Annotated in this window: 24 protein-coding genes, 8 tRNA genes, 1 other RNA gene and 1 pseudogene (2 of these 34 cut by a window edge); 21 read left to right on the top strand and 13 right to left on the bottom strand. The window is 27.9% G+C overall.

The window, feature by feature from the left end; genetic code table 11:
* On the top strand, nt 1–372 hold the 3' end of the coding sequence (gene corA, locus ERCISPPS3390_RS02305) for a magnesium/cobalt transporter CorA (protein WP_197095219.1). Its footprint begins 588 nt before the window's first position; the window shows 372 of its 960 coding nt (coding positions 589–960); its start codon lies beyond the left edge, outside the window; the stop codon is at nt 370–372.
* Nucleotides 373–556: 184 nt separating this feature from the next.
* Here corA and ispH read toward each other — a convergent pair whose 3' ends face one another.
* From ispH to ileS, 3 genes are all read right to left on the bottom strand, one after another.
* Nucleotides 557–1,510 (bottom strand): 4-hydroxy-3-methylbut-2-enyl diphosphate reductase, encoded by a 954-nt coding sequence (ispH, locus tag ERCISPPS3390_RS02300; RefSeq protein ID WP_197095218.1) that lies wholly within the window; start codon nt 1,508–1,510, stop codon nt 557–559.
* Between the two features lie 830 nt (nt 1,511–2,340).
* Nucleotides 2,341–2,829, bottom strand: a complete 489-nt coding sequence (gene lspA, locus ERCISPPS3390_RS02295; protein WP_197095217.1) for a signal peptidase II — start codon at nt 2,827–2,829, stop codon at nt 2,341–2,343.
* Entirely contained in the window at nt 2,826–5,642 is a 2,817-nt protein-coding gene (ileS, locus tag ERCISPPS3390_RS02290) for an isoleucine--tRNA ligase (RefSeq protein ID WP_197095216.1), read from the bottom strand. The genes lspA and ileS overlap by 4 nt, the downstream gene beginning before the upstream one ends.
* Nucleotides 5,643–6,466: 824 nt before the next feature.
* On the opposite strand from ileS, the gene rpsT reads away from it, so the two are divergent.
* A complete protein-coding gene (gene rpsT / locus ERCISPPS3390_RS02285) occupies nt 6,467–6,778 on the top strand; it encodes a 30S ribosomal protein S20 (RefSeq protein WP_197095215.1) in 312 nt (103 codons plus the stop codon).
* A gap of 574 nt (nt 6,779–7,352) precedes the next feature.
* Here the strand turns inward: rpsT and ERCISPPS3390_RS02280 are convergent.
* Both ERCISPPS3390_RS02280 and ERCISPPS3390_RS02275 read right to left on the bottom strand, forming a co-directional pair.
* Nucleotides 7,353–7,520 (bottom strand): DNA gyrase inhibitor YacG, encoded by a 168-nt coding sequence (locus tag ERCISPPS3390_RS02280; protein WP_197095214.1) that lies wholly within the window; start codon nt 7,518–7,520, stop codon nt 7,353–7,355.
* Between the two features lie 1,072 nt (nt 7,521–8,592).
* Nucleotides 8,593–8,668, bottom strand: a tRNA-Gly gene (locus ERCISPPS3390_RS02275).
* 256 nt (nt 8,669–8,924) lie between these two features.
* Between ERCISPPS3390_RS02275 and recC the strand changes: the two genes are divergently transcribed.
* On the top strand, nt 8,925–12,179 hold the full coding sequence (gene recC, locus ERCISPPS3390_RS02270) for an exodeoxyribonuclease V subunit gamma (protein WP_231517346.1): 3,255 nt from the start codon (nt 8,925–8,927) through the stop codon (nt 12,177–12,179).
* Between the two features lie 291 nt (nt 12,180–12,470).
* Here recC and glnA read toward each other — a convergent pair whose 3' ends face one another.
* On the bottom strand, nt 12,471–13,880 hold the full coding sequence (gene glnA / locus ERCISPPS3390_RS02265) for a glutamate--ammonia ligase (RefSeq protein WP_197095213.1): 1,410 nt from the start codon (nt 13,878–13,880) through the stop codon (nt 12,471–12,473).
* A 1,257-nt stretch (nt 13,881–15,137) separates the two neighbouring features.
* On the opposite strand from glnA, the gene typA reads away from it, so the two are divergent.
* Nucleotides 15,138–16,961: a translational GTPase TypA gene (typA, locus tag ERCISPPS3390_RS02260; protein WP_197095212.1), complete on the top strand. Its 1,824-nt coding sequence runs from the start codon at nt 15,138–15,140 to the stop codon at nt 16,959–16,961.
* A gap of 990 nt (nt 16,962–17,951) precedes the next feature.
* Nucleotides 17,952–18,428, top strand: a complete 477-nt coding sequence (locus tag ERCISPPS3390_RS02255; protein ID WP_197095405.1) for a single-stranded DNA-binding protein — start codon at nt 17,952–17,954, stop codon at nt 18,426–18,428.
* A gap of 947 nt (nt 18,429–19,375) precedes the next feature.
* Here ERCISPPS3390_RS02255 and cls read toward each other — a convergent pair.
* Nucleotides 19,376–20,836, bottom strand: a complete 1,461-nt coding sequence (gene cls / locus ERCISPPS3390_RS02250) for a cardiolipin synthase (RefSeq protein WP_197095404.1) — start codon at nt 20,834–20,836, stop codon at nt 19,376–19,378.
* Nucleotides 20,837–24,418: 3,582 nt separating this feature from the next.
* On the opposite strand from cls, the gene ffs reads away from it, so the two are divergent.
* An RNA gene (gene ffs, locus ERCISPPS3390_RS02245) (signal recognition particle sRNA small type) lies at nt 24,419–24,515 on the top strand.
* 746 nt (nt 24,516–25,261) lie between these two features.
* Here ffs and gshA read toward each other — a convergent pair.
* On the bottom strand, nt 25,262–26,824 hold the full coding sequence (gene gshA, locus ERCISPPS3390_RS02240) for a glutamate--cysteine ligase (protein ID WP_197095211.1): 1,563 nt from the start codon (nt 26,822–26,824) through the stop codon (nt 25,262–25,264).
* Nucleotides 26,825–28,097: 1,273 nt separating this feature from the next.
* Between gshA and pssA the strand changes: the two genes are divergently transcribed.
* On the top strand, nt 28,098–29,453 hold the full coding sequence (gene pssA, locus ERCISPPS3390_RS02235) for a CDP-diacylglycerol--serine O-phosphatidyltransferase (protein WP_197095210.1): 1,356 nt from the start codon (nt 28,098–28,100) through the stop codon (nt 29,451–29,453).
* 1,790 nt (nt 29,454–31,243) lie between these two features.
* Nucleotides 31,244–31,792 (top strand): division/outer membrane stress-associated lipid-binding lipoprotein, encoded by a 549-nt coding sequence (dolP, locus tag ERCISPPS3390_RS02230; protein ID WP_197095403.1) that lies wholly within the window; start codon nt 31,244–31,246, stop codon nt 31,790–31,792.
* Between the two features lie 916 nt (nt 31,793–32,708).
* Here dolP and folE read toward each other — a convergent pair.
* Nucleotides 32,709–33,374 (bottom strand): GTP cyclohydrolase I FolE, encoded by a 666-nt coding sequence (gene folE / locus ERCISPPS3390_RS02225; protein WP_197095402.1) that lies wholly within the window; start codon nt 33,372–33,374, stop codon nt 32,709–32,711.
* Nucleotides 33,375–33,827: 453 nt separating this feature from the next.
* Between folE and ERCISPPS3390_RS02220 the strand changes: the two genes are divergently transcribed.
* The 6 genes from ERCISPPS3390_RS02220 to rplY all read left to right on the top strand — a co-directional run bounded on the left by ERCISPPS3390_RS02220 (nt 33,828) and on the right by rplY (nt 40,387).
* Nucleotides 33,828–34,100, top strand: a complete 273-nt coding sequence (locus tag ERCISPPS3390_RS02220; RefSeq protein ID WP_197095209.1) for an FAD assembly factor SdhE — start codon at nt 33,828–33,830, stop codon at nt 34,098–34,100.
* A gap of 3,090 nt (nt 34,101–37,190) precedes the next feature.
* Nucleotides 37,191–37,742, top strand: a complete 552-nt coding sequence (gene pgsA, locus ERCISPPS3390_RS02215; protein WP_197095208.1) for a CDP-diacylglycerol--glycerol-3-phosphate 3-phosphatidyltransferase — start codon at nt 37,191–37,193, stop codon at nt 37,740–37,742.
* A 317-nt stretch (nt 37,743–38,059) separates the two neighbouring features.
* Nucleotides 38,060–38,133 (top strand) — tRNA-Cys (locus ERCISPPS3390_RS02210).
* Nucleotides 38,134–38,145: 12 nt separating this feature from the next.
* A tRNA-Leu gene (locus ERCISPPS3390_RS02205) sits at nt 38,146–38,231 on the top strand.
* 1,161 nt (nt 38,232–39,392) lie between these two features.
* A tRNA-Phe gene (locus tag ERCISPPS3390_RS02200) sits at nt 39,393–39,465 on the top strand.
* A gap of 634 nt (nt 39,466–40,099) precedes the next feature.
* The gene (gene rplY, locus ERCISPPS3390_RS02195; RefSeq protein WP_197095207.1) at nt 40,100–40,387 is read left to right on the top strand and encodes a 50S ribosomal protein L25; all 288 of its coding nucleotides are present in this window, start codon (nt 40,100–40,102) and stop codon (nt 40,385–40,387) included.
* A gap of 429 nt (nt 40,388–40,816) precedes the next feature.
* On the opposite strand, the gene nfuA is transcribed toward rplY, so the two are convergent.
* Nucleotides 40,817–41,392, bottom strand: coding sequence for a Fe-S biogenesis protein NfuA (nfuA, locus tag ERCISPPS3390_RS02190; RefSeq protein ID WP_197095206.1), 576 nt, complete (start codon nt 41,390–41,392; stop codon nt 40,817–40,819).
* A gap of 5,792 nt (nt 41,393–47,184) precedes the next feature.
* On the opposite strand from nfuA, the gene lpxP reads away from it, so the two are divergent.
* Both lpxP and acpS read left to right on the top strand, forming a co-directional pair.
* Nucleotides 47,185–48,105 (top strand): kdo(2)-lipid IV(A) palmitoleoyltransferase, encoded by a 921-nt coding sequence (gene lpxP, locus ERCISPPS3390_RS02185; RefSeq protein ID WP_197095205.1) that lies wholly within the window; start codon nt 47,185–47,187, stop codon nt 48,103–48,105.
* A 1,173-nt stretch (nt 48,106–49,278) separates the two neighbouring features.
* Complete coding sequence (acpS, locus tag ERCISPPS3390_RS02180; RefSeq protein WP_197095204.1) at nt 49,279–49,659, top strand: holo-ACP synthase; 381 nt, start codon at nt 49,279–49,281, stop codon at nt 49,657–49,659.
* A 2,273-nt stretch (nt 49,660–51,932) separates the two neighbouring features.
* On the opposite strand, the pseudogene pth reads toward acpS, so the two are convergent.
* A pseudogene (pth, locus tag ERCISPPS3390_RS02175) lies at nt 51,933–52,519 on the bottom strand (aminoacyl-tRNA hydrolase).
* A gap of 578 nt (nt 52,520–53,097) precedes the next feature.
* Complete coding sequence (gene tmk / locus ERCISPPS3390_RS02170) at nt 53,098–53,733, bottom strand: dTMP kinase (RefSeq protein ID WP_197095203.1); 636 nt, start codon at nt 53,731–53,733, stop codon at nt 53,098–53,100.
* Nucleotides 53,734–54,536: 803 nt separating this feature from the next.
* Here tmk and ERCISPPS3390_RS02165 point away from each other — a divergent pair.
* From ERCISPPS3390_RS02165 to ERCISPPS3390_RS02145, 5 genes are all read left to right on the top strand, one after another.
* The gene (locus ERCISPPS3390_RS02165) at nt 54,537–55,745 is read left to right on the top strand and encodes an FAD-dependent monooxygenase (RefSeq protein WP_197095202.1); all 1,209 of its coding nucleotides are present in this window, start codon (nt 54,537–54,539) and stop codon (nt 55,743–55,745) included.
* A gap of 194 nt (nt 55,746–55,939) precedes the next feature.
* Nucleotides 55,940–56,015: transfer RNA gene (locus tag ERCISPPS3390_RS02160), tRNA-Thr, on the top strand.
* A gap of 13 nt (nt 56,016–56,028) precedes the next feature.
* Nucleotides 56,029–56,113 (top strand) — tRNA-Tyr (locus ERCISPPS3390_RS02155).
* Between the two features lie 126 nt (nt 56,114–56,239).
* Nucleotides 56,240–56,313: transfer RNA gene (locus ERCISPPS3390_RS02150), tRNA-Gly, on the top strand.
* A gap of 5 nt (nt 56,314–56,318) precedes the next feature.
* Nucleotides 56,319–56,394 (top strand) — tRNA-Thr (locus ERCISPPS3390_RS02145).
* A gap of 371 nt (nt 56,395–56,765) precedes the next feature.
* On the opposite strand, the gene cysK is transcribed toward ERCISPPS3390_RS02145, so the two are convergent.
* Nucleotides 56,766–57,671 carry the 3' portion of a cysteine synthase A gene (cysK, locus tag ERCISPPS3390_RS02140; protein ID WP_197095201.1) on the bottom strand. 42 nt of this gene lie beyond the right edge of the window, so only the last 906 of its 948 coding nucleotides appear in the window; its start codon lies beyond the right edge, outside the window — the gene reads right to left on this strand; the stop codon is at nt 56,766–56,768.

Here is a 57,671-nt window from a genome sequence, read left to right as displayed (position 1 = left end):
GATACCCAAAGAGCATTAAACTTCTTGGTGCGAAAGACTCGGCTACCTTACAATCAGTTAGCACAAGCGCGTGAAATTTTGCGTGATGTGGAATCGTTACTACCGCATACTGAATCACTTTTTCAGAAGGTAAATTTTTTAATGCAAGCAGCAATGGGTTTTATTAATATTGAACAAAGTCGTATTATTAAAATTTTTTCGGTAGTATCAGTAGTTTTTTTACCCCCAACATTAGTAGCATCGAGCTATGGGATGAATTTTTCATTTATGCCAGAACTGCGATGGAGTTTAGGATATCCATCAGCAATACTGCTAATGATATTAGCAGGTCTAGCCCCTTATGCTTATTTTAAGCGAAAAAAGTGGTTATAAAGTTATTTTTCATGTTTTTAGGTTCTATGTAGATAATAAGGATTGATTTGAATTTTTTTAATTAAGCGTATATCTAAATAATAGATTGGATGATGTCATCATGATGACTTTTAAGTGCTCTAAATACTAAAAATAATTTGTATTTATATCTTTATCTACGTGATTGCGACCCTGAATGGAGTAATTAATAAGAATTTTCAGTTTTGATTTGTAATTCTTTTGGTATTTGAAATATTACATTTTCTGCATGACCAAGAAGCTCTAAGCTGCATGTGGCACCAAGTTGCATGAGTTTTTGAATGACCTGTCTTACAAGAATATCTGGCGCTGATGCTCCAGCAGTGATACCAATACAGTTTATATTGCGCAACCACTTTTCCTGAATATCCTGATCAGAGTTAATTAAATACGATTGACATCCTAATTGTCTAGAAAGTTCTACTAATCGGTTAGAATTAGAGGAATTTTTTGAACCAACGACTAATATTAAATCAGAGTAATGCGCAAGATCTTTAACTGCTTTCTGTCGATTAGTTGTGGCATAACAGATATCATTTTTACGTGATCCGGTAATTTTAGGAAATCGAGAACGCAAAGCATTAATAATTTTCTGACTGTCGTCAATTGATAGAGTGGTTTGCATCATAAATCGTAGGTTCTCTTTATCTTTTACCTGCAGTTTAAATACATCACTTAATGTACTAACTAAATATATTCCACCATATTGGTTTGTATATTGTCCCATAGTGCCTTCCACCTCTGGGTGACCTTCATGGCCAATAAAAATAGCCTCTATACCTTGTTGGCTAGCGTGTAATACTTCTAGGTGAACCTTTTTTACTAATGGGCAGGTGGCATCATATACTTTTAAAAAATCTCGTTCTATTGTTTTATCACAAACTAATTTAGAGACACCATGAGCAGAAAAAATCACAATAGATCTATCTGGTATTTGATCTATTTCTTCAATAAAAACAACTCCTCGATTTTTTAATTTATTCACGACATAACGATTATGTACTATTTCATGACGCACGTAGATTGGTGCGCCATATATATCTAAAACGCGTTCAACGATACTAATTGCTCGATCAACGCCAGCACAAAAACCGCGTGGATTAGCTAGTAAGATTTTCATAATTGATCTCCAATACGATCAGATTGCAGTAATTAACATTAACCATGATATATTTCTAATATTTTAAACATAGAATAGAAAAATAATAGATTCTTTAAGAGATATTGAACCGCATTAAGAAACTTTTATGAAATTAAAATCTATTATATTAATAATCATCAGACCCTAGGAGTTTTTGTATATATTGACGCATGAGAACAGTGTTTAATTTTTTCTTTTTTATTGAAAATCGAGGCACTTAACAGAAACATATACAGAATTATTTAATATATCTATTTTAATCTCTAAATTGACTCTATTCTAGAATAAGATAAATCAATAGATATATTCTTAATTTATTGTATGCAGTTTATAGATAGATGGATATATGTTATCTTTTTGCTTTTATTAGGAGAATTCTATAAGAAAAATATCATTGAGTTGTGAGTGTTATCCACTACCAGTTGGCATTAGTTCTTGTGTAATTTTAAAATTACAATTTTACTCAATTATATATAATTTATATTAAAATTTTTTATTAAGTGTTTCTGCTATATATAAAATAGATCGATGAGTTATTAATTTATAGGGCAATCCTATATATTAATGACTAAGGATGCGGTTGTCTTGAAAGTTTTCTTTTTGACATTCTTTGAATGATAGTGAATAATTTTAAAGTTAAGATAGAACTTATATTAATTAGTCATTACTGAGAAATAATGTGAAGCTGACGATAAGTTTTATCTTAAGAGATCAAGTTTGAGATTACTTTCTAAAAACATTGAGTAATTTAATTATAAAAGATATTTGTAAAATACCCTATTATAATATAATTGCAATTTATTCTGTTTTTATTTTTTATTATTTATTATTTTGCTTAGTATAAGAAAAATAGACCCCATGCAGATTGCACTATCTGCAATATTAAATGTCGCAAAATGCCACTCACCAACATAAAAGTCAATAAAATCAATGACAAAGCCACGATAAATACGATCGTAAAGATTACCTAATGCGCCGCCTAGTATTAAAGTATAGAAAAGATTATTACATTTATCATCAGTATAGTTAAAATATATTATAACTAATAAGACCATAACTAGAATACTAGTAATACTAGATAATAACCAACGATGCCACTCGTCCTGACTAGATAAAAAACTGAATGCTGCACCAAAATTACGAGTATAATAAAAGTTAAAAAGTGGCATAATTGATATGGACTCATGCAGCATAAGATGCTTAATAATCCATTCTTTACTACTCACATCGATAATTACTACAAAAAGTGCCAACCATACCGAGCGCAATCTGTGACAATGTAAATTTAAATTGATCATGCAAATTTTCGCTCTTCACCGTCACCAATGATATTAGTAATACAACGATAACAAATGTCTGGATATATTATATGTTGGCCAATATCATTTGTGTGATGCCAGCATCTTGAGCATTTTTTATCGTTAGATTTATGAAGTACGATTTTAAGATTTTTTAAGAGCGGGCTCTGATGGGCGTGAGTAGGTGCATGCCTTATATCTAAAACTACCGCTTTAGATGTAAGTAAAACAAAACGCAATTCTTCGTTTAAACAAAGTAATTTATCTGATAACTCTGAATCTGCGTAGAGAGTTATATTAACTTCTAGTGAATTTCTGATGAGTTGATCAATACGAGCCTGTTCTATAATTTTATTAACTGCTCCGCGTACCTTTAGTATCTGATCCCAATACATGTTATTCATTATTTCGTGATCAGATAAGCTAAATAAATTGTCATACCATTCTTCAGTGAAGACGTATTTTGCCCTATTACCGGGTAAGTATTGCCATATTTCATCTGCGGTAAAGGAAAGAATAGGTGCTATCCAACGCACTAAAGCTTCGGAAATATACCATAATGCTGTTTGACAACTTCGGCGGGCTACACTATTAGCTTTAGTGGTATACTGACGATCTTTGATAACATCTAGATAGAAAGCTCCCATCTCAATAGAGCAGAAATGTACTATACGTTGCACTACTTCATGAAATTGATAAGTTTCGTATGAGGCAATAATAGCATTTTGTGCTGCCAAGGCACGACCTACTGCCCACTGATCTAATATTAACATCTTTTCTTTGCTTACTTTGTCTTTTATTGGAGAAAATCCTGTTAGATTAGCTATTAGAAAACGCGCCGTATTACGGATTCGACGATAGCTATCGGAAGATCCTTTTAGAATTTGATCAGAAAAAGCAATTTCTCCTGAATAATTAGTTGATGCTGTCCAAAGACGAAGAATATCTGCACCACATGTATTAATAATATCTAGCGGTCTGATGGAATTGCCCTGAGATTTTGACATTTTTCGACCTTGGCCATCTACGGTAAATCCATGAGTTATTACTTGTCGATATGGCGCCACTCCTTCTGTGGCTGTGGATATTAATAAAGAAGACATAAACCATCCGCGGTGCTGATCTGAACCTTCTAGATATATATCTGGTGTATTACCATAATATTCAGGATGATTTTTAATCACTGAATGAATAGTTGATCCTGAATCAAACCAAACATCCAATGTATCAGATATTTTACTATAATGTTCTGTATCAACATCGATCATCTCGTAGCTATGTAAATCCCACCAAGCTTGAATACCAATCCTCTCTACTCTTTTGGCAACTTTCTCCATTATCTCTAGTGATCTAGGGTGTATTTGATTGCTCTCTTTATGCACAAAGAGAGGTATAGGCACACCCCAAGTTCTCTGACGGGAGATACACCAATCTGGTCGATGAGACAACATGTTATGAATCCTTGTTTCGCCCCATTGTGGTGTCCAAGATACTGATTTAATGCTCTCTAAACACTGTGTACGCAATCCTTTTTGATCCATACTAATAAACCATTGTGGAGTAGCACGAAAGATAATTGGAGTTTTATGACGCCAGCAGTGTGGATAGCTATGATCAATGGTTTCCATGTGCAGTAAGGCGCCTTTTTTATCTAATATGTCAAGAATAATATCGTTAGCTCGAAAAACGTTTATACCATCTATTTTTGACCAAATTCCAGGTAGATAGCAACCATCTGGTCCTACTGGATTAATAGTTTGAATAGAATATTTTTGACTAACGGTATAATCATCTAAGCCATGGTCAGGGGCGGTATGTACCGCACCAGTGCCTGCGTCTAGTGCAATATGTTCACCAAGAATTACAGGAGAAACATGAGCTAGAAATGGATGTTGAAACTTCATCATTTCTAAAGACTTTCCTTGCAAAGATCCTAATACAGTCCATTGACTTACCCCAATACGAGCCATAATTGTATCAACCATATCTTTGGCAAGTATAATCGCTCTATCCATAATTTGGATCAACTGATAGCTGAATTTTGGATGTACTGAAATAGCGCGATTTGCAGGTAGAGTCCATGGAGTTGTTGTCCATATTATTATAGAAATTGGACCGTGAACGTAACTAGTAGTAAACTTTCTCTGTACTACTTTTTTATCTACAGCATTAAATAGAACAGTTATAGACGGAGATCTTTTATTTAGATATTCAATTTCAGCATCTGCCATAGCAGATCGACAATCTAAACACCATTGTACTGGCTTGATACCTTGATATACATGACCATTTTTAATGATTTTGCTCAATGTACGGATAATATTAGCTTCCGTTTGAAAATTCATAGTCTGATAAGGATTATCCCAGTCCCCTAATACACCAAGACGCATAAAATCAGATTTTTGCTCATCAACTTGTTTATTGGCATATTTCCTACAAGCTATTCGAAATTCTGCTGGGCTAATTTTTTCACCAGGTTTGCCGAGGAGCTTTTCAACCTGATGCTCAATTGGTAGACCATGACAGTCCCAACCAGGAATATAAGGTGCATTATAACCTGATAGGGTTTTTGATTTAATAATAATATCTTTTAGAATTTTATTAACTGCATGACCGATATGAATATTACCATTAGCATAAGGAGGTCCATCATGTAGCACAAATATTTTTTGTCCTATTTTTGCTGTTCGGATTATATTGTATAGCTTATCATTATGCCAACGTTTTAAGATATTTGGTTCTTTTTTCGCTAAATGACCTCTCATTGGGAAATTTGTCATTGGTAAATTCAAGGTAGTTTTATAGTCAATCATTAAGATTCTCGATTTCATATTTGCTGGTTGTATTAATAAATAAATACATATTAACTTATTAACTAAAACTAATGTGAATCTTACTTTGTGGTATAATAGTTAATATATAAGTGATTGATAATATGTTATAATATTCATGATATAATACTTTTATTTGTTTTTATTTTTTGAATTCTTTTCTTTTAAATAGCTGATATAAAATTAAAGATAATGGATGATTTATATAGTCCGATTATTTTATATAGTAGTGATACGTTATCATATAAGTTGTTGTATTTAATTTTTAATAAAATTAAATTAATAAAAATAAAATATTTGAATTTTATTCAACCTTTTGTTCCGTATTGATTTCTTATAATGCTTTTGTATATTTTTGTAAATATCATCATAATTACATATTAGTTATGTAAAAAGAGAACATCGCACCAGTGAATAAAATATAAATCTTGTATTCTTCCTGTAAAGAAAAAGAAGGTGTGATATTTTTATGACTGATTACCATAACAGTAGGGAAATAAAAAGAAAAATACTGCTATCTAAAAACTACTGTTTAAAATAGTTAAAAATCAAAAAATAATTTACTAAGCTTGTTCACATGTTACTGCTGGTTATTGTAATATAAGTTAAATTATTACGATCTTATAACTGTTTATAAGTTCATTCATGGGTTATTTGTGCTCTAGATATATTATCATACCTATTCTCATGATATTTATTTGATTCTTGTTTTACAAAACTTATTGACAATTATTAGAGTAAAGATAATACTTTAAAAAAGTTTAAACAGAAATGTTAAAAATATTATTGAGTTTAGGAGTAGAATTTTGGCTAACATTCAATCAGCTAAGAAACGGATCATAACATCTGAAAGACGTCGTAAACATAATGCAAGTCGCAGATCTATGATACGTACTTTTATTAAAAAAGTATATGTAGCTATTGCAACTGGTGATAAAATCATCGCACAAAATGCATTTCGTGTTATGCAACCACTAGTAGATCGGCAAGCTTCCAAAGGTTTAATCCACAAAAATAAGGCTGCACGTTATAAATCGAATCTCATTGCAAAGATTAAAATGATGCCTGAATCTAAATCTAGTAATAATATATCTAATATAGAATCCAATTTAGAATAGATATATTTATATAATATGAATTAAAATATAATATTAATTAAAGAAAAGATAATAATATGCATAACATGAAAAAGAGATAATTTTTACTAAAAACCAAGATTCTCTGTTTTCTGAAAGACTTCATCTATAAATAGAATATAATTAATCTTAACATTAAGATACACATAGATCATATTACTAATATTTTATTATTTTAATGTAAAAATACAACATCACTAATGCATATGCAGTCAATAGTGTTTGTGAGTAGTACTGAAAATAACAGTTATAATCATCATTATATTATTCTTTTATCATTCTTCTATGTAGATTTTATGAAATTTATATTTTTAAAAATTTATATAATTATAAATTTTTAAAAATATAGTCAGGATTTAGATCTAGAGAGATCTAAAGGAGATAATTGAATGTAGTTTTATATGTTTTTTATTTAAGTTTCAAGATACTGAACCAGGCTTTAAGGTGATGATTGCGTAAAGCATTCTAATAAAAACTTATATAATATTTAAATAAATTTGTATTAAAATATGCATAAAAGATCACCATGATTTATATAAATATAAATACTTTTCTTTTAATTTTTATTAAACATTAGCGATGTATTAACTTTTTCTTTAAGTAACCATTCTCCTAGGTCAATTAACTGGCAACGTTTACTGCAAAATGGGCGCCATTTATTACATTGATTCCATGTTGTTTTTTTACTACAAACAGGACATTTCACTATAGTTATGCAGCTCATAATGTTTCTCTTTTTTTGATGTATTACAGAATAATTTTAACGAAATAGTAAAAGAATTGAGAATGATAAAATGAGATTGTATTAAAAAAATTAAATCACATTTATAAAGGTTGATCCGTTTAGTTAATGCAATTGTTCGATATTTTTTTGTTTTTTTGATTTTTTTGTGTTCTAACAGGTAATAAGGATTTTACTATTCAAGATAGTATGCAAGATTTATTTTTTATTTAATATTATTTATAATTCAGAAGATATTTTTATCTAATTTTCTATGCATATGTTGGTATAGATAATAGCTTTTAACGTTAATTTAGTATGATACTCATCTTATCGCGTACCATTTTATTTATTACAAACTACTTAAATAGTATACTACTAAAGTAGTTTAATGATTCTGGATCATATGGATGTGTATTTAAATATTAGATAATATCATTATTTGTGTCATAGAAAATTCTTAAATAATTAATCTAATTTTACTTGCTAATTATAGAATAAGCATTAACAGACATTTAAGGATGCATGTTCTAAATATAAAAGATTGTTATCTCTTTTGAAGAGAAGCTTTAAAATCTTATTTTTTTATTAAAAATAAACGTATTTATTTGATAGGTGTTTTAATGTTTTTTTCGAATCTGTCTACCTTACTATAATGTATATGTAATTTTGTTTTATATTGTAAGTTGTAAGCGTTACTATCAGTGTTTTTACTCAACTTAGCAAAGTAATTATATGAAACGGATATCTTATGTTAGAGTGTTTCTTTAAAAGATTATAAAAAAGATATTAAAGATGTGCTATTGATATAATCAAATGTATTTGATATAGAATTAACATTCTATAATACTATCTTTGTATATTTTTTATATGATTACTCATGAGAGGATCTGAATATAATTAGATATTTTATTTGATCCATAAAGTCAAATGATTTTAAATACAAGACATATGAGCACCACATGAGTGGTATTCATATGTCTTGTATTGTTTTGTATATTTACGTTGAAATTTTGTAAATTAGACTAGAAAATCTTTAAGATCTAAAATCCAATAGTTCAGTATATGTTTTATTTGGAGCGGGAAACGAGACTTGAACTCGCGACCCCGACCTTGGCAAGGTCGTGCTCTACCAACTGAGCTATTCCCGCTAATTTATAAAATATAATTATTTATTGTATAATAATAACTTTAATTATGCAACGATTATGTTCTGGATAACCGTTTTGACAGTCTTTTCTATGTGATTAAGTAATTATACTTAGTCATTGATAAAATCATCTACCGCGATCCACAGGATATATATATGATTACTGTTTACCATTCTAATCAATTGGAGATGCTTAAAATACTAGTTTGTCAGGAGATAAAAAAAAACCCCTGTGTCATCCGTTATCCCCTGAAGTTATGTTAGTCAACAGTCCTAATATGATTCAATGGTTAAAATTTTCTTTTTCTATAGAGTTTGGCATTGCTGCTAATATTAACTTTTTGTCATCTTCTGACTTTATCTGGGATTTTTTAACTTTAGGTCTCCAAGATTCTTTTAAAAAAAGAATATTTAGTAAATTAAGCATGTGCTGGAAACTTAGAGTTGTTCTTCCAGAGTTACTTCTAGATGATACTTTCAGTATGTTACGTTATTACTTACGTAATGATAGTAATAATCATAAGCTATTCCAATTAACAGAACATATTGCGCATATTTTTGAGCAGTATATTTTCCATTGTCCGCATTGGATTCATGCTTGGGAGGATGGTCGCGTAGTAGAAGAGTGTGGAGATTTTCAGTTATGGCAAGGGCCGCTATGGTTAGCATTAGTAGAATATACTAAATATTTAGGAGAACCAGTATGGAGTTTTTCTACTCTTTTTCAACGTTCTCTTTTGACTTTACAAAATATTGATAAAAATTTATCCACGCTCCCAGAGCGTGTATTTATTTTTGGTCTTTCAGCGCTGCCTAACTATTATATTCAGGCTTTAGAAAAGTACATGGATATACACATTTTTTTTACTAATCCATGTCGGTATTATTGGGGAGATATTCGGAGCGATTCCTTTTTGAAGAAATTATTAATTCGTCACGGTTATCACTATAAGGAAGGAAGCTTTCTTCCAAAATGCCATGATCCTGGAGCTTATTCTTCGTTACTTAATACGCCTTGTGAAGAACAACAGCTCACTAATCCACTCTTAGACTCGTGGGGGCGCTCGGAGAGAGAGAATCTATTTCTGTTAGCGCAGAGCGGATCAAGAGAAATATGTGCGTTTGTTGATATTACACCTATCAACCTTTTATGCACATTACAGAAAGATATATTAGAATTAGAAGATCACTCAGTAATAGGTATCAGTAAAAGTGGATGGAATAACAGTTTAGCAAAGCGAATTTTAGGAGTAAGCGATCGATCAGTAGAGATCCATTTATGCTGTAGTATACAGAGTGAAATTGAGATTTTGCAAGATCAGTTGCTTGAGATGATGATAGAAGATCCAGAGTTGTCTGCTCATGAGATTCTTGTGACAGCGGTAGATATTGATATTTACACACCATTTATTCAAGCTATTTTTAGTAATGCCTCATCTAATCGATATATACCGTTTTCTATTTCTAATAGTCGTATTTCTAAGAAAAATCTCTCTATTAAAACTTTTTCTGCATTATTAAATTTGCTGGATGGTCGATTTATCGCAGAAGAAGTCTGGTCTATTTTGGAAGTCCCCGTAGTTGCTAGTCGTTTTTCTATTAACCAGCAAGGGTTAATTATATTACGTCGTTGGATAGTAGAATCTGGCATAAGATGGGGTTTAGATGAGGATAATATACGAGACCTTGATTTTCCCATGACTAGTCAGAATACTTGGCATTTTGGTTTAAAACGTATGTTATTAGGTTATGCCATGAATAGCGAAGCAGGTGAGTGGAAAGGAGTTTTACCTTTTGATGAGTGTAATGGATTAATTGCAGAATTAACAGGGTATCTGTCTGAATTTATACTTACTCTTAATCGATGGAGAGAGTGCATAAAAAAGCCACATGACTTAAAAAGTTGGATGCCAATGTGTCGTTTGATGCTTGATGATTTTTTTATTCGAACTGCAGATAATGAAGAAGAGTTAGCGATAATTGAGGAGCGTTGGTGCAGTATATTGCATCATGGTATTCAAGTCTCTTATCATCAGACTATTCCATTATTCATTCTTAGAGAGAATTTATTATTGTATTTAGAAGAAACAGGTTTAAAAGATTACTACTTGCCCGGATCTATAAATTTTTGTACATTGATGCCAATGATATTCAGTCCAGTAAAAGTAGTGTGTTTATTAGGAATGAATGAAGGAATGTTTCCACGTGTTAAAATGCCGTTAAGTTTGAACTTAATTTATCAAAAAATTAAAAAGGATAATTACTATAATGATAGTTACCTTTTTTTAGAAGCTTTAAATGCAGCTCAAAAAAAATTTTATATTAGCTATATTGCCCAGTCAATTCAAGATAATACTATACGTTATCCTTCTACTTTAGTAAGTGAGTTAACACAATATATTAGCCAAAGTTTCTGCTTGGCTAAAGATAGAGATAAAGATGTGGATACTAGTTCTCAATCTATCTTACAACATCTTCAGCATGTGCATACCTGTACGTCCTCCTTTTTGCAGAAGTCTTTTATATCAAACACCAAGTCTATTAATGATGTAATAAAATGGTCGCCTTCTATTTATCATCAGGATTTTGTTTTGTCACCTGTTCCTCAAGAATTACCTAATGAAGATGAAAAAAATTGCACTTTATATCAATTTCTGCAATTTTGGCGACATCCAGCTCGCTATTTCTTAAAATATAAACTTGGCGTTGCTTTTCAGGAAGAGCAAGCACTATTATTTGATGCGGAACCATTTGTTTTAAATAATCTTACTCGCTATAAGCTTGATCAAGATTTATTGAAAGAGCTAATAAATAAGCGTGATACTAAACTACTTTATAAAAATTATAGATCCTCAGGGAAGCTAGCTGATGGAGTATGGGGAGAATTGTTTTGGCAGGAGAGAAAAACAGAACTACATAGCCTTGCTGAACAGATTTTACGATTTCATTCGTCTACAGAAAACAAAGAAATCCTATTAAATATTAAAGATATGACATTGAGTGGATTTCTTGATCAAGTTCAAACTAATGGATTGTTACGCTGGCGCGCTGGTGTTCTTAATATTCGAGATGGATTAATATTATGGTTAGAGCATTTGATATATTGTGCGATAGGTGGTCAAGATATTAGTCTTATGTTAGGACTCCAGGATAGTATTTGGCGTTTTTTACCAATCTCAGCAGAAAAAGCAAAGCAATATTTAGAGTACTACGTGAACGGGTATTGCTTAGGTATGTCTAATCCTTTACTATTAACATATTCTGGAGGCGCTTGGTTACAAGCATGTTTTGATAAAAAATTAGATGTAATCTGTTATGATGATCTAACGCAGAAAAAAGCATACAAAAAATTTTTAGAATGCTGGAATGGATCTGATTATATGTATGGGGAGAAGCATGATCATTTTTTGCAGCGATTATTACCTTATTTAGAGACTTCGGAGATGCAGGCTATGATGTTAGCAGCAGAGCATTGGTTTCTTCCAGCAATACGCTCTCATCAGGTAGGATAAGTAAGCGTACCTTATTCTATGATATGTGTTTAATTATTTTTAATGAGACTGTAAATAGTAATTAAATACCTAAAGTGGTCAGAATATAGCGCTTCCTGATAAGAATAAAAAATTTTTAGAAGTCTTTTAAAGACATTATAGTTTTTATGTACCTAATTATAGAAAAACTCAACTTCATTAGACTTAGAGGTGGAGCATATCTTTCAACACACTCCAGCCAACTCCAGCCAATATTATATTAATATTTTAATTAATAATAAAACAGAATAAAAGAATATTGAATATATAACACTAAACACTATAATAAAGTTCAAACTCAACAGGATGTGGAATTTGTCGAAGACGGTTTATCTCTTCTCTATGTAATGCAATATATGCGTCGAGGGCATGGTCAGTAAATACATTGCCTTGAGTTAAAAAATCACGGTCTTGATCTAGGGCAGATAAAGCTTCCTCTAAGGAGCTCGAAACTTTTGGTGTAGAGGTCTTTTCTAAATTGGATAACTTGTATAAGTTTTTATCTCTTGCTTCACCTGGGTTGATTTTATTAATAATTCCATCTAATCCAGCCATAAGCATTGCAGAAAAACATAGGTAAGGATTAGCCGACGGGTCAGGAAAGCGGATTTCAATGCGGCATTTTTTTGGATTTGAAACCATTGGAATTCTAATAGCAGCTGAACGGTTTCGAGAGGAGTAAGCAAGCATGACTGGTGCTTCATAACCTGGCACTAAGCGTTTATATGAGTTTGTAGTAGGATTCGTTAATGCATTAAGTGCTTTTGCATGCTGAATTATTCCTCCTATGTAAAACAACGCAAGTTCAGATAATCCACTGTATTGATTACCTGAAAACAAATTAGTATTCATCTTAGATAAGGATATATGGCAGTGCATACCGGATCCATTATCACCATAGATTGGCTTAGGCATAAAGGTAGCGGTTTTACCATAAGAATGAGCAACGTTATGCACTACATATTTATAAATCTGAATTTCATCAGCTTTTTTTATTATAGTATTACAGCGAGTAGCGATTTCATTTTGACCTGCAGTAGCGACCTCATGATGATGTGCTTCAATAGTGATACCCATCTTTTCCATCATCAAACACATTTTAGCTCGAATATCATGTGAAGAGTCAACCGGAGGTACTGGTAAGTATCCCCCTTTAAGTTTTGGTCGGTGACCTTTATTACCGCCTTGATATTCTTTACTAGAATTCCAATAAGCTTCAATATCATCAATAAAAACATGTGACCCGGAGGTGCTGTGTCCAAAACGAATATCATCAAAAATAAAGAATTCTGGTTCTGGTCCAAAAAATACATTATCTGCAATACCAGATTTATGTAAAAAATCTTCTGCTCGTTTCGCTATAGAGCGTGGATCAAGATCATATCCTATCATAGTATCTGGTTCTAAAACGTCACAGCGTAAAATAAGTGTTGTATCAACAAAGAAAGGGTCAAGGACAGCAGTAATAGTGTCGGGCATTAGAAGCATATCGGATTCATGGATGTCTTTCCAGCCATTAATGGAAGAGCCATCAAACATTTTACCTTCTTTTAAAAAATTGTGATTTACCTGGTGAGCAGGGATGCTCATATGTTGTTCTTTACCTTTAGTATCGGTAAAACGTAAATCAACAAATTTCACTTGATTATCATGAATCATTGACAGAACATATTCAGCTGACATATTTAACATCTCCTGGACGTAGTCATTACTATAGCATTGAAAATTGTGATTTCTGTTTTTTATGTGTTTGTAGTATTATAATGAGCGTTCAATAGGTACTTTTGTAATAAAAAGATCTATAAATATTTTTAATAATTGATTTTAATATTTTTTTGTTTGATGTTTAGTGCCCCTACTATTTTGATGCAAGTTTACAAGAGTAGATAGTAGCAAGTTGCCTTAGAGGATGTGTATAATTAAGCTTGATTAGTATATATTAAAGAGAAATTCATCATGAAGATTATCTTATGAGAATTCAATATAATATATATAGTATATATTATATATTATATAAGAATGCCTTATAGTTTGATTTTAAGTAAATATAGTTGCAATATAAGTACTAATAATGATTAATATATTGTTTTCTCTAATACCTATAGATTTATCTGCAATAAAGATTCTCTATATACTATATAATAGTAGTATGTACTAAAATTGTAAGATTTTTTATTTTGGAAACTATTTCTATTTTAATAGAGGAGAAATTGCAACATGTCTCTGTGTTTTTATATAGTGTAATTATAAAATATGTATGTATAAATCTATTTTTCGTCTATATCTTTATTAGTGAAGTATGCAATGTTATATCTTTAATCAGATATAGTATGACTAAAGCTCTTTAGATTATTAGCTTTTAGTAGTATTATTTTAATTTTTGGCAGCAGTATTTTTAATACTTCTGGGCTAATCTATCCTGAATGTCATCTTATTAGTACTTATGCCCGAGTAATACTTAATAGGTATTGTTGACGATTGATCAGTAGCGTTATGTGGTGCATGATAACTTGTTGATTTTACTCTAACTGACTTATTTATAAAACCTTAAAGAGCATTAAATAATAAAGAATATAACCTTATATCCTTTATTATTTAGATTATGGCATAATATAGTTTTGATTGCATGATTAAAAGTTATAATATTTTGATTTTAGAGCTATTCTTAAAAGAGTTATGACCGTGCCAGGAAATGATTGATATACTATTAAATTTATTAAATTTATTATATAATTAGATAATCCAGTAATTAATTATTACATTATTTGTTCTCTGATAAAAATCAGAAGTTACATTGCTGTTCATATATTTTTATAGAAGGTTAATATCTACTAAGCAGTAAAATTGAATAACTAATATTAAATGGTGTAATCCATTTTTACTACTGCACGAATCTAAGTATTATGATAGTGTTATACTTATGATACTTGAGGATAATTTGTGATCGAGAATTTGCGTAATATTGCCATTATTGCTCACGTTGACCATGGAAAAACTACTTTGGTTGACAAGTTGCTTCTACAGTCGGGTACTTTAGATACACGAATTGAGCTTTCTGAGCGCATTATGGATTCTAATTTTTTAGAAAAAGAACGTGGGATTACCATCCTTGCTAAAAATACTGCTATTCAATGGAATGGATATCGTATTAATATTGTTGACACTCCTGGGCATGCCGATTTCGGAGGTGAAGTCGAGCGTGTTATGTCAATGGTTGACTCGGTCCTTCTAGTGGTTGATGCAATAGATGGCCCGATGCCGCAAACGCGTTTTGTAACTAAAAAAGCTTTTGAAAATGGCCTCAAACCAATCGTAATAATTAATAAAATTGATCGTCCTGGTGCTCGCCCTGACTGGGTTGTTGATCAAGTATTTGATCTATTTGTTAACTTGAACGCACATGATGAGCAACTTGATTTTCCAGTTATTTATGCTTCTGCTTTAAATGGTACTGCAGCGTTAGATTATCAAAATATGGCAGATGATATGACTCCTTTGTATGAAGCAATTATTAAACATGTTCCTGCACCACAAGTTCAGGCAAATGAACCGTTTCAAATGCAAATTTCTCAATTGGATTACAATCATTATGTTGGTGTTATTGGTATTGGTCGTATTTCTCGTGGTGCAATTAAGCCCAATCAGAATATTTCTATTATTAATAGATATGGTAAAATACGTAATGGTAAAGTTAGTAAAGTATTAACTCATCTAGGTTTGGAGCGTATAGAAACTAGTAAATCTGAGGCAGGTGAGATTATCGCAGTTACTGGATTAGGTGAACTTAATATTTCCGATACTCTTTGTGATCCACAAAATATAGTGGCACTACCAGCGCTTAATGTTGATAAACCTACTGTAAGTATGTATTTTAACGTTAATACATCTCCTTTTTGCGGCAAAGAAGGTAAGTTTTTAACTTCACGTCAAATTTTAAATCGTTTGAATAAGGAGTTAGTACATAATGTTGCATTACAGGTTGAAGAAACTGAAGATGCTGATGCGTTTCGAGTATCAGGACGAGGCGAGTTACACTTATCCGTACTTATTGAAACCATGCGACGAGAAGGATTTGAGCTGTCAGTATCGCGCCCTAAAGTGATCTATCGAAAAATAAATGGGCATATTCAAGAACCTTTTGAGAGTGTGGTTGTAGATATTGAAGTACAGCATCAGGGTGGTGTAATGAAAGCTCTCGGTGAGCGTAAAGGGGATATAAAAGATATGGTTCCTGACGGTAATGGTCGTGTACGTCTTGATTATCTTCTTCCATCTCGTGGTTTAATTGGTTTCCGTACTGAGTTTATGACGTTAACTGCTGGAACAGGGTTATTATATGCAACTTTTAGTCACTATGATGAAATTCGCACAGGTACAATTGGACAGCGCCAAAATGGAGTTCTGATTTCTAATGGTCAAGGTAAAGCAGTTGCTTTTGCTCTTTTTTCTCTTCAAGAAAGGGGAAAATTATTTCTTGGACATGGTGCCGAAGTATATGAAGGGCAGATTATAGGTTTGCACTCACGAGTCAATGATTTAACAGTAAACTGTTTAACAGGAAAAAAACTAACTAATATGCGAGCTTCCGGTACTGACGAGGCACCTACGTTAGTGCCAGCTATAAAAATGTCTTTAGAGCAAGCCTTAGCATTTATTGATGACGATGAGTTAGTTGAAGTAACTCCTCAATCAGTTCGTATTCGTAAGCGTCACCTAAAAGAGAATGACCGAAAACAAGCGCACAGAAAACTCTTAAAATTTTAAAATTAGATAGCATAAACTCAGAAGAATTATCTAATTAACTGTTGCATATTGTCAGTATAGTGACAGTTAGTCCATTATTTAGTTTTATTATTACATAATCATAAAAGGTAATTTTTAGATATATAAGTATTATATTTTTTTAAAATTGAACTTTAAGCGTCATTGAATAAAGCTATCAATATTTTAAAGTTAGATCTTACGTGTTATGTATTTTTACTGTTATTTATATTATATTTCCGCTTTAATTAATATAATGTAGAAAATCTGTAATAAGATCTATATGTGAACAGACCTATTATAGAAAATATAATTTCTAGTCCATAAGTGTCTTAAATATATAGAATAAAAAATGAACGTTTTTATTTGTATGAGAAGATTAAATAAATTTTATAAAAAAAATAAGTATTTTATATATATCACGCATAATATAGCATAAATGTAAAAACCTTAAAGAGAGTTGTCCTGTTATTTTATTTACTAATTATTTTATTAGTACGTGTTTCTAAAAAATAATGCGTTTCAAATATATTTAGTCATTCTAATAATAGTTTAAAAACGGTACTTTTAGTATGTTGGTTTACAGTGATATAATAATAAATATTATAACTAAGTAAAAACTAAGTTAGCTAATCAATCATACAATTCATCATTATATTTAAGTGCCAAAGTAAAGAGCATATGACTTTTGTAGTTAGCTCGAATGAGTTACTTATAGAGCTAATTAGTGCTTTTATGTCGCAGATATTTAAAATATAAGCTCTAAGTATAGTACTTAGCGTGTTTTTACTGTGTATGATAATTAAATAATACATCTAGTAATTAGATGTGAACAGGAGATAAACTCATATATGTTTTATATTTAGTATGTATTTAAAATAAAACTCTTGTTTTATTTTATTAAAATACTATGAAAAATAGATAAAAAGATTTAGAGTTTATATGCAAAGTCCAGCTGAGTTATTAAAATTATTGTTTATTGGAGAGGGCGGTATGGCTAGCAGAGGTGTTAATAAAGTCATTTTAGTTGGAAATTTAGGGCGAGATCCGGAAATACGATATATACCTAATGGTAGTGCTGTTACTAATATAGCTATAGCTACTTCTGAAAGTTGGCGCGATAAACAGACTGGAGAAACAAAAGAAAAAACCGAATGGCATCGTGTAGTTCTTTTTGGAAAACTTGCTGAAGTAGCCTGTGAGTATCTGCGTAAAGGCTCCCAAATATATATTGAAGGATCCCTTCAGACGCGAAAATGGACTGATCAATCTGGCATTGAGAAATACACTACTGAAGTAGTAGTAAATGTAGGTGGAACTATGCAGATGCTTGGTGGGCGTATACAGGAAAATCATTCATTAAATAATGAAACTCAGCTCTCTCGTTCTTCGCAAAAGCCTGCCAAGCTAGATAATACCTTATCTCATGTTGAATCGATAGTTGATTTTGAAGATGATATTCCTTTTTAAGCAAACATGCTTTATTTATTGCATCTTAGATTTTGATTCTTAGGTAAAATTAGATATTCTTATTTATATAAAAACTTAGTATGCAAAACTTACATGTAGATTTAAATGTTTTATGTATCAGAAATTGATAGTTATCAATAGAATGCTAGAGAAAAAGAATGCTAGAGAAAAAATTAATAAGGTTAAGATCATAGAAATTATTTGTATATAGTGTCTAATATGTAGTCTAGAATTAGATGGTTTTTAATAAGTTATGATCTAATAGGTATGTATTTTATTGAGTATTTATTTAGATGTATTATTCAATTATTATATATAATAAAGAATACACTCATCACTTGTAATATACAAATATTATATATTTAATAATCTATGCAATATTAATGATAATAATTTTAAATTATACAATTTAGTAGGTAACATCATGTGTATTAAAATTTAAGAATCTATATAAAATTATCTTAGATTTTATTTTGTAATAGAATTATGTGATATACAGTTAATTTTTATTAAGTTGATAAATTGCAACAATAAATTTGTGACAATGTCACTTGGTGGTTTATTAAGCATTGATACTATTTTAATTAATGGTTTGAATATAGTAGATATATGATAATTAAGACTTTATTCAAAATTCAGTTAATCGTATCTTTGATATTTAATTTTTCTAAAATTGTATAATATATTATGAATATAATATTATTTTTAGGTTTTTATTAGTTCATTTAAGCTCTTTAGTAAAATTTTCTTAATTGGAAAAGTAAAATATTTTATTGCCCGATATTAGTGATAATATTTTTAAAATTTTAGCAAAAAAGTGCGTATAAATTTATCGTAAGTAGTAGCTTATTGAGCATATACTGCTTTCTTTTAGTATTAGTGATGTTATTTGGAAATTGTTTTAATCTTTGATAATTATACAATTTTGTACCATTAAAATTATTTATTTATAGTAGTGGACTAAAGAAGTAGAATAACCTTTCTAAAATACGCTTCCAATAAGAACGCTGAACCCAGCAGTTTATATCTATTAAGCGAGATTGAGAGATATAATTTTCTTGGACACGCGCTAGATCTTTCCCAAATTGATGATTATCAATGACCAAGGTGATCTCAAAGTTCAGCCATAAACTTCGCATATCAAGATTTACTGTACCAATCAGACTAAGTTGCTCGTCAACGAGAATACTTTTGCTATGCAAAAGTCCGCCTTCGAATTGATAGATTTTTACTCCAGACTCAAGTAATTCACTAAAAAATGCTCTACTAGCCCAACGTACTAGTAACGAGTCATTATGAAGAGGAATAATAATACTGACATCAACACCACGGTATGAAGCGATACAGATAGCATGTAATAGATCATCACTTGGAATTAGATAAGGGGTGGTAATTATTAATTTTCTACGTGCTGAAAAAACCGCGGTTAATATCGCTTGATGAATCATATTCTCTGGAAAACCTGGACCTGATGCAATCACTAAAATAGTGTGATCATTTTTTTTCTCAAAAAACATAACATTATTATCTGGTTTGAGTGGTAAAATTCGCTTTCCAGTTTCAATTTCCCAATCACCAGAATAAATAATTCCCATAGTAGTGGCGATTGGACCTTCCATACGCGCCATTAAATCTATCCACTGACCAACGTTTATATGTTTTTTAAAAAATAGCGGATCTACTAAATTCATACTACCAGTATAAGCAATATAATTATCAATTAGAACCATTTTACGGTGTTGCCGTAAATCCATACGTCTAAAAAAAATTCGGAGCAGGCTTACTGGCAATGCCTCCACTACATCTATTCCGGCATTGCGCATTCGATTTGGCCAAACCGTTCGAAAAAATTCTACACTACCAGCAGAATCAAGTAAAAGACGGCAGTATACACCACGTCGCGCAGAGGAGATGAGTGCTTCTGCAACTTCATCAGCCTGTCCGCCCGGTTGCCAGATATAAAATACCATTTCAATATTATGAGATGCCTTGCGTACATCGTGAATTAATGCGCGTAATGTATCATCACTACTAGTTATAAGCTGAAGTTGGTTACCTTTGACTCCTGCAATGCCCTGTCGATTCTCACACAGTTGAAATAGTGGTTGAGCGATATCACTATTCTTTGTGGGATAAAGGTTTGGGGGAGACTGTAAGGTCTTAAACCAGACAGCCATGAAAGGCCACATTCTACGCGCTCGTTGAGCCCGGCATTGACCTAAATATAACTCTCCTAGAGAAAGGTAGGCAATAATTCCGAGAAGAGGTAAAATATAAATAATTAGTAACCAAGTTATCGCAGAGGGTACTGATCGGCGTTTAATTAAAATGCGACAAGTGATGACGGCTATTACAAACCAGTAGCCAAATATTAGTAACCAGCTTATTGTAGTAAAAAAAGTTTCAATCACATTAATCATCCTATTTGCAGATGCATATTTAATTTTGTTATAGAGATCTAGACCCGATAAGAAAGGATGTTCTTATCATGGGATAATTATAGCGTCTGATAAATACTGGTTAAAGTTTCTTAAAATTATGTCATGCAAATAGTTTATGTGTATTAAAGAATTATTTACTGTAATTTTTTGATTTATTAAATTTTTATGTGCATGATAATATAGATTATAAGAACTCTGTTAGAGTCACTACACAAATAGTTATATACCTTACGACGAGGTATAAAAAGTGGTAATAGTTGTATATTTGTGAATATGTACTGTTCTAATAGTTTTTATTATGATTGATGATTGTATTGTAATATCTTGACTCGATAGTGGTAGTCATAGGTATTGATATACCGTTAAAAAAGCTGTTCTAGAAAAAATATTGCTTTATGCTTTTTATTGTAGGCATTAGAATAATGACTATAGAAGTTAGAAGGATATCTCTTAAATAGAGATAAACTCATATATAAAATATCTATATATTCAGATAGCAAAATATCTAGCAGTTCTATATTAGAAGGATTTTTTTGGTTTAAACAGCACTAGGCGTATACTTGTATGTATAATATGTCTATTAGACAGAATTTAGTTAGTTTTGTAGAATTAAAATTTTGTATATCAGAGAGTCTGTATTTTACACTCTAACAGAGGATTTTCATTTATTATTAGGGTCCAGTAATTTCTATAGATTGTAATTCCATATAAGTATTGCGTGCATTGAACTATATGCAAAAAAATATTAATGGTAGTATTAATTTTATGTATTTAATTACTCTGATATGTTGTATATAAAATAATGATGATTAATAATTTTATAAAATAACGTAATATAATTTAACCTTAACCCTAACCTTAATCTTGCCCTTAACTTTAACCTTAAGATTAAGCTTGAGGTTATAAAAGCATGTATAATAGTGCTAAAATATTATTCACTTGTTCTTTAAGTATTAGAATATTAACTGTTGATTTTAGATAAAAGATCATTAGATGTAAGTATTTGTTAATTTTTTTAAAATTTATCTGATTATTTTTAAATAACAGAATGGTTTTTTAGAATATTATTTTTCTTAGAGTTATTTTATGATCTTTGGTTGTATTTATGATTAGCGGATTTCATACCGATACAGTAAGAATTTTAATTACTTCATAAAGTATGGTGTTTTTATATATTGACACTTTAATCAGTCTTAGTATTTCTTGTGAAAGTTTTTAGTTAGTTGGATTATTTTGGAGCATATTAATTGCATATTTATGTTTTTTAGATGAAACTTGATAGAATATAAAATTCTTACAGGATTTATTACTGAAAAAATTACAATAGAATCAGTTTACAAAATATTATATAAAACTCATGAGTAATATTAGAGCTTCTATCTAATGATTATTCATTACTCTTATGTCTGCTTTAAGGATAGAAGGATCAAGTATGAGGCATAATTTTATTATGCTCCTAATGATCAATATATTAATAGAAAAAAATCATCTATATTTTAAAGATCATTAATGATGATTATAGCATTGTCATGGCTTGGATAGCCGATATAGTTTTTATAGAATATTAGCTAGCATAATTTATATGCGCCAATTTTTGATATATATAGCCTTAATCGTTTTTGTGAAAATTTTTTATGACTTAAAATATAAGTAATTATTATATGGATACAGGTTGGTATAATTGATTGGTAGATATACGAGATACTTATATCTTGATTAGTATCTTTCATTAACTCATTGCATGGGCTTATTAATTAATATTAAAAATAAATATTTGATACAATCCACTCATATGATGAAAAATAAATTTATTTTCGATACTGTCTAATTAAAATGATAACTACATATTTTATTTTAAATTAAAATGTTCAGAGGTAGATAGTAACGATTGAAATTGAGAAAATAAATATTTTTCTATTATAGAAGTCGTATAACTATACTAATACCTTAAAATAATAATTATTTCTCATATTGATATAGAGAAATTCAAATTTTAATATAAAATATAGGAATGATAATGTGCAATGCAGAAAGATTAAGGGTTTATATATAAGATATTAGATCTTTTAAAATTATTGTCAGTACTATTTATGGTAAAAAGATAAGTTAATTCATTATTTTTAATATCGTGTTTTATTAAATATTTGTGTAATAGTTAAAACTGTATCTGCATTAGAATTATTAACCCTGCGTTTCATACTGCATCATGAATTGGGAAAAAATTTCATTCTGTCTTCAATAAAAATTGAATAATATGGTTTTTTATTGTGCTTTGAGCTATAACATTAAAATATATTTTTATATAAAAATAAAATAATTGATGGCCATTTAATAGATGAAAATTTTTACGCACAAAGCATTAGTTTAATAAATTTAGTAATTCTAAAAATTTTTTATACTAGATAGATCCTTCTGTTCAGTTATTATCTATTGTAACATCTATTATTAAGTGTAATGGGTCAGGTATTTTTATTTTATTTGAAATAGTATTTTACTAGTAACATAAACGGTTGGTTATATTTAGTTTGGATAGAGTAAAATAATGCTCTTTAGCATAGTTGTGTTTTAATTTAAAAATAGCATGGTATACAGAAGATATTATCAGAATCTAAAATATAATAATCGATAGATTTATATATCTATTTACTATATTTGTATAGTATAAAATTTATAAAAAACAATCTTTTTCTATTAGTGAACACACTAATAGTAATCTTTATACGTTATTATTACTAATAAATTTAAGTTTATATAAAAAATTAAATTTCATCTATTATGGAGTATAATTTCAATACTTTTATTAAAATACGTTTTATTAGAATAGATTGAAAATTATCGATTGCTCAAAATGTTCATAGGTGAGAATAATCATGATTATATAAAAAATCTATTCATTAATAACTTTGTACTTTATAACGCGCTGTGAGTATGTGATGATTAACATCATAGTAATATCTTTTTTTGTTTATCACAAAAACCTCTATAAAGATGAAGAATCTTAATCTTTTCTATTTCAGAAAAAATAATGTATTGCATGATATCATTTTTACCTGCAAGCTTTATATCGGAGTTAAGTATAGGACACTAGATGTTAAGTTTTGGTCTAAACATACATAATGAATTGAATAGAACTGTACTTCATTCAATGTGTTTGCGAGGAATAATAAAACTACTAATTATTTTAACGCCTCCAATCTATTGAGTTAATCTTAATTGTAATTAACCTGTCATGACATGTAATAATTCATATTATATTGACATGTTTGTTAGTAGAGAAAATTTTTTTGTTTTCCTTGTGATTATTGAAAATAATTTATAAAGTCTATCCTGTAATAATCAATGCATTTGTGATTTTAGTTAAGAGAGTCTCTTGACTATATATTACAATATAGCAATGAAAATATTTCATGTATTTACTGTTATCAGAAAAAAAGTAAATTAAATTTTTTATCATAAATTAAGCACTATATTCTCATATAGTGCTTGTATTCTACATAAGAATAATAGATAATATTTTTATTATGAAATTAGTATGTTACTAAGGGAACCTTGTTAGTCATCTGCAATGTTAGTCTGCCAACTCGGTCAGGTTCGGAAGAAAGCAGCCGTAACAGATAATGCATGTGCTGAATACAGCTAGCATGGTTCCCACCAACCTATCGCATTTTTTGTATTAATAATTATTTTTAATAAACGCATTTTTTTTATCCTATATAAAAGTACTCTTTAATATTTTTATTATTTTTTTTTGAAGAATCGTATTATATAATTATGATTATATTTTGAATAATATTTAGATATAATTGATTTGATACATTAGAAAAGCAATAGAAACATACTTTATTAAAAATTTTACAAAGCAATATCATATACTATATGAAACTCTATAAGATTTAACTTGATTGGTATTATTGTGTAATATCCTGCTTTTACATCTTTAATATTTCTAAGTTTCTATTTTAGAAATACGTTTTAAATAGTTTTATTATTTTTGTGTCAAGTTAGTTGATAATTATCAAAATAAGTAATATTTTCTAAATTGTAGAATAGTGCAATTCACGTATGACAATAAGGAAAATAGAACGTAAATTTCAATTTATTTACATCAAAAAAATATGACATCATTTATTTTTAGAACGAGCAATATGAAGATTGATTTTTTTTAACATTAAAATGTTTTATTTATATTGATTTTACTATCTTCTCTGTTAACTAATCTAAAAATAAATCACAAATATTAAAGAAAGCTCTATTCTTCTTATCAATCAAGCTATACTGTTCATGTATAATAACACATAGATCAAAATATAATTAACCTCATTGTAGATATGGATTATCTATCTAGATATAAGTATAAGGAAAAATAATATTTGAATTTGAACATATTATGAATCAATCAATAGTATTAATGTTATTAAATTTCTGAACTTGTGTATCAGCAGCTTCTAGTTTTTCTTGGTTAAGTGTAGATTCTTTTGCTGCATTAATAAAGCTGTGAGTTTTTAGTACTTCTAGCGACTCATGACTGAACTTTTCTTTATATAGAACAGCTAAAGAAAGACCGGTATTTTTAAGTCCACTGGACTTTAATATTGGTAATAAACGACCGGAATAGGTTAAATCTGGATTCTCAAAAAATTTTTGTAGATTTTGACAGACTCTTTGATAATCAGGATACTTATTGAAATTATCTAGTATTTTACCTATTCGATTTAAATCATCAAAGAGATTTTTTCCTATTTCAGAGACTAAATACTTAGTTTCTCGACAATCAATATTAATAGTTTGTCCATATTTGCGGCCTTCAGTAATAATTAAATCCCAATTTTTACGTGTATTACGTAACCCTAAACTGTCTATATCAGGAGCATCAGCAATTGCGCACCAGATTAAAAACATATCTAAAAAACGTATTTGTTCAGATGCAATACCAATAGGTGAAAATGGGTTAATATCTAATGCACGGACTTCTACATATTCAATTCCCCTGAGTTTTAACGCATCAGATTGAGCTTCTCCGCATCGCGTTACTCGCTTAGGTCGTATAGGCATATAAAGTTCATCTTCAATCTGCAGAATATTCGTGTTTAATTGTATCCTGTTTTCGTTTTTATCTTTTACTCCCATTGTGATAAATTTCTTTGATGGGGTTTGCGTTGCTTTTTTTAAGCTAAAAACATAATCCTCAAGATTATTAAAGGTAATATCTAAGGTGTTTTGAGATCTATTAAGATAGCCTATTTCACTTAGGCGCAATGAGGTTGCGTGAGGTAAGAAAAGCATTCCGTTCTTACTATATTCAAATGGCAGCGTGCTGGTTTGACCTTGCATAAAGGAAGAACAAATAGCTGGTGATGCGCCAAAAAGATAAGGGATTACCCACCCAAGACGATAATAGTTACGGATCATTTGTAAGTAGCCTGCGGAAATTATCTCTTTTTCACTTTTCTCGTTATCTAAACCTGCCCATGATTTCCAAAAAGATAACGGTAGTGAAAAATTATAATGCACTCCTGCAATAATTTGCATTAAAGCGCCATAGCGATTTTTTAATCCTTGACGATACTGCGTCTTCATTTGACCGAGAGATGAAGATCCATATTGCGCAAGTTGTATTTTTTGGTTTTGGTGTATTTTACATGGCATGCTCATTGGCCACATAAGCTCTTTGCCTAAATTTTTAGATGCATGACGGTGAAGATCACTGAGAAATGCTAGTAGATGATCAATATCATCATCAACTGGTGTAATTAATTCCAGAAGCGCTTCTGCAAAATCTGTAGTAATCCATTTATGAGTTAGCGGTGATCCAAAACATCCAGGGTGGGGAGTGGTGGCAAGTAATCCATCAGGATTTATACGTAGAGTTTCTCGCTCAATACCTCTTCTTATTCCTTTAATAGAATCAGGATGAGATTCTAACCAAGAAAGAGCTTGCGATGCATCCGGGATCACAATTGACCTCCTGCTAAGAGAAAGTTTTATAATAAAGCATGATGTACTTCATGCGATGAGGTGATGTTATTTAATATTTTTAAAAAAGCCAACTTATCTTAACAGTTAAGATGACTAGTCTTTGCTATAAATAGTATGTAGTTTCTGACTATGTATCATGTGATCACGCAATATATTTCGGTATTACCTTATGTTATATAATAAATTTATCATATTTTTTGTGACGTTAATTTATAACGTCTTTAGCTAATGACCATAATTAAGTTGTTATACTCTTTTAAAAATATTTGATAAATTAGATAATACTTGAAGCATATGTTTTTAGGTTATAGCAATATAAATATGAGTGTAGATAACTTCAATAAGAGATAAACATATTAGTCCTCTTTAGTTTTATGTATCTAATATCGTGATATTTGTTTAGACATTTATATATCAATGTTTCTCTAAATTCTTGCTGTATTTTAACATATAGAGTCTACTATTGATTATATTATTCGTAACGGTAATTTTTTTAATTTTTCTATTATTAAACAATGCAAGAGCATTTATGTAAATAAACATACTATTTTATTTATGATATATCCCACTGGAGATAGGATCATAGATCTTTAAATATACATGACAGATTCAATAGTTATACAACATATACTAGTAAAATATATCTACTGTAGATAGATGCAATGTATGACATGAACCCTTTGTGTGTGTTAGAATATGCTTATACTAGAACATGCCATATGCACTTAATTTGAACAAGCAGTATATGTATTCCTGATAATCTTTTAAAATTTGATCAACAAAAGATATCACAAAATTTTATTAATCTCAGTGTATAATACAGCTGCATTTTGTGTAGATTAATAATACTGCAGAAAAATATGTTCACTATTTTAGTGATATAGTCATTTTATAGCAAATGAATATAGAATATATAATCATCGTATATAGAAAAGAGAAACTTCCAGTGAATTTTTACTAAAATATATCTAGAACATGTATATTTATGCTGATTAAAATTTTGATACATTATAGTTTGATGAGATAGATTGTGTTATTTAGGTTAAGAGCTTTATGATGAAATATCATTCATGTTTTCGAGAACACTTCAGGTATATATTCATACAATAAAAATAACTTCTCATTTGGATTAATTTTATGGTTTGATGCTTTTAACGAACTGCACTGTATATGAAAAAAGATTGTTTATAATTAGGCCCAGTAGTTTGCTAATTTTTCGTTAATTATTTTAATAGGAAAGAAGTGCGCTGTAATGTTGTTCAAATCTCAACGTAATAAGCATCAACAATACCTTATACAATTACCTAAAATTTCACAATCAGTGGTTGGTTTTAGTACGTTATTTTCACCACTGGACTTTCGATCTCGTTTATTAGAAAAAATTTCTTCTGCTACATATAGAATTTATATTCTTGCGCTCTATTTAGAGAATGATGAAGGAGGTCAAGAAATTTTTTCTGCACTCTACGCTGCTAAAAAACAAAAACCCAATTTAGATATTTGTGTATTAGTAGACTGGCATCGTGCAAAACGTTGTCGTATCGGCACTCATGTTGGAATGACTAACGCTGATTGGTACTACTTAATGGCTAATAAAAACCCTAATGACTCTGTTCCTGTTTATGGAATTCCTGTACATAACAGGGAAGCATGGGGTGTGTTTCATTTAAAGGGATCTATTATTGATGATACTGTTCTATATAGTGGTGCGAGTTTTAATAATGCTTATTTGCATCAGAAAGATACTTATCGCTATGATCGTTATCAATGCCTGAATAACCGGGTATTAGCGGATACCATGCTGCAATGGATTCAAAAAAATCTATTAAAAGATAAAGCGGTTCATCGAATAGATCAAGGGAATTGTTCTAGTCGTTCAGATATAAAAAATTGTACTCGAAAGTTACGTCGAGCCTTACGTCAATGTCATTACCAATTTCAATCGAATGGACAATATGAAGCTCTTTCTATAACCCCTCTTTTAGGCTTAGGAAAACATAGTGCTCTCAATAAGGCAATTCATCATTTCATGTTGTCTACTCAGTATGTTTTAATGATTTGCACTCCTTATTTTAACTTGCCAGCAATTTTGGCGAGAAATATTTTGTTTCTATTGCGACAAGGAAAAATCATAGAGATTATTGTTGGCGATAAAACTGCTAACGATTTCTATACTCCAAGAGATCAGCCATTTACTCTGATTGGCGTATTGCCTTACTTATATGAGATTAATTTGCGTTCTTTTCTGAGTCGATTACAGAATTATATCAATATAGGGCAGTTAATAGTTCGTGTGTGGATGCACGGTAAAAATAGTTATCACCTTAAGGGACTTTGGGTTGATGATGAATGGATGATGCTCACAGGAAGTAATTTAAATCCACGTTCTTGGCGTTTAGATTTAGAAAATGCTATTTTAGTACATGATCCATTACAACAATTGGCGCAGCAGCGTTTTAATGAATTAAAGGTTATTCGTCAGCATACTGTTTTCATAAAAAACTATCAAGATTTAGAAAGTATCTCTGATTACCCAAAACCAGTGCGTAAATGTATTCGCCGCTTACGGAGTATGCATATAGATCAACTAATTCTTCGTCTTTTATAAATAATCATTGGATGCGTATTTTGAAGATTTTTGTCTTTTATAATCTAAATAATCTAAATAATCTAAATAATCTAAACAATCTAAATAATCTAAATATAGCTTTAAGTACTTAATTGAGGATCGCTCATTTTATATAGACCGAACTAGTAAATTGTAAATGATTTATAGATGTAATATGCAAGGTTATAAAGATAGGATATATTTTTTTATTATTTTGAAAAAAATTATTATATATGTTCTTATAGATTATATGAGTTACTGTTTTGGTCTGATTATGTTCTATATAAATATGTTACATATACTATGTTAAGATTAAAGATATTGAAATTATAATAATTCCCATAAAGATTGATATTAAAATATATTTTAATTTTTAAGAAATTTAAAAGTATGTTATATTTTCTCTTAATTTAAATAATAGTATTTTTTAATTTTTAAAATTATTATCTATTTGAGTCAGTTACTAAAATATATTTAATACTTATTCGATACATAAATATTTTTTATAAAAAGACTATTAGTAGTATAATTGTGGAAATTTCTAGCAAGTGTATCAAGGTAAATCTTTGATTGTATTTAATAACTACCATTATATCTCTGTGATTGTAAAAATTATATTTTTAGATCTCTTGATTAGATCTTTTATTTGCAAAAAGCATGATGTTAATTTTTTATATTTTAACTAGGCAGAGTTCTTGTAAACTATGTATTTTACATAATTAATTATATAATTGATCATATGTGATATTAATACTAGCTTGATAGCAGTATCACTGATGTTTTTATATAAACTCAAGGTGGATAATCAAATTGTTTGTTATTTTACTTGATATGCAATTTTTATTGCATTAGTAAATTTTCATATATGTTCACTAATTATGATATTAAATAGTTTAGTATAATATATATTCAGAATAATGTTTTTGGTGGTTTATTTACATAATTTTATAAAATTATATTACATATGACAATGCTTAGTAAAAAATATTTTTATATATTTACATATATATACTATATCTTTATGATATTAGGGGAAACACTTGATGTATATTTATCTAACAGGATAGTAGATATATATAAAGTATAATTATTTAATATAAGATTATTTTAATTTTAGTTTATTGTGTAAAGGTTTCTTTTTGTTTCTATATAAATTGCATCATAATGAATGAATATTATATCAGTATATCAAAAATATAAGAGTTGATTTAAATCATATAGAATATTACTGGTGTGAATAAGCACATGTAACTCTTATGATTTGTATTTTTATATCAATAAAATATCTCTCTATTGAGAAAATTATTTATAAATAATATAAAAGAGTAATTAGGTCATATATATTTTTTTAAAAATATTTTATTGCATGTATAGATTTTTATAGAAAATATAGTTATTTTTAATGCTATTCTCTATATATAAGTTTCGAGAGAGCAGCTGATCAAAGATATTAAATGATGGATAGGCTGATAGGATTTATCTATATTAATTATATTGCATAGAATGAAAGAATACTTTTTGTATTATATAGTGATATTATATCATATAATTGAAATTTTTAAAACTTAATTAATATATAATATGATTATTGTGTTTTCAACATGGCATTTAGTAAAATTGTAAATTTTTAGAGTGAGTAAAGCTTAGTATAAAGATCTAAAAATCGCAGAGTAAGAGTCAGAGATAATAGATATGATATATCTATTATCTCTGACTCTTACATAAAACATATTTAGCACTAGTTACAATATATCAATCAAGGAGCCTAAGTGCAGATACTATCTAGATGTATGCTTATTGTTATGGTGTTGATATTACAAGGTTGTGTGGCTGGCATCATTGTGAGTGCCGCAGTAGCAACTAAAGCGATCACTGATCCAAGGACTTTAGGAACTCAGATTGATGACGCGACTTTAGAGTTTCGTGTAATGCATAGCCTACATCAAAACAAACAGATTCAACGATTTTCTCATATAGTTGCTACTGTTTATCAGGGTAGGGTTTTACTGACCGGGCAAACGCCAGATATTACTTTATCACAGTGTGCACAAAAGATTGCTATAGATCTTGACGGTACACGAGAAGTATATAACGAAATTCGTCTTACAAATCAGGTAGATTCGAATACTATGTCTTCTGATCTTTGGATCACCACTAAAGTTCTTTCTCAATTACTCTACAATAATCAGGTAAAATCTTCACATATTAAAGTTCATACTGAAAATAGCGAAGTATTTCTTTTAGGTACCGTTACAAACACAGAAGCTATTACTGCAGTAGAAATTGCGCGAAAAGTTCATGGTGTCAGCCATGTTACCACTGCCTTTACTATTCTATAGTAATCAGACATATGCTGATGTATCTATTTTATATTTTTTGATATTATTTTATCTTTTTTGTATTTTTTAAAAAGATAAAAATATTCTACTTATGATTGTTATATATAATATATAATGTTGTATTTATATTTCTCAGCGGACCACAAAGTGTTCTTTATTGTATTGTATTTTTAAGAAAATTAATGTTTTTTGCAATAAAAATACAAAAAGTTATAAGTAACAGAAAGATTATAGATAAGTGGTTTTTATTCTCATAAAAAACACAAAAATAAGTATTTATTCTTAATAACATTAATTATTTCTCCTAATACATGAGAAATAATTAATGTATCTATATTTTAATTCAATTTTATATAAAAGAAATGATACTTATCCTGTACAGTGTTGCATCTGTTTTATCGAGCATTATACGGACCATATGATTTGTATATTATAATTAGTAGTGAACTTTATCGTTGTAGATATATTGATATAGTATAATCCATTATACTATAATAAGAATATAATGATCAAATTTATATAAATCTACTTTAAATTATCTTAAAATCAATTTTAATGTACAGCAAACACTAAATTAAAAGTACAAAAGGTTTTCTCATAAGCGATATGTAATAAATATTATTGGTGGTTATTTTTAAAAATAATCAATTACATCTATTAGTGTTGAGTGAATAGTATGTGCATTATACTATTGATCTGATAATAAAATATATTATTTTTTGTAATATATATTTTTTGTTTTTACTTTAAATTTAACTAAAATATTAGGATTAATAGTATCACTTATCTTATATTACCATGAAGATAACCTGAGATTATTTTTTACATGATTCTCTATTATAAAGTGTTGCATAAATGTTAACTGATATACAGTAAAAACTGGTATATATATTTATTAATCATTATGTCTGATTTATTAAGTATGCTTGACTGATTGTAAAAACTCCTGCCGGGTATTATCACTAGATTTGAATAATCCGCCAAAGGAAGTGGTTATTGTGGTGCTGGTAATATCACGAACCCCCCTTCCTTTAACGCAATAGTGAGTTGCTTCAATAGAGACGGCTACATGAGAAGTATTGAGCAGTATTTGTAATGCTATAAAAATTTGCTGAATGAGTCTTTCTTGTACCTGAGGGCGATGTGAAAAAAATTGAACAACACGATTTATTTTAGATAAACCAATAATTTTATCTTCTGGAATATACGCAACTGTAGCTTTACCATCAATCATTAAAAAATGATGTTCGCAGATACTAGTTAAGTGAATGTTACGTACAATTATGATTTCATCAGTTTTTACTATATTGTCAATTAAAGTAATTTGAGGAAAATTAGCGTAATTTAAACCAGAAAATATCTCATCAACATACATTTTAGCAATACGTTGTGGTGTTTGTGAAAGACTAGGATCTTGTAAGTTTAAGTTTAACAATTGCATAATTGAAGCTATATGCTGAGCGATGATTTTTTTTTGTTTGTAATTATCTGTTTCTTTTTGAGATGACTGAAATGGGGTTTCAAGACCACAAGCTAATAAAGCCTTATGAATGCGTTGAGCTTCTAGACTCCATGTGTGCATTTCCATATATTATCTCCCTGAGAGTAGCAATGTATTTTTTGAAAAGAAAGCTTGTGTATGTTAAATAAGGTAATTATTTATTTAGAGCATAATGCAGTAAAAATAAATGATTCAGATGATTTAACTATTATATACAGGGTTATTCTGTTTATATCGTTAAGTTTAATTTGATACACAAAGCGAATACAGTCTACTTTATTTATATAATAAGCCATAACCTTTTATACTGACAATGTTTTGAATATAATCAAAATAATAATCTTTGACAAAAATAGATAAGATAGCACTATTTTCTTCATTTAGTTACTTAAGGCTGATATGGTTTTGAACCATTTTAGAGAAAACTTAGAGAAAGCGAAAAATAGATTTTAGGTTATGTTAAACAAAAAAACTGCGCTATACTTTGGTAAAAATAAAATCAGTTAACAACAATTAATAAGTATAAAAATAAAAATGAAGATCAATAGTACAAATAAATCACGTATTCACTTGGCATGCTACCGAGGTATGCGGGAGCTTGATTTATTAATCATGCCATTTTTTAATGATAATTTTGATTCACTCAAGAAAAGAGATAAAAAACTCTTTTCTGAACTATTAGAGAATAATGATCCTGACTTATTTAGTTGGTTGATGAATTACAAACAACCAGACGATGCTCGTTTTAAGAGAATAATTAGAATCATTCAAAAAAGTAATAAAAAAAGAGATTTTTCAAGATTATAAATCTGTGAGACTATTATTTAATTATATAAAGTTTTTCTCATGCATGCGCTCTATAATAGAGTCTAGACTAAATTATCGTTAAAACGATCTAAAAAAGATTTATAATCCATATGATTTTTTAAAGATTGATGTTATATACAAGCTTCTTATTTCGCGCAAGGATCGTTTCAGATAAGGTAAAGGAGGACTTATATAATTTTATTATGTTATTTAGAGGTTTTGATATTTTTAATCAATTCTCTAATTTTTATTAGAATCTCATTTTTTATCAGTAAACGTGATATTAAACGAATATTTTAAAAGTATTGTTGTGCTTTATAATGAATCATAGGTTGTTCAATGTTTTATTTCAATTAAAGATTATTCAGAAATAGGAGTGTAAATATTAACGTTTATATTTTTATTTTCATTAGATCTTAGACTTAAATTAATAAAAGCATAACGATGGTTAATATATAATATGGTAGTTTTTTATTAAATAAGTTTAAAATATATATTTTTATATAAATATCTCTATTTTAATGTTAAAAGACAAATCATAGTATATTTTTACGCGTGATTTACGTTGTTATTCATGTTTAACGAGTAAAATCAATACAATTATAAATGTCTATCTATAATATAGAAAACATTTATATGTATGCTTCTATATTTATAAAAGCGTAGATACATATTTTAAAAATGATAATGTTTCGTTAGTTTTTTATTTTTAAAAAAATTTTAATGATCAAATGAATTAAAAATTATAATAATAAAATCTTTTTTATAAAAGATTAAAAAAGTATTCTAAAAATATTTTATTCAACATTAGATATTTTAATGAAATAACAGTGATCAACCATAATCTATATCTATAATATAGATTAGTATAAATTTATAATTTACAACTATATAATATATTAGGTTGTTATACTCTAGTATTTTATATTATAAATGTATCTCTTCACTTATTATTCAATCTTCATATCTTTAAATAGAACTTAATCATATGGTCGTATTATCATATTTTAAAAAATAATGAAACTATAGGATTGATGGAAACACTATAAAATATATTATATAGTTGTAAATTATAAATTTTGGTGATCATGAAATGATACGTGTTATAATTATTATAGGTTACATATTCTATATCAATATTATTGATATATCAAAGTAATAAAAATAAATTTATTTGATGCAAAATTTTTCTCTTAAATAAATTATTAGACTACGTGGTATCCATAAAATTTACTATTTTAGTATAAGAGTTATTTATTTTGATCAAATTAAGATCTTTTTAGAATCTTCATTTGATAATTTAAGAAAGTTGATTGTTAGTGAAACTAATTTATTAGTTTTTAGTTGCATATTTTAATCTTGAATTAAAAAAAATAATTTTTATCATCATCAATAAGATTTCTAGAAAGTGATATCAACGTAAAAATAAAATACCATTATATGGTAATCCTTTATGATTAGATGTTTTTATTTTTAACCTTCATAAATGACTATAATAATTTATCAATCAATATTGATAAGATGAAAAATTTTAGTCATTTATATAGAATAAAAAGCATTCTCTTTTAAAATATCTATGATGTAATAGAGATATTAGAATAATTTAATAAAAATTAATTGCATATTTATGCCCAACATTCACTAAATGAATATTTATTCTTTAGATTTTTAATTAGAATTGGTTAGTGAAAAAAAGTTTTATAGATTTTTTGTATAAATTGTTTAAAACAGTACGAATTACTTAGCGTGAAGAGTATGAGTCAAAACAAAAAAACTAAAAAATTTTTTATTATTTTATCAGCTGTTTTGTTAATGGCATTAAATTTAGGTTTTCTTTTGCTAGAATCTCTATTTATTTTTGATAGAGAAAATATGTAGAGGAATTTTATATAAATTTCAGTTTCAGTATAGAATAATTAATATATTATTAATTGTGTTAGCTATCATTTCAGATAGTTATAGTCAGTTCCAATCATGTTTACCGTTATCAATTAATCTAAAATTACTTGGATCTTTATAGGACAGCTTTAAATATAGGATAACATAAATTATAATCTACCCTCAATTATTATTACTAATCTTATATTATTATATATTAGGTGATGATTATTTTTCACAAAAATTATTCATAGATGGTCACCATTCAAAAATATTTTTTAAAGTAACAAACTACAATTAGGTGCAATTTATAAAAAAGTCATACATTTTCTGTATAAGTTTTACATATATTGTAATATTGTGTGATAAATCATAATAATGTACAAAATTAATACAGATTATATAATTATAGGTAATCAATTGTATTAAATATTGTAATATCATTTGCATGATAATGATCAATAAATAATTTCTGTATTTTTAATATGTAATAAATGAGAATTATTATAGGCAAGTATCATTTTTATACGATTTTTTTAATCAAATGATTTGAGAATCATTATAAAAAAATCAGTTAAACTTAAGATCATAATGTCAGAGAAGATATAAAATATTCTAAAATGTATATTCTGTTCTTGCAGGTAATAATAAAATTTAGTTGAAATATGATAAAATTCTTTAAGGCGGTGCCTTTAGAAAAGATGTTTAAAAACTCATTCTCTTAACCATAAGACTGCTAAATATCTGTGATATCACTTATAATTAGAAAATTATTAATCAATGCACAATAAAAAAAAATAATATTACCGAAAAGCTGATCTACTGTGCATATCATTTACGTTTTTTAAAAAAAAAGTATGATCCTGTCATTATATATCTTTGGAATTGATAGAGGAAAATAAAATAAAGATACAGTTAAGATATTATATGTGTTAGTACAACATAAATTAGTATTATATGATGATATCACAAGTGTATTAAAAAATTATGTTAATAATTAAATAAATAATTCAATTTATCAAAAATTTTAAAAGGAGAGTATTTATGTAAATTATTTAATATAAATTAGTGCAAAAATATTTATGATTGAAATTCTTACAAGCGCTACCTAGTAGTATAGGTATCAAAATTATATTTTTTCATATATAATATATATTATTCTCAGAATAATACTGACAGATAATTGACTTGATAGAGCCAATTAGCATATCTATGTTACTAAATATTCCAACTTTAATAACTTTAATGCGTATAGTGTTGATACCATTTTTTGTATTAGTTTTTTACTTACCATTTGAATGGGGTCATTTAGCTTGTGCGTTAATCTTTATTTGTGCGGCGGTGACGGATTGGTTTGATGGTTTTCTTGCGCGCCGATGGAAACAGACAACACAATTAGGTGCTTTTCTTGATCCAGTGGCAGATAAAATTATGGTTGTAATGGCATTAATATTGATAGCTGAATGCTTTCATTCTTGGTGGATTACATTACCAGTATCTATTATGATTTCTCGTGAGATTGTTATTTCTGCTTTGCGTGAGTGGATGGCGGAAATAGGAAAGCGTAATAGTGTAGCAGTATCATGGACTGGTAAGGCTAAAACAACTGTACAAATGCTTGCGTTATTTGTATTACTTTGGTATCCAAATAGTATCGTAAAAATAGTAGGTATTATAGCATTATATATTGCAGCAATTCTAACACTATGGTCTATGTTACAATATTTCTATATTTCACGACATTATTGGTTGCGAGAGGAATAAGCAAAATTTTTTAAAAAGATTTTAAACAATAATAAAGAAAATTTAATTGACTCGTGTTTTTTACTGTTAAAATGTTATTTGTTGATTTTATATTCTTAATGCTTTATTATTTTTAATAAAGAGAATTTGCTTAGCTAGATTTTTAAAAAGTATCGTACCTAGTAAATAAAAAATATTTCCTTCTAGGTATTAGAGAAGGGAACATTAAATTATATACTATTTTAGTAGGATTTAGAATTTACCTAAAATTAAAAAATCTATTTTTTATCATAAAAACCAAAATATTGAGAAAGTTATATTATAATGATTGATATTCAGGCGCGTTGGCAGAGTGGTTATGCTACGGACTGCAAATCCGTCCACCTCGGTTCGACTCCGAGATGCGCCTCCATTTTTATATTTAGCCCGGGTGGTGAAATTGGTATACACAAGGGACTTAAAATCCCTCGGCTTATAGCTATGCGGGTTCAAGTCCCGCTCCGGGCACCATGTTACTAAAACTGAAAATTATATCAGTTGTACATAATATTCTTGTAAGATATTTTTTAGGTAAATGATAAGTTTTTTTAGAGAAAAGAAGATTCAAAAAAAATATTAGCATATAATTGTTATATTTTTGATTTTGATATGTACCGCTAACAAGTGCATCTCACTATATATTATTAGATATACATCGAAAGTAGAAATATAAAAATTTTTATAAAAAAAAAGAATAACAAGTGTATAGTAAAGTTACTATAGTTTTCTAATTTTATAGATTGAAGGATAAGGGTATTATATACAAGATACATAACATCAGAGATTTTTTATAATACTTAGTAAGTAAAATTTGGCTGATATATTAGTTATTTAAGTAAAAATATGTCGATAATAAGTGTATGTAATTAGATAAATCTTCTGAATTAAATTTTTTATTTTTTATAAACACTTTAGTAAAGTATTACCTAATATAATATATTATTGAATTTTTAAAATAAAATAACCATCTCTTCAATAGAGGATTGTAGTAATTAGTATTATAACTAATATAATAAAAGCTTATAAAAATATTAAGAAATAAGCTAAATTTAAATACATACATAGTTAATATCTAATAGAATAGATATATCACTTAAAATGACCTGATTAAAGCATGTTAAGTAATATGTTATTACTAGTATTTTATCAAAAAAATTTTCCGTCGCTCACTGGAATTATTATGAAAATCAAAGATTTTTTTTAACGAATATTAATATTTAATTAGTATTATATTGATGGAGTTTGATAGTATTAGCGTCATAATTATAGAGAGATTATAGAGGCATATATAACATCATGACATAAGCTACTTATTAAAGTAAGCCCCCATTATAGATATGATAGGACTATCATAACATAATTCATTATTTTATCATGATCCGTAGATAAAGGATGAAGTAATTTACATTTTTTAGATAGATGATAAGAAATATCTTAATGAATTATATATAAATAATATACGTATCTATATACAGCGTGTATTTATGAGAATTTTTATGAGATGTGAGATCATAGTAATGATTGCATCATCAACCAGAGTTAATCTAAAGATATTAGTATTGGATTTATATGTGAATGAACATAATAAAAGAATTGACACTTACAAGTGTTTACGATGTAATAAATTACATAGCCCGGATAGCTCAGTCGGTAGAGCAGGGGACTGAAAATCCCCGTGTCCTTGGTTCGATTCCAAGTTCGGGCATCATTAGAAGATTTTTCTCAATAAAAAGTAACTTTATAAAGAGTGACTGTTAAAATAGATAATTCTTTTAGGCTTTTAGATTTTTAGTGAATATAAAACTAAAACCCTATTAATATATATTATATTGCTATGAGATGTATATCTTATAGTAAATAAAATTAATTAATAAAATTAATATTAGTAAGTAAAGATTTTTAAAGTAATTAAAAGATTTTTAAAGTAATTATAGTAGTGATAATACATGACAGTGATAAAAAAATATTTTTATATGTTATATTTCATGCATGCTACTTTAAATAAAAATAAAAAATAAAGAAACAAAAATCATTATATTACAAATAATATATAGAAAATATGTTTTAATTTTAATATCTTGCATACCTTGATGCGATTTGATAATAAATAAACATCAACCAGATGCAGTAACATATAAATACTATTGCAATAGTATAGATGTATATAAGCATATTGCATCAACTTTTTGAAATAATCATAAAATAAATATTTAAAAATATGTCTATTTACAACTAAATTAATAAAAAGTAATTATGCTCTGCAATACTACAAAACCTACATAAAAAACCTACATTCTAAGTTGCCAATAAAACAGTTATATTACTTAAAGAGAATTTATATGTTTATTATTTATGCTGAAAACCGTAAGACATATGGTACAGGCTCAAGTCGCCGTTTACGCAAAGCAGACAAATTACCTGCAATTATTTACGGCGGACATGAAATTCCTCATTCTATCACGCTCAATCAAGAATTAATTATGAATATGCAGTTAAAGGATCATTTTTATAAGGATATTTTAACTATCATGATAGAAGGTGTAGGCATTCAAGTTAAAGTGCACGCTATACAACGTCACCCATTTAAAGAAAAACTTCAACATATTGATTTTATTCGCATAAAGTAATTTGTTATTCCGTTAAATAGATTTTTATTGATACACAATATCAAGAGATAAGATTAAGTATTTTAATAAAAAATTAAATGATTATCATCATTCATAATGATGAATTTATTATTAATTAATTAAAATTTTAATTTTGATAAAGAAATAAAACTTATTATATATAGAATGATTATTCTATCAAACTCTTTGAGTTTTTGCGTTTTAATTAATTATATATTAAGATGTATCTACTTAGTAGATATTACTACAATTGGGATAATAGTTTCCAGAAAATGATTTAGTAAGAAATAGTTGAAGCATTAGACTTTCAGTTTATTTTTATATTAAATCATATACCTGTATCATAAAACACTATTACTTAAATTCATTCATAAGTTGATATATTTTTAGGTTTATTTGAGCTTATATTAACTCTAATGCTTGATTGAATTAATAAAATGAATGCTTACCATGTTGATGTTCAGTAAGATCTTTTACACCTTTTAGTTCTGAAAATTGAGATAATAGCTCTTTTTCAATACTATCTTTTATAGTCATATTAACCATTGTGCAACCATTACAACCTCCGCTAAATTTTAAGATAACATATCCTTCATTATTAATATCAATTACAGTAACTTGTCCTCCATGTCTTGCCAACTGTGGATTAATCTGTGTTTGTAAAACCCACTCTACACGATCAAAAAGTGAAGCGTCATTACTAATTTTTCCTACTCTAGCATAAGGCGCTTTTAATGTTAACTGAGCATCCATTTGATTCACGACATAGTCAATTTCAGCATCTTTCAGATAAGCGACGCTGTTATTATCAATAAATGCTGATAATTTATCAAATTTTAACTCGACATCATGCGCAGTAATCTCGTCTATCGCGCAGTAAGAAACGCCACACTCAGCAGTAGGGGTTCCAGGATGCAGCACAAATACACGAATTTGAGTGCCATAAGGTTGTTTGGATAGCAGTTTAGCAAAGTGTTTTTGGGCAGATTGTGTAATTATAATCATGACTAGTGCTCAATAGTGGGCTGGTTTATATTATAATCAAAAAATGCGCTTGGATCTACAAGATAAGCACTTTTTTTAGTCCGTCAGAGATTAGAGGCTAATTAGTATTTATCATAACTTAAACTTAGTACTTTTCAGTAGATTCTAACTATGATAAGCGTATTTATTGTGTATTAGACAATTAATAATGATATGACATCATATAAGAAAATAGTATATAAGAAGAACGCTAGATTTTTAATATATTTAGTTTATTATAGTGTATACTATAATGAAAAGAGTATCAAAATATTAGATGAATTTTTGAGAAAATTAAATAATTTTATTATTAATTAATTATTAATTGATCTCAGAAAAGTATTGAAGTTTTTTTGATATAAACTGTTTAGCTAGATTTATAAAAAAGTATATTTTCAAAAAAGTAGTTTTTAAATCAATCAAGATATAAATTGTATAATTTTTATATTAATAAAATATTTTATTTGTTCGTGCCCCCTAAAATTCCAACGCATGAATAATCTTAGTCAGATAGCAAAAATATAGAATTATTATAGATATTTTATAATTTTAGAGAATATACGGTGTATTTTTATATAAAAATTTTTATTTTTTAAAGGTTTTAATATAATTTTTTATTATGATTTTATAAAAAATATTTTCATAGGGAAAAATAATCTGAAGGTTGTATAGATACTATCTATTGATAATATTTTTATAAATGTTAAAAAATCTATATGCATAAACTGTTATTTAAAATTAACAGATTTAAAAGTTTTAGATTTATTTAGTTTAAAACTAAACCATCAAAATTGATATAAAGTACATTATTTTTTGAAATTTTTAAAATTTGGCGTTTATTGAATAAGCAAGGTATAAAATAAATAAAATTTTTAATGTTTGAATTTGATAGATCATCGTGATTTTTGCTTTAGATGCTGCATTTTTTCAAGATATTTTTACTTAATTTATTTTTATGAATGCAGGTTATAAAATTCAGCGACATTAAAGCTAGGTATTGTACAGTACACTCTAAGTGTAATCTAAAATAGATAGTTCATATTATTCTCACAGTACTCAGGTGTTATCTGATGATAATTTAATAATGCATAGATAATTTTAATACAATTCTCAATTATATTTCTTTTGTTTTTTATATCATCATTTGACTAATAAAAAAAATTTTAGAAGACAATTTATAAAACAATAGATAATTGGAGTATCTTGAGTTTTTTAGTAGAAAAATATTAAAAACTATAATTACTATCAGGATGTGGTTTACAGACAAAAAATTTTTTAGTGTTTCTTATGTGCATAATCCACTATTTTTATCTTTGCGAGTTTTTTAGAGTAACTGATACAATTAATTTTCGGAAGAGTATAAACAAGTCTGTATACATTTTATTTTATTTTTTTGTAATTGTATTTGTAATATTTTATTTGTGAGAGTAGAGATTCTAAATATAATTTAATAAAGCGTATATTTAGACCATTAGTCAGATTGTCTTTTATATAAAAATGTAGTCGTTTCTTGATATAGAATAATTTCTTGAAAATATCTTTAGCTTGCTTGCAAATTTATATCATTTCACATGCATATGCTTGGAATTATCAAATAATATTACTAATATATTTATATTATCGAATAAATATTTTTTGTTAGTTTTATATCATAATAAACACAGTGGCGCGGTATACTCTATTAATTTTTTAATATTTTATAAGAGCGAGTTGTTACTCTGCTATTTTAGCAATTATAAGATACTGAATTAGATGTTTTTAATTTTAGCATCTGAAAAATGATAATACGTGCTCAATAGATTTATTTTAACAGAAAAGAATAAACACTCGATGTGTAGATTGCACCTAATGACTTTAGTGATCATAAGTAAGTATGCATTTAATACTGACACTATAAATTTAGATACAGATTAATCTTAATTGATATAGTAAAAAATAAAACTTAATTGAGATGAATAATGCACCTGTAATCTTTAAGAAAGAACCCGTAGATTTGCTATTATGGCTTGTTAATAACACTATAGATGACCAGAGCCTCAATAGTAATATAAATCAGAACTCATGGTAATAATATGAAAAGTTTCTGACAAAATATTATAGAAACTTTATTCATAAATATTCTGAAGTACATAAACTTATTGGATAAAAACATTTATGGTATGATTTTAGGATTTTACTAATATTATCATTTATTCGTCATAATCATTTATTTTTCATGTTTGATCAATTAAATACAAGATTCAATAAAACTAAATAATTTGGTTAATAGTTATAAATACTCATATAAGGAGTAATTGCAGCATTTTTGAAAATAACAGAAATTATCATCACATTTAATTATTGTAATATACACGTTTTAAACTTACTTTAGAGCAGAATTTTGTCTATGAAGATCAAAAGACAATAATATTATTATTAAATAAAACTTTTAATGTGCATATATCCTCTTGTGAGGTTTAAATTTAATTTAAAAACATATTACAAGTTTTTAGTTAGTAGTTAACTTGTGTTATGTGACATACTGTAATTAATAAAAATTACAGTTAGCGTTTGACTGCCATCTTAATTATTTGTAGTAGACACCTGAGTCTAGAGTCATCGAATAGATAGAGAACAATGTTTAATTAAGAATTATACATCAAATATATTTTGATTTAAGCTAAGTTAGTTCACATGGTGATCATTATATAGTGACTAGTCTTAATTTTTAAAATTTTGCGCAATTATCTATGATAATTGATAGTGGTATTCATGTATATGATACACACATATTATGCCTGCATCTTCAAAAACATCACGAGTTATTAATCTATATTAATTATCTAATTTTATACTAAATGATGATCGCGAATATAATATTAATGTTATTTTTACATCCTCAGAGATGCTTCAGATATAAATCTAGCCTTTATTTTCGCTTTCCAATAAAAATATCTAATATGATAATTTATTTATAGTATCGATTAAAATCGATATAGTATATTTTTCAGTATAAAAGGCTCAGTCTATTGCACTGTTATTAACAATTAAATCATTATATGATAGAAATAAGAAAAGTAGTATATTTTACTATATAATAACACTATCTATGTTAAACATTAAAAATAGAATAATAGAATACATTGGAGGATATTTTAATTATATATGATTTTAATGGAATTATTGATATGAGCTCTATTAGAATCTTTCAATACAAATGCCAGCTTGATTGTAGAGTCATTATGAAAAATTATTTTACGTGTAGCAATCTATTTAGAGTATCGCTTACGAGGCTTTGGTGAGATTATTATATGGATCTCTCTTTATATTATAATAAAATCATCTATTTCATTAAGTATGAATATACTTAGTTAATGTAAGCCATAATTTCTCTTTTTTAATAAAAATAAATTGAATAAATATTCAGATATATATATTTAAAATATTGATTTTTCATCATGTCCTATGAATATTGATGAGGTAACATTTTATTTTAGTTAAAATTATTCAATGTGCTTTAATTGAGTTATTTTATAGTTTTAAACTATAAAAACAGTATCATATATTATACTAATATACAGGATTAGATTTTATCTATAATAATTCTATTAAATATTTATAAAATAACGAAAATAGTGTTTTTATTGTAAATATTTATAATAAATTATATGTTCTATTATAAAATATACTCAATCTTTATTTACTTATCTGCATGAGAAATAGTCTATTAAAGTTGAGATAAGATGTTCAATAAGTTTTGAATATCTTATGTTTTTTCTGACTTTTTAGGGTAAAAAAATGCTTTATAAGAGTATTTAATTTTAAAGCTTAACTTTAACTAAATGGATGCAATAATGTAAGACATTAAAAACTCATTCCTCAAAAATATTAGTAAACGCTAGATCTGTATTTGCAAATTTGTTAAGACTTATATAGTCTAATTATATTTTATTGCATAGTATGTAATTATTTTATAAGCGGTATCGATTGGTAATTAGTGCCATCTATTATAATATACGGGATTATTATAAATGCATATTGTTTTGAATTTTATCGTTATATAAATAAATTTTATTTTATAGTTTTATGTAGGACGATCTGGAGGTATCATAGTAATGTAAATTTTAACTATTTTTAATCTTAATACAGCATAGGATGATCTAGTGTAGATTTATTGGCGCATTTAGAGAGTAGTTAGGCTTTTATAGAAAAGTATCTTTATTAAAAATAGTAACATCATCTGTATTGGTATTTGTATTGACATGGCTCAGTATATATTAATCAGAAGATTAGAATCGTGATTAATTATATAGAATATTTATATAAAATAAAAAATTTTTAAAACATTTTTTAAACTGTAGTTGTGTTATTTTATTCATGTGGATATATTAAAAAAAATAATACAATTACTCTGAGCTTCTATAGTTAGGCAATATCTGATTGAGTATAAAAGACGAAAGATACTAAGAAAATATTATAAGTATATATAATTCCATTATTATTCTATAATTTTCTCAAAAATCCAAAAAAATCTCACTTACCTAAATAGGTATATATAGATTTATGAAAAATCAAAAAACCAAGAAGCTCTATTTTTAAATACTGTAATAAGGTAGTATCTTAAGATACTACCTTATTACAGTATTTATAGAGATTTATTAATTAGTTTATGTATAATTTAGTTGTAGATTAAAGTTTAATTAATTTGTATCTAGATTTTTATTTTGTAAGATGCATAGTGTGTATAATAATTTTCATTATATGGTTATATGCTGCATGGTGTATAACCATTTTTGTGTTTTTTAGTCGCATACCATAAGCATGACTTATAATATAAATTTTGATAATATTCTTACGTTATAAGAATGATACATATTTATCTAAATTTTAACTAAAAATAACCGAGATATATGGTAAAAGACTTTTGTTATTCTAGTTTAAATAAAAATAGTATATACTGCATTATTAAATTTATTGGTTTTTATTTTTTCATGTTCAATAAATTATGTGCAATATAGAGATAGCAAAAGATAAAAAATATCTATAGTTTGCTTAATATTTAATATCTAATTAATCAAAAATACCAGACTTAAATAGTACTAAATATTTTTAAGGAAAAAGAATATATATTAATATGATTGTCAGATTAATCATGTGAATTGATATTTAGGATTATCATCTATAATGAGCAATATATACAATATCTTTTTCGTTTTATTATTTTGTCGCGGTGATGCATTAATAGAATTATAATAGTTATATTTCTGTATCAGAATATCAGATACAGTGTATATGTAAAAGTTTGTAGATATTAAATTAAGGTAAGGTAATTGTTACAAACAACATTATCTGACTTTATTGAGCGGCATATCATAAAACAATTAAGAGAGAAAATATTTCCAAGAATTACTCATGGAATGGACATTCTCTAATAATTTGACATACTTAATATAGTTAGGTAATTTTATATTTTAGAAAATAGTCTATGTATATTAAATACTAATGATAGTGAATGCTATGCTATATGAATAGATCATAAGGCAATATTTCTAAATATCATCAATAAAATACTTACTTTACATTTCTTTTAAATAATTTAGGCAGCATTATTCTATCAGAAGTTATTCTATCTATACCCAGTGTAAATAAATATAAGTGTTATCTACAATAGATACAAGAAGAATTTATTTTTTGAATGTAATTATATTACATATTTTATATATTCTCATTCAAAAACACTCTACTAGTTTTTTAAAAATTCTAAAGTTAACCAACTAATATGTATATGAGCATATATGCATCAGGCATCAAATTTTCATAAAGATTTTATACGTCCTCGTTATTGGCTAACTTGGTTTGGTATTAGTATTTTGTTTCTTTTAGTTCGGCTTCCATATCCTTTACTGTATCGGCTAGGCACCTGGATGGGTCGCTTATCTATGCGTTTTATGCAGCGCCGTATGTATATTGTACGTCGAAATCTAGAACTTTGTTTTCCGGATATGGCCAGAGATGAATTAGAAAATCTAATCAGTAGTAATTTTGAATCCCTGGGAATGGGGTTATTAGAAACAGGTATGGCTTGGTTCTGGTCTGATCGACGCATCAAGCATTGGTTTAACGTTGAAGGTCTTAATCATTTGCGCGCTGCACAAGAAACTGGTCGAGGAATTCTTATGATTGGTGTGCATTTTTTATCGCTTGAGATGGGTGGTCGAACCATGGGTTTGTGTCATCCAATGACAGCTATTTATCGTCCACATAATAATAAGGTAATAGAATGGGTCCAGACTAGAGGTAGAATGCGTTCTAATAAGGCAATGATAGACCGACGTAACTTACGTGGTATAGTGCATGCACTGAAAGACGGTGATACTGTTTGGTTTGCACCAGATCAAGATTATGGCCCAAATGGTAGTGTGTTTGTTCAGTGGTTTGCTGTTCCTGAAGTAGCCACAACTAGTGGGACTTGGGTGCTTGCACGTTTAGCAAAACCTATACTCATGCCTGTCGTATTAGTTCGAAAAAATGATTGCAGTGGTTATGAATTAATTATACACGAAGAGCTTCAAGATTATCCAATAGAAAATAAAATGCAAGCGGCTAGATATATCAATCTAATTATTGAACGTGAAATCATGCGAGCTCCAAATCAATATATGTGGTTGCATCGTCGATTTAAAACGCGGCCAGATGGTTTAAGATCAATATATTAATATTAATTAAATTTTATATATTATTTAGCGTAAATAGTAATTTACTATGAATTAGTAATATTTATATAGCAATAAATAATTGCTTAATGCCTGATTAATAAAAATACATAAATTAATTGGCATCGATTTAGGTTGTTGATCGCATAACACAATATCAATCAATTAGTAATTTTTATCTGTGTTACAATATATATTGTAAATAATTTTATTTTATTTTATTTAAACAATACATAACGTTGTTATATATAAATCATCAATGTATACGAAAATATTGCATATAGAAAAAATATCAGATTCTCATCTGAATCAGATGATTTCCAAACGTAATTTATGATTGTGGTAAATCTAGAGCTTTATTCAATGAAAATTCATAATTGATTTTTAAACAGAATCTGTTGGATCAACTGAAAGATTAAAGGCTAGATTAAAATGGATATACAAAATTCTATGTCTAATACATATAGGATCTAAAAATTCATATCAGTAAGGAGTGATTTTTTTTTTAAAATATAAAAAATATTATTACGATAAGAATTATGATTCTGATTTTTATCAACACGTTAGATTAAGTAAAGATTCACTGCAATTAGATTGAATAAATATTCAGTACATAGCGTATTTTCCAATTATCGTTTATAACGCTCAGATAATAATTCAGTATTATAATTTTTTTCTTATTACTCATATCACAAGGTAACTGAAAGTAATATAAAAGATTCAATAGACCTCACTAATCTTTGTAATATATAAAAATTTACTTAGTAGTGAGTATACATAAAAATTATTTAAATTTTTGAATTATCACTGGAAAGAGACCTTTTCATAATATAATTAGTATTATCCTCAACTAAATATATAATGTTGTGTTATAGGTGGTTACTTTTTAGTTTCCGCGCCTGAAAAATAAGTGCTAAGATTTTATCTTAGTTAGTGATTGCTTGATCATAAAAATTATTAGAAAAATTTAACTATTTTACATAAAAATTTTTTTATTCAGTTAAACTAACAATATATAGAATAAACATTATTAGATTTCATTAAATGGTGGATAGATCAATGAGAATTGGCATATTTTCTGCAGTTTTAAAAAAATAACAAAAAAAGATAATTTACACGTATCGGCTATATAGGGTCAAATAAAAATATGAAGAAACTACTTGGTATTACTTCATAATGTCTATTCGTGGTATAGGGATTGACATCGTAGAGATTATCAGAATAGATGCGGTAATCGAGAAGGTAGGTGATAGATTTGCGGAACGTATATTAAGCGATATTGAATTTGGTCAGTATAAGAAAAATATTAAGCCAGGACTTTTTCTTGCTAAGCGTTTTGCAGTAAAGGAAGCAACCGTTAAGGCATTTGGTATCGGCATGAGAGGCGGTTTAGCGTTTAATCAAATAGAAACGCTTCATGACAATTTAGGCAAACCTTACTTATGTCTTTTAAAAAATGCAAAAGTAATAGCGAAGACTTTATGTGTAACACGTATTTATGTTACTTTATCTGATGAAAAAAAATACGCCTGTGCTATGGTGATTCTTGAGGATTAATTTTTCTAATAACTTATAGAAAACTTTTATCCGTCATTCTTACTACAGAATTTTTATTCTTTTTAAGAAATTTTTGCGTATAAAACTATTAGCGCCATTGACATGGCATCAAAGAAAAAAGTAAAGTACATTAGAAAGATAGAATGGTAAAAATATTTATTTTATTTAAAATTGTTAAAATTAAGATTATAATTTTTTGTACAATACAAGCGAAATTTTTTTCTTAATGTCTGTTGAACTATATTTACAACTTATTTTATAACCAGTTTAATTTTATTAATGTTTTATATTTCAGTAAATTTTTATCTTATTATAACTCATATTCATCAAATAATTAGATTTCTATTATTAAAATATAGAAATATTAATATCATTTATGGTTTAGATAATATGTAGTTGAACATGATCTGATACAAAAAACTATTATAACGCTAGTATATAAAATTGGTATTAAAAAAGAGTACTTGGCATCTTAATAAATTCTGTATGTAAACAATGAATGGCTTATAAAAATAATTTGGAATTATATTCATTCTCTTAATATGACAACAAGATAGTAAATCTATTATATATTAATTACTATTAAGATTTATATACGGAGTTAAGTATTTTTAGAGCTGATTAGAATGATTTTGCCAAAGTAACTTGTGAGTGCAGAAAGATAACAATCGATATGATAAATGACTAATAATCCTTTTCCAGAGAAGCAACAGTGAAAGAGTTATCTGTATGAATGTTTATAGAGTTTTGATGAGCTAACAATAATCTTTGTGAAACAGATTATATCTATAATCATCGAAAGGTTATTACGTACAAGCTTAGTAAAATACTAGCATTATCTCTTGTAGATTTTTTTATATTTTATCTGTTAATCATTCAAGTATTTATTAGATAATATCAGTAATAGAATATTTGTGGTGTCAAAATATACTGTTAAAATGAACATAATTATATAGTTTTATTTAAAAGAGATTGTAAACGAATACTTCTGTTACAAGTGATAGTAATTAAAATCGAAATTCTTGTATCTATTTTCAAAAAATATAAAAATATAATAGTCTACTTATCACTTTAATTTTTATGTTTTTAGGCATAATTGTTTTTAAATAAACTAATGAGTCTTCTAGTTCATCTTCTACCCAAATGCAAGCTATTAGAACACATATATCATATGATAGCCAGATATAACAGTAATACAAATGTATTACATTTTTCAATGGATCTTTTTATATGTTGAATATTAATGGTTTATAGATGTAAGTAAGTACATTTTCTATTTTAGATTTGTTTGGATTTTTTAGAGCTTCTTTTTATTTTAGAATGTGTGTAAGGTTACTATCATCTTCTTATTGAAGAGAGTCAAATTGGATCTATTTATTTATTAATCGATTAAAATTAAGAGCATTACTTTTATATTAACTGCGTTAACAAATATTACTTCTTTTAAATACAGTTAAAAAATTATTACCATAACTATACAATTTTTAAAATTATTATTTTTTGTATTATCTTCCTGTATGTAGATACAGGTACAGATACAGATACAGATTATACTATTAATAGTATAATCATTTATCTCTTTGGTAGAACCTGTCGCTCTCTCTATCTTGTATATGATCGGAAAATTTATTAGAAATGTATTATTTGATGTATCCAATAAAATTTTTATAGATATAAATACTTTTTATACATGGAAAAATAGGAGCTGCTAACATATTTTTTGCAATGATATCGCTTTACTATTAGCGCAGAGATCAATTAAAAATACTAATAAATTTTTATAAAATTAAAAGATGATCGTCGTAACTTGATTAATATAGATTTTGTATATAGTATATTGTGCGGTATATTTCTACCTAGATGATTGGATAAGATGCAGTTTTTAATTATAATTAAAGATTTGAATTATAATTAAAGTTTTGTATATATTAAAATTGTTCAATAAATGGTGAATGTTTATTCATTTTTATGATAATGAAAAGATTTAGTATTTACTAATTAATATATGTGTAATAGAAAACAAATTTTAATTTTAAAAGTGTAACCACTTACCATCTAGATTGTATTTATTATATAAATATCTGTTGTATAAAATACAGGTTTTAAAAATATTTTATTAAGCAGAGATCAAGATTAGTGTGTGCGTAACTTAATGAAATTTATTTGAATAGTATTATAGATGTAGAATATTTAATGGTATTTTCTTAATAAGGATTTTAATTATCTCAAATTATCAAAGATTTCTTTCATCTATAATATCTAAGATCTAAAGATTAAATTGCTTTAAAACAATGTAGGCGGTTAATTGCTTTCACTCGATTTTCTGTTAACCAGAGCTCAGTGCAACAAATTGCTTCATTAATCGCACTGTCAATGAGTTTTTTTTCTGTTATTTTTGGTCTACCTAAGACAAATTCTATTAATTTATCACGATCTTCTGGATATCCCACACCAATACGTAGGCGATGAAATTGCGCCTTATTACCTAAGGTTTGGATAATGTTTTTTAGACCATTATGCCCTCCGTGAGTACCATTTTGTTTAAATTTTGCAATACCTGGTGGAAGATATAATTCATCGTGCACTATGAGGATATTGCTAATAGGAATTTTATAATATAGTGAGATAGCAATCACTGATTTTCCGCTATGATTCATGAAAGTTGTAGGGATCAATAGCCATATTTCTTTATTATTTATCTGTAAATGTGTTGTATAACCAAAAAATTTTTTTTTTCTTGTAAAATTTGATTATAACGTTTAGCTAACTTAGTAATATACCACGCTCCGACATTATGCCGAGTCTTTGCGTATTCCTCTCCGGGATTAGCCAGTCCAACTATTAATTGAATATAACTCATATTGTGTAATACCATGTGTATTGCAATAAAATAATATCTGTTATTCAATAGTATTGATAACTTAAATTATATTACATTCTATAATGGATCCTTACTTCATAAAAAAATCTAAAAATATTAATTGATCATATGTTAGTAATCGATCTGCATTGTAGCATACTATTATATGCTAAATTTTATTTAGCCCATACTTTTAAAAATTATTTCATACGGTATTTAATGCAAGAAAATAATTAGTTTACTTAGAAAGATGTATATTCTCTGTTAATTAATTTTTATACCTCATTTGTTTTTAATTTCACAATCCCCATCATTTCTATGTGCAAGTAAATTTATTACTTAGATCATTTTAGACTATTGCTATTAGCATTAAATGACAATATATTTTGATGATCATTTAAATACACGCTTTATAATTTAACAATGTATCCTAAAAAATGACTCTTGAGTGCTTTCATTTCTTTTTTCTAAAAAGATATGTGATTTTATATTATTATTATAATAATGTGCTTATATATTCTGATATATCTAAAGAGTTTAGCTATCTTAAATTATTTAATATAAGATAGCTAATGGAATTAATGAATCTCTCGCAACCATCGATTAATAATATATTCTATCTCAGTGTTAACTTTTTCCTTCGAGCGATTCGCATCGATAGTGTAAATTTTTTCATCAGATTGAGCGATGGCTAAATATTGGTTTCGAATTTTAGTAAAAAAATGTAATGATTCTTTTTCAATGCGGTCTAATTGTCCGCGCTCTTTTACTCGTTGTAAACTCATTTCAGGAGGAATATCTAAATACAAAGTCAGATCTGGTGTAAAATTACCAAGAGTCTCTTCTTTTAAGCAACGAATAAAATCACGACTAATCTCACGACCCCCCCCTTGATATGCCTGTGAGGATAGTTCATGACGATCCCCTATCACCCAGGTTCCTCGAGCTAATGCTGGTTTTATCACATTCTCTACTAATTGGACACGTGCTGCCGATACGACAAATAACTCAGCATAATGCGTCAGACTCTCTTTGTTATGCGTATCGTTTTTGAGTAATTGACGCAACTTTTCTGATAGTGGCGTACCACCTGGTTCGCGTGTATGGATAATATCATTAATACCGTATTTATGTAGTATCTTAGCCACTATAAGGCATGATGTTGTTTTACCTGCCCCCTCTAATCCCTCAATTGTAATAAATTTACTATTCATTTGGTCTCTGTTAATGAGGTTTTTGCAAGTTACATTGTAGTTAATAGGTATCTAAAAGTTTATTAGAATACAAGGATTTATGTTTACACAATAGACTGAACGAGATATTGTAAACTGTTACTTTTATCTGTATACAATGCTTGATAATTTTATATGCGATAATCTTTAGGTCAATCTATAATATTAAATATATTTGTTTATTTAAAAAAATACAATTATGATTTTTTAGTAAAAATATATGTAATTTTTTATTCACTCTCTAGAGCTAATATGTTTTCAAAAAACTTTGCAAGTTATAATTTAAAAGCAAGTTCCTATTTTTATTTTAACTTTTATTATAGTTATCTTTGTTAGCATTATTTCAGCCCCTCTATAATAAGGAAATCAAGAGATTATTAGTAGATTGACATACTTATTTTTACACTTAAGCTGTAAGTTTTTATATAGTATAGGTTTACTAAAGGTTATGTTATATTTTTTGTTAGATTAAGATTATTTTGATATAATTAGTTTAGTATTTAAAAAAATTTTACGTCTACTGTATCGACTAAGATTGATTAATAAAAATTAAATTTTGAATGGATTCGGTCAATTTATTTTTATTCAAATCATTATCACTTTGGAGTACATAGAAATATTTTTTTGAAGAAAGTTTTGAATATTCAATTACGCTTAATAAGTGTGTCTCAAGTAATATTTTAGAAAGTTTTTATTACAAATCTACTCTACCACTAATCAATCAATAGTCATGTAATATCTATCATTTTATATAAAAAACTTATTTTATTAGGTGTGGTGTTACGATGGGTTCAGAATGCTTAAATGAAAGGATTATATTGAAAATGCAACAGATCGTGGAGGTTGTGATAATTGGGGGTGGGTTAACAGGGGCGGCATTGGCCAGTGGTTTAAAAAAATATGGTTTTGATGTTGCGGTCATTGAACAGGAAGATGCGCCTAGTTTTAATCCATTGTCTAATCCAGATCTTCGAGTTTCAGCTATCAGCGGTGCTTCAGTTAATTTATTAAAGCAATTAGAAGTTTGGCCACAGGTTCTTCGTATGCGTTGCGCTCCGTATCGTGTACAAGAGATCTGGGAATATTCTATGGCGCGAGTAACGTTAGATGCCAGATCTTTAGGTCTAACTGAGCTGGGTTATATAGTTGAAAATCATGTGTTGAAATATGCATTATCAAAACGATTATATCATCAAAATGTATTTTTATTATATAAAACACGCTTGAAAAATTTACAAAGAATAAATGGAATTTGGCATATTTCTTTAGATAATGGTAAAATCTTACAAGCATATCTTATCGTTGGTGCAGATGGAGCACACTCACAGGTAAGAAAATTAGCCAATATTGGAATCCGTGGTTGGCAATACGCACAATCCTGTATGCTTATCAGTGTTCGTTGTTTGAATCATCCTGGGAATATTACCTGGCAGAAATTAACTCCTGAAGGTCCTCGTGCCTTTTTACCATTATTTGGATCTTGGGCGTCACTAGTATGGTATGGAGAGCATAATTATATTAAAAAACTAAAATTAATGAATATGTTGCAACTAAAACGTGAGATCCGGCTACATTTCCCGGATCGCATTGGAAACATCATTCCAATAATAGCTGGTTCATTCGTACTAAATTGTAGTCATGCTATGAATTATATATTACCAGGATTAGTATTAGTTGGCGATGCAGCACATACAGTTCATCCACTCACAGGACAAGGTGTTAATTTAGGTTATCGTGATGTATCTACTTTAATTACAATTCTTAAAGAAGCTCGATATCAATCGGATCATTGGTGGTCAATAAAGGTCTTACAAAGTTATCAGCATCAGCGCCAAAAAGATAACCATCTAATGCAAAATGGGATTGATTTATTATACCGAATTTTTAGTAATCAATGTCTATCAGTAAAGATCATACGTAATTTAGGATTGATAGTAGCTAATAATGCAGGGGCAATTAAAAACGATGTATTAGCTTATATGTTAGGATTATGATAATATATTCAATATTCTTTAATAATAGCGTTGTATTTTACAATATACTAGATTAAAGTAATTGTAAATCATGGAATGTTTTTGATATAATAATATTTATTTGATTATTTGTGCATATATGCCTTATTTTAAATAAATATGTAAATTGTTGTTGCATATCTGCTTTGCTCTTTTTAAACTAATAGTTAATTAATGCCGGTTTAGCTCAGTTGGTAGAGCGACTGACTTGTAATCAGTAGGTCACCAGTTCGATTCCGGTAGCCGGCACCATTTAAAAAGTATTGGTGGGATTCCCGAGCGGCCAAAGGGAGCAGACTGTAAATCTGTCGTCATCGACTTCGAAGGTTCGAATCCTTCTCCCACCACCACTATTCCAGCAGATAACACTGATTAATACTCTTCGATTATTTAATAAATTATAAAATATGACAATAATGCAAAGCAGTAGAATACAAATTCTAAATATCTTCTGGATATAAATAAGCCTTTAAGTAGCGGATATCGTATAATGGGATTACCTCAGCCTTCCAAGCTGATGATACGGGTTCGATTCCCGTTTTCCGCTCCAAATATGCTGATATAGCTCAGTAGGTAGAGCACACCCTTGGTAAGGGTGAGGTCCCCAGTCCGAATCTGGGTATCAGCACCATGAAAAACGTACACTGTTTTAAATATTTTAAATATATTTCAAATGACCTATGAAAAATAATAAATAAAATTATCAGTTTTGATATATGTTTGTGATTTTTATAACTTTTTGAAAGAGCTAAAAATTTTTTTAGAGATATTGTGCGTAATATGGGATCATAAGAAGTTTTGAAATCATCTATATGATATTTGCTCTTAAGATAATTATATTATATATCTTAAAATATTCATATTTATTAAACTTAGAGAAAAATCAGAAAAGTCTTATTTTGATAATTTAATAAAAATAAGAATACAATATATTCAATGGACACTTTTAGCCTAAAACAGATTTTTTTGTAAATTTAAAGAATCTTATGTGAAATTCAAAAGTCAAAGATCAGCAAATAAAGTGGTGGATAAATAACGTTCTCCAGATGAAGGTAGAATTACTACGATATTTTTTTCCAGAAAAAATTCCTCTTTTTGTAATTTTATTGCCGCAGCTAGAGCCGCTCCGGAAGAAATTCCAGCTAAAATACCTTCTTGTAGCATTAAAAGACGTGCAGTGGAGATTGCTTCTTCATTTGTAATAACCATTACGCGATCTATGAGATCCATATCGAGATTATGTGGAATAAAACCAGCGCCAATACCTTGAATTTTATGTGGAGCTGGAGTAATTTTCTCACCACTAAGAACTTGAGAGATAACAGCGGAATCACTTGGTTCTACCGCAATTGAAATAAGGTTCTTCAGTCTCTGAGTTTTCTTGAGATACCGACTTACTCCAGTAAAAGTCCCTCCAGTACCAACTCCAGCGATAAATACATCTACATTTCCATCACAATCTTTCCAAATTTCTGGTCCAGTTGTGCTTTCATGAATCGCTGGATTGGCTGGATTATTAAACTGCTGTAGTAAAAGGTATTTATCTGGATTAGTAGCAACAATTTCTTCTGATTTTTTAATGGCTCCTTTCATGCCCTGTAAACCTTCAGTTAGAACTACATGAGCTCCTAATGCTTTTAATAATTTTTGACGTTCTATGCTCATTGTTTCAGGCATAGTGAGTGTTAAGCGATATCCTCGCGCTGCTGCTACATATGCTAAGGCGATTCCAGTATTTCCACTAGTTGGCTCAACTAATTCAATATTTTTTTTGAGAAGACCACGTTTTTCTGCATCCCAAATCATACTAGAACCAATACGACATTTAACACTAAAACTTGGATTTCGTGACTCAACTTTTACAAGAATTCGTTTATTGCCAATGCGATTCAACCGAATTAATGGAGT

The organism is Candidatus Erwinia haradaeae (assembly GCF_900698885.1).
Classification (GTDB): Bacteria; Pseudomonadota; Gammaproteobacteria; order Enterobacterales; family Enterobacteriaceae; genus Erwinia_E; species Erwinia_E haradaeae_H.
Note: the sequence above shows the minus strand (reverse complement) of the source record. Positions and strands in the feature narration are given on the sequence as shown.

Bases quoted from the DNA above. Each gene is read 5' to 3' on its own strand.
- ERCISPPS3390_RS02165 (WP_197095202.1), top strand. From the start codon at position 54,537: ATGGGTTCAGAATGCTTAAATGAAAGGATTATATTGAAAATGCAACAG.
- lspA (WP_197095217.1), bottom strand. From the start codon at position 2,829: ATGATCAATTTAAATTTACATTGTCACAGATTGCGCTCGGTATGGTTG.
- ERCISPPS3390_RS02220 (WP_197095209.1), top strand. From the start codon at position 33,828: ATGAAGATCAATAGTACAAATAAATCACGTATTCACTTGGCATGCTAC.
- acpS (WP_197095204.1), top strand. From the start codon at position 49,279: ATGTCTATTCGTGGTATAGGGATTGACATCGTAGAGATTATCAGAATA.
- tmk (WP_197095203.1), bottom strand. From the start codon at position 53,733: ATGAATAGTAAATTTATTACAATTGAGGGATTAGAGGGGGCAGGTAAA.
- rplY (WP_197095207.1), top strand. From the start codon at position 40,100: ATGTTTATTATTTATGCTGAAAACCGTAAGACATATGGTACAGGCTCA.
- recC (WP_231517346.1), top strand. From the start codon at position 8,925: ATGTTAGTCAACAGTCCTAATATGATTCAATGGTTAAAATTTTCTTTT.
- lpxP (WP_197095205.1), top strand. From the start codon at position 47,185: ATGCATCAGGCATCAAATTTTCATAAAGATTTTATACGTCCTCGTTAT.
- ERCISPPS3390_RS02255 (WP_197095405.1), top strand. From the start codon at position 17,952: ATGGCTAGCAGAGGTGTTAATAAAGTCATTTTAGTTGGAAATTTAGGG.
- ispH (WP_197095218.1), bottom strand. From the start codon at position 1,510: ATGAAAATCTTACTAGCTAATCCACGCGGTTTTTGTGCTGGCGTTGAT.
- glnA (WP_197095213.1), bottom strand. From the start codon at position 13,880: ATGTCAGCTGAATATGTTCTGTCAATGATTCATGATAATCAAGTGAAA.
- nfuA (WP_197095206.1), bottom strand. From the start codon at position 41,392: ATGATTATAATTACACAATCTGCCCAAAAACACTTTGCTAAACTGCTA.
- ERCISPPS3390_RS02280 (WP_197095214.1), bottom strand. From the start codon at position 7,520: ATGAGCTGCATAACTATAGTGAAATGTCCTGTTTGTAGTAAAAAAACA.
- pgsA (WP_197095208.1), top strand. From the start codon at position 37,191: ATGTTACTAAATATTCCAACTTTAATAACTTTAATGCGTATAGTGTTG.
- ileS (WP_197095216.1), bottom strand. From the start codon at position 5,642: ATGATTGACTATAAAACTACCTTGAATTTACCAATGACAAATTTCCCA.
- pssA (WP_197095210.1), top strand. From the start codon at position 28,098: ATGTTGTTCAAATCTCAACGTAATAAGCATCAACAATACCTTATACAA.
- folE (WP_197095402.1), bottom strand. From the start codon at position 33,374: ATGCACACATGGAGTCTAGAAGCTCAACGCATTCATAAGGCTTTATTA.
- dolP (WP_197095403.1), top strand. From the start codon at position 31,244: ATGCTTATTGTTATGGTGTTGATATTACAAGGTTGTGTGGCTGGCATC.